The organism is Fodinibius sp. GM21, from assembly GCF_058386955.1.
Map to the genome: position 1 here is coordinate 634,386 of NZ_JBYEIQ010000003.1, position 57,080 is coordinate 691,465.

Genomic DNA, 57,080 nt, shown 5'->3' on the forward strand with positions numbered 1-57,080 from the left:
AGCTCGTCGTCGGGATCTTTGAACTTCTCGTCCAGCCCGCCTTTTTCGAGACGCTTGCGATGGGGACGAATATCCAAGCCCTCTTCTTCAAATTCTTTGATCTCATTTTGGGACTTGGAAATCACCACGGCCATGTCGGTTTCCTGCATGTAGTGCAACCGCTCCAACAGTCGATCTTCCTCCATCTCGGAGGCCGACTCCAGCTCTTTCTTTACGCGCCGCTTCTCTTTTTCCCACTCCGCCTGCACCAGATCATACATCCGTACGGTGGTAAAGCGGTCGATACAGATCATCATCCCCTTGCCCATGTAGCCGCGATCCAAAAAGTGCTGGACCATATCTTCGGCAATGGCTTCGAGGCGGTCCTGCCGGGTAATCAGGTGGTACTCCTGGCGAAATTCCCGCTCCAGCTTCTCTTCCTGCGCTTCGTTGAGCATGGCCTCGTCAAGCAGCTCTTCGAGCTCTTCGTTGAGATGCTCGTTGGTCAGCTGCAGCTCGGGGATGCGGTTCTCGTAATAGAGCGGGACGGTGGCCCCGTCTTCGATGGACTGCTTAAAATCATAGACGCTCACGTAGTCACCGAACACTTCCCGCGTTTTCTCGTCCTGCCCTTTGATCAGGGGCGTGCCGGTAAAGCCCAGGAAAGCCGCATTCGGCAGGGCCTTGCGCATGTTCATCGCCAGCTTGTCGTACTGCGTGCGGTGGGCCTCGTCGGTGATCACGATTATATCATCGTCGGTGCTGAGGACCGGAAACTCTTCGTTGTCGCGATTGTGGAATTTGTGGATGAGGGTAAAGACGTAACGGTGATTCTCCTGAAGCAGCTGTTGGAGCTGCTCCTTGCTGTCGGCCCGGATTTCATCTTCGGGCTCGGTCACGGCTCCAACCGATGCAAAGTTTTTGTAGATCTGATCGTCCAGGTCCAGCCTATCGGTGACGATCACAAATTTCCAGTCGCCGGCCAGCTCGCGCATCACCTTGCGGGTCAGGAATACCATGGAATAGCTTTTGCCGCTGCCCTGCGTGTGCCAGAAGACGCCCAGCTTCCCTTTGTTTTCTTCGATATGCTTGACCGCCTCAATCGCATTGTTGACCCCCAAATACTGGTGGTTGCGGGCCAGCAGTTTCTTGGGATTGGCTTTAACGTCATCAAATAGCACAAAATGCTCCATCAGGTCCGACAGCCGCTGTTTCTCGCAGATGCCCCGGATGGCGGTCTCCAGCGTCACCATGCCGGGCTCGTCTTCGTCGCTGATCTTCTTCCACTCCCCGTACATCTCCCAGGGCGACGTAATGGTGCCCACTTTGGTATCGGCGCCGTTGGAGAGAATAATCACCTGGTTGTACCAGAACAGCTGGGGAATAGTGTCTTTGTAGTCGCTGAGATTGTACTGGTAGGCATCCTTGACACTTCGGCCCGTTTTCTTGAGCTCAAACAGGATCACCGGCAGACCGTTGACGAAGGCCACCAAATCGGGACGCTTGTTGCCGTAATCGCCGTGCACCCAGAGCTGAGACACCAGCAGGTGATCGTTGTTTTCGGGCTGCTGCCAGTCGATCACCTTCAGGGTTTTGCGGATCATCGAGCCGTTCTCGTCGCGGTACTCCACGTCCACCCCGTCGCGCATCAGCTCGTAAATCTGCTTGTTGGCGCGGACCCAATGCGTGGAGGAGCGGTCGCGGGAGAGCTGCCGGATAGCCTCATCGATCTGCTCTTCGGGCACGTCGGGATTAAACTCCTCTAGCTTGCTCCGAAGCCTGGGGCGCAGCACCACTTCGTCGCGGGTTTCCCTACCGAGCGTGCCATTGTCACCACCAGTTGCCAGTACTTCCTCATAGGCGTTGATCGTCTCCCATCCCAGATCATCAAAGAGATCAATAGCCGGTTGTTCTACTGCTCGATCTTCGGAGTATTTGCTCATGTAGTGAAATTTGAATTCGAATCTCTTTCTGTCGGCACGTAGCATGCTACGTGCCGACAAAGGCAATTTTTATTCCATGTCAACTATATATTCCACCGCCTGCTCATGGATTTCATTGCTATTGGTATTTTCTCGATCTATCTGCCAACGCAACGGATTGTCTGCTATATATTTGCGAATATTCTGCAATGCTTTTTCATTGCGAATTATATGATCATAAAAACGCGACTGCCATGCAAAATATTCATGGCCATTGGCATTGCACCATCGGGTGAGGGCTGATTTATAAGATCTAATAATAGCGGAGAGGGAGCCGGGATCTGGAGATATGCTCGACATTGAATTATTATCTATTTCATCATCCCGTGCGGACGTTGCATGCAACGTCTCGACAGATTTCCCATGGGATGTCCCGACAAAACTATTTCCATGCAACGATTTTATCCCCACAATTCCATGCAGGTGATCCGGCATTACCACAAATTGATCCAATACCACCCGGGGCTGGTGATCGGGAATCTGCCGCCAATAGTGCCAGGCCATACATCCCGGCACGGATAACCCCATAATACCATTTTTAATCTCCCCAAAATGATGCCGCCGATCTTTGGTGCAAATGGTAACAAAATAGAGCCCGGGATTCCGATAATCCCAGCCCTCCAGCCGGATCGATTTTCTATTAGGCAGCTTTCTTCGCGGCATTTCTTTGCTATTCTCTTAATGTGTGCGGACACGCAATTTCTGGGCGGACATAGCATGCTACGTCCAAACGACAGAAACTCCAACCATACTTTTAACGGGCGTTCATTTTAAAACTAATAAGAAAGGGATACGGAATAACCCGCATCCCTTTTCAAACGCTTAGGCGATCTTCTTCCTACATGTCTTTGGCTTCGCTTACAGAAGCCTTCTTGTAGGGCGTCAACAACTTCTTCAAGTTATTGGCCGCTTTCCGGGCTCTGCGACCGGCCGCTTTATTATCCTTTTGATCGAAGTCTGCGTGGTTTTCTTCTAACTTTTCCCACTCTTCTTTCATCTGATTGAAGAGACTAACTGTGCTTTCATCCATAATTATGTATTGTTTATTTGTTTTTTAGTGAGATCACGTTAATCGCGGTTCTGTTTGAACCAACAATATTTTTATTAAACGAACTCAGGAAGTTCCCTTTTCCATGGAAGAGTAATCAACATTATCCTTATTCCCAAGCTGATGCAATTCCTCTACATCAATCTTCCCCGAAATAAGCTTCGGCAGTAGTAAATCTCTTGTTTCTTTGAGCCTTTGATTCTTTTTTGCTAAATGAAATATTTGTGAAACTATTGGTACTCCAATCTCATCAAATTTATCAAGAATTTTATCCGAAGGAATAAGAAATGGGAACCCTCTAACATCTCCCATATTTATCCCAGGTTGTGCCGCATTAGTATTTGAATTTCTAATGGTACTTTTAATCATCGGTGAATCCATCCAAAAATATAGATAAGATTGACTGCATGTATTGTCTGTTCGTACTAAATAGGCATGAGAGTTAATACAAAGCTTTCTATGAGGAAAACCATCACCAAATATTGAAACGCGCCCTAAACTTGCCCCATCTTTATAAATCAGGACATCATAATCCTCAACCACACCTTTATTCATTTCTATATAGAAATCTTCTGGTACGTATTTTTCTTTTGAATAATCATACTGCCCTACTCCAAGAACATTCTCTGCTCCCACACTTGGTACACCATCGTCATATCGGCTTACACCACCTTTGGGACGGTTCCCCGATTCTAACTTAGTAAGTATCTCACCAAGTTTTATTGCTTCCCACCCCTCGGGAATCTCCCCCAGCTCGGTACCCGAATCCACCATTTCGTCATCCTCGTGACCGGGATAGCGGAAGTGTACAAACCACTCGCGATAGATCCGCCGCGCCATTTCTTCGAGGATCTCGATGCGACGGCTGTTGTTTTCAATGAGGTCGTCAAAGGCAGAGAGGATGGAGGCGATTTTTTGCTGATTTTCCCTTGAATGGATATCGATTTCAATTGAATCCAAATGGTTTCTATTCAGAGTAGGAACACTCGCACCAGAATCATATTCCTCTAAATTAAGAGTTTGCAAAAAGTAATAAACATATTTGGGCAAATTATCTTTAAAATCCTTGACCCATAAAGCTGTATTTAAAGGCCAAAATTTTCTATCTAAATACATCACCTCTCCAATAGAACCACTTCTACCTGTAGTAACACCCGGTGGATCAACTTTTGCTTCATTATGCCAACCCGTTATACTTGTAGATGCTACAACTGGGACATTTCCTTCTTCTCGATCTTTTGTTGGAAGATCAAATCCCCTTTGAAGAGTAATAAAGTCTTTAAATTCTATCTTCTCCATACTCACTTAGAATCTCCAAGAATATTATTCAGATTAGTCATAATTTGATCTTCCAAATTCTTTGACTCTTCGGATAATTCTAACAACTCGTCCCTTAATACATTCAGTCTTTTCTCAAAATCTACCTCATCCTCTTCCCGCTCGGCCACGCCTACGTACCGTCCCGGATTCAGGCTCCAGCCCTGCTCCTCGATCTCTTCTACGGTGGCTACTTTACAGAGTCCGGGAATGTCTTTGTACTCCCCGCCTGTCCCGTGGGACCCTTCTGTCCCACCGGGATCATCAAACAACTCATCCATATCGTCCGGCTGGGTAATCGCGGAGCCATTGGATTGGTAATCTTGTTCCTCCTCGGCAGCTTGGGCTAATTCTCCATTCTGTCGGGACGTTCCATGGAACGTCTGTACCGAATCCAGTTCTTCCCCACGATATCGTCGTACGATATTGGCTATAAAATCAAGCTGCCGGTCGGTAAAGTCGCGGTGGGCGCGGTCGATCTGCCGGTAGATATTGCGGGCGTCAATAAACAGCACTTCGTTTTCGCGCTCGGTGCCCTGCTTGCCCTTGTCAAAGAACCAGAGCGTGCAGGGCAGGGTCACCGTATAAAAGAAGTTGGAGCCGATGGAGATAATTACATCCACCACGCCCTCCTCAATCATCTTCTTGCGGATCTCCTGTTCGCTGTGGCGGGCATCGGCGGCGGAGTTGGCCATCACAAAACCAGCCCGTCCTGAGTCATTTAACGCGCTGTAAAACTCCTGCATCCACAGGTAGTTGGCATTGTCGGTGCTGGGAATGCCAAACGGGTAGCGCGGGTCGCCCTCGATCGCTTCCTTGTCTACCCCGCTCACGTTAAAGGGCGGATTGGCCATCACGTAGTCAAAGCGTCCCACGCAGTCGTGCAGATTCTCGTAGTAGGTATTGCCGGCTCGGATATCACCCTGTAAGCCGTGAACTGCTAAGTTCATACGGCAGAGTCGAACGGTGTTTTCCTTATTTTCCTGTCCGTATATGGAGAGATTTTGCTGCGCTTGCTCGCGATGACGCTTGCGAAATTTCTCCGACTGCACAAACATGCCGCCCGATCCGCAGGCCGGGTCTAATATCCTTCCACCATAGGGTTCCAGCACTTCCACAATCAGCTTTACAATGGAGGTGGGCGTAAAAAATTCTCCGCCCTTCTGTCCCTCGTTCATGGCAAACTGACCGAGGAAATACTCGTAAATCTGTCCGAAGACATCGCCTTCCACATCCGTGCCCACATTGGAGAAGGTTTTTAATAAATCTTTTATCAAAGCACTTTTGCTAGCACCATCTCTTTCTATATCAAACTTTTTATAATCTTTGGGCAACACATCGGCCAGCTCGGGGTTCTCCCGCTCGATGGCTTCCATTGCTTCGTTTACCTTCTGACCGATGTCTTCACTTTCGGGAAGGGTCAACAGGTAATCGTAGCGCGATTCTTCCGGCAGATAAAGCACGCCTTCGGCCTTGTAGTGCTCGGGGCCGATCGTTACCCGGCTGCTGGTCTCCTTTTCCATCTTTTCGTGCAGGGGTTTAAAGCGGTGCCAGGCGTAGCGCAGAAAGATGAGTCCCAGTACGGGCGTGGAGTATTCAAAGGAGCTGAGCGTGGAGTTGGCCCGCAGGTTGTCGGCCGCCTGCCAGAGCCGTTTTTCGAGTTCTTTGAGGTTGGTGGACATGTGATCCCGTTCGTCTCTTGGTTAATTTTTAATGGATAATGAAAGAATGGCTATATACGAAAAGTTAGATAGAAATTACAAGCATATAGGCGAACCGAGCCAAAGGCCTTAACAAGTTCATGTACTCAATAAATCAAATGATAAATATGGCATGGTGTTGAGCTGGAATGCCTCGAAGGAACCCTACGCCGCTTGCATGCAGGATTTTTCTAAGTTCCCCGGACAAATTTTAGAGGAGATGACTGGGTTCCGGAATACGATGATGAAGTATGAGGGGGCAACGATTGGGCCCGCCGTGTAGAATCGGGAACAAATACCGGAACCTTGGTATCTCCCGGAAATCGCCCATGGGTTACTTCTACCCCTGCATTTATGGATAATACCTCCGCAAAAATTAAAAACCGGAAGGCGTCCCAAATCAATCTTGGTATGATACCTTTACATGCCAAAGTGGATGTTACAGTTTGTTCGACAGATCCCGATGGTAATACCAAAATACTTGACCGGGAGACCGTATTGGCAAAAGATGATGCAGGGACAGTTCTTGATGAATCTTTCTCAGACCCGGAACCGGGAAGTAAACGGTCCCCGGCTTACCTTGTATTGTTTATTTGATTTGAAGAGGTGTATCATCAGTACTTCCAGGCTATGAAGTTGATCCAATAAGCTGCGTTACAAAAGCAGGTTTGATCTCGTCATCCAGCTTCCGGAGCGCTACGTAAGAAACCGCTAACACTCCCAACAATACAAGTGGAGTAAGAACAGCAGATATGGGATCGCCCGCTGCTGCGTGGGCAATACTGGCCGAAATCATATTGATGGTAAAGCCGGCATAAACCCATTCCTTAAGACGTCCTGTAAAGGGAGCGAGCAATAGCAGCACGCCAATTATTTTAGCTATGCCCAGCTCTATCCGAAAGAAATCCGGGAATCCAAGGTGTTCAAATGTTTGCGCCATTTGCGGACTGATAAAGTACATCGTTGCACTGAACAGCATCATAGCACTAAATATTGCAGTTGTGATCCAGTAGGTTATGTTCAATTTATTCATTGTGATAAAAGATATTTCTGTTATGATTAGTTTTTGTTGAGCTCAGATTTAAAAGTGTGTGTTAATTCAATTCGTTCAGTAGATCCTGCACGTCAAGCGGTTGGGTCACCATCTTGACGGAACCGTCCTTGGCGTATTCCCATTCCTCGCGGGGACGATCGCGGTACAGCTCCACGCCATTGCCGTCGGGATCAGTTAAATAGATCGCCTCCGAGACGCCGTGATCGCTGGCTCCGTCGATGGGATATTCCGCGTCAATGAGACGCTGGAGGATTTTAGCCAGATCTTTGCGCGTGGGATATAGCAAAGCGGTGTGGTAGAGTCCGGCGCTGTTGCGCGGCGCAGGCGGACCTCCTTTGCTGTGCCAGGTATTGAGCCCAATGTGATGATGATATCCTCCGGCCGACAAAAAGGCCGCATTCTCACCATACATGGTCGTCAGCTCAAAGCCCAGTAGATCACGATAAAATTCAAGAGCCTGATCCAGATCAGACACTTTCAAATGCACGTGTCCAATGCGGGTCTGGGAGGGTGTGGTGTAGTCGTTGGTCATTGTTGTCAGTTTTTTTGTTTCACTCAATTGTTTATGGAGTTAGCCTTAATGGCTAATAATCTATAACTACCCTCTATGTCATCCCGGACCCCGATCCGGGATCTCGCAGAGGCAAGGAACGTCGATTGAATCATGTACCAACATTAACGGCAACTGCAGTATAAGATCCTGAAACGAGTTCAGGATGACATAGAATGGGTTCCAACCGCTAAACGCTTTGACTTAACTATTTAGCAACTCCGATATAAATGTTTCCAGTCCGGTAGACTTACGTCCGAGCAGCTGTTCCATATCGTCATAGGTAAAATCAAGCGCACCATTGACAAACGTTGTGGCTGTCATAACGCTCATAGCAATCTGCTCTTCGGGGAGACCGGCTTCGGTCAACGCCTGCTCAAACTCGGAAACAGAGAGATCCCTGTAGCTGATCTCCTTGCCGGAGGCTTCACTCAGCATGTCAGCTATTTCCCACAGCGCATAGGCTTGCCCCGAGGTAATTTCATAGATGCTGTTCTTGTGCTGTTCGGCATTGGCCAATCCGTTTGCCAGGGCCTCGGCCATCTCCGAGCGCAGTGCCAGGTTAATGGCGTTGCCGTCGGATGGAAAGGCCCAATGGCCCGTTTCTAAGGCATCGCCCAAAAAGAGCGGTAGAAATTCCATATAAAAGGTGTGCCGGTAAATGGTATAGGAGATGCCGGAATCTTTAATGAGCTTCTCCGTTGCATCGTGATCAGGCGAAAGTGGACTTAACTCTTTATCTGCTTCAACAATACTGGTGTAGAAAATCTGACCGACTCCCGCTTCTTTAGCGGCTTGAATTACGTTATTGTGCTGATCGGTCCGCCCTTCCAACGTGCTCGAAGAGATCAACAGCAAGGTATCGATTCCCTGAACTGCTTTTTCTATTGATGGATAATCGGTGTAATCGCCGATCCTAAGCTCTACGCCTTTCTCCTTGAGTTCGGCGCCTTTTTCCTCACTTCGGACAAGTCCGGCGATATTAGCATCGGGATTATTCTCCAGCAAAAAGTCTATGGTTTGTGATCCTAACTGTCCGTTTGCTCCTGTGATAAGTATCATAATGGTAATGTTGAATTTGAATATTAGGTGTTGAATTAATTATGAAGAATTTTCCAACCGGCTAGCCCTGTAGAATCACCCGAAAATTCGGGTGGCCACTCTGTGGCATTCCACTGGGCCAGCCAGTTGTATTCCTTTTTGATGGTGAGCTGCATGAGTAGCAACTGCATACGCTCCAGGGTGCCGCTCACCGAGAGGTCTCCGGCAACAATCGGATTAAAGCCCACTGTTTCTACGAGTTCGATAACAGATAGCAAGGCTTTCTCATCGTCCCCGGCAATAAAGGCGTCAACCTGCTTGCCGTCGATTACCGGCTGGTCAAAGTCAGCGGCCAAGGTGGTGTTAAATGCTTTTACCACCTTGGCATTGGGAAGCCACTGCTGCAGCTCTTCGGCTGCGCTGGTCTCCGGTACAGTCGTGAGTTTGCTAACATTCTCATCAATGGGATTGGCAATACTAATCACAATCTTTTGGGTTGCAACATCACGTATCTTGTCGGCCAATTCTTTTTCAGCCCCGTGGGGAACAGCCAAAATGATAATATCGGCTTCCCAGCTGGATTCATGGGGGCAATGCATGAGTTCTACATCAGCCTCGGGATGGTCTTGAAGGATTTCCTCGTGTAATGAACCCACTTGTTCAGGGTTGCGATCAAAAAGTAGCAGGCGGTAGTTGCCTCCGGCAATACTTTTTGCAATGGCGGAACCCATATTTCCACCGGCTCCGATGATCGCGATGGTTTGCTTGGTAATAGGCATAATCAGTGTGTTCCTGTCTGCGGTTTCATTTTGTTACCGTAAAGGTAATCCACCCCCGAGCCCTTTTCATTGATATGTGCTAAGAAAAACGCTTGATATATATCAATAAATTTTTTGCTGGCACCTTATCGCTGTTAACTGTGATTTGATTTATATAGTATGGTATACCAATAAACTTGAAGCTCAACTTGAGATGGTAATATGGATATTCAACATAAGGATGAAGACAGCAAAGGATTATTCTTTGTAGAAGAGAATGGCGAATTAAAGGCCGAAATCACCTATTCAAAAGCCGGAAGCAGCAAAATAATTATCGATCACACTGAAGTATCAGATTCATTACGCGGAGAGGGCATTGGTAAAGCATTAGTTGAACATGCGGTAAACTATGCACGCAAAAATGATTTAACGGTAATTCCACTTTGTCCGTTTGCCAAATCAGTTATAGAGCGAAATGAGTCGCTCCAAGATGTGTTGAATTAACCGCTAAAATTACTTCGGACTCGGCTCAGTGTTTCCGGACTCATCCCCAGGTATGAAGCTACTAAATTCAATGGCACACGATTCATGAACTCGGGATTTTGTTCTATCAGGCGGCTGTACTTTTCTTCAGCGGTAAGTCCAAGTGCATTTTCAGCGCGTTGCTGGAGGGCTACGTAAGCGTTTTGGAGGATAATACGATGATATCGCTCGTAGGCGCGAATGTCATCCAAAAGGGTTTGGTGGTTTTTCCGGTCAAGCATCAACAGCTCACTGTCTTCCAGGACTTCAATATTAAATGTGGATGGGTTTTTAGTGAAGAAACTTTGCAGGTCCGCAATCCACCAGCCGTCAAAGGCAAAACGAATCACATGCTGGTTGCCTTTTGAATCTACCGAGTATGAACAAAGAGCCCCTTTCTCAACAAATGCTAACTCGCGGCAAACATCGCCCTCTTGCAGCAGGAATTGCCGTTTAAGCATCCGCTTGGGACGGAAATTGCTTTTGCACATTTCCCACTCCTCATCGGATAATGAAACATGCTTATCAATACTTTCTTTCAGTACCTGGTACATTCGTTGTTGGCTTAGTGGTTGCCGCCTTGTTTTATGTAAGTTGATTCATCAAAGGCACTGAAAAATGTACAGGGAATTATCAGGAAATAAAAAAGCGGATATCCCCCGGAAGAGAATACCCGCTTATGGGTGTATGGGACGTTAGCCGTCAGTTAATTTTTAATGAACTGTACATTTAACTGCAGTTTAATTTTATCGCCCACAATCACGTTCCCGGCTTCGGTCACGGCATCCCAGGTAAGGCCAAACTCTTTCCGGTTGATGGTGCCTTCGACTTCAAAGCCAGCTTTGGTCTGACCATATTGGTCGGTAACCGTACCACCGTGGACGACCTCCAATTCAATTTCTTTGGTGACATCACGAATCGTTAAATTCCCGGTCACGTTGTATTCGCCTTCGCCAATTTTCTCAAAGTTTGTGGACCCAAACTTCAGTTGCGAATACTCAGCAGCATTGAAGAAATCGTCTGACTTCAGGTGCTGATCGCGATCCTCGTTGTTGGTGGTGATGCTGTCGATGTCAGCCGTAAAACGTGCCTTGGCATGTTCAAAATCGTCGCCGTCGGCTTCGATTTTTCCATCGTAAGAGCCGAAACTTCCGGTAACAGTCGAAATTACCAGGTGCTTTACTTTAAATTGTACTTCCGAATGCGTCGGATCAATCTTCCATAAGGTTTTCGTTGCAGTAGCCATTGTATTATTACTTTAATGTTAAACAGTTTGTTCATGCTTAACATACTGCCTGAAACCTTACCTGCCATTGATATATGACAGGAAATACTCTTGATATATGTCAAGGAAATGTAATTTCGATGAGGACTATTATTTGATCCGCAGGTTGTATAATATGTACTGTATAGCATTTAAAAGGTCAACCATGACATTCTATCTACTATGGACATCCGGCATAAAGAAGGACAGAGTAAAGGATCATTTTTTATTGAGAAGGGCGGAGAAGTAAAGGCCGAAATCACCTATTCAAAAGCCGGGGATACCAAAATCATTATAGACCATACCGAGGTATCTGATGAGCTACGCGGTAACAATATCGGCAAACAGCTTGTTAAACATGCGGTAAGCTATGCCCGTAAAAATAATTTAACCGTAATCCCTTTGTGTCCATTTGCCAAATCAGTTATTGAGGGTGATGAGTCGCTACAAGATGTACTGATGTAATAATTGTTTTCTAACTGCTTAAAATCAGAATCCTTACCAATATGAAAACATCCACAAATCAAAATAGACATTCATGGCCGGAACTGCTGCCACCGGCAGACTGGCAGAAGACACTGAATACGGTACATCTCTGGTCGCAGATAATCGGGAAGATTCGGCTGGAACATATGCCCTGGATCAACCACAGCTGGCACGTTCCTCTCTATGTCTCATCGCGCGGGTTGACAACTTCACTGATTCCGTTTTCGACCGGGGGATTCGAAATAGAATTCGACTTTATAAATCACAAGCTCGAAATTCGAAAGATTAATAAGAAGAGTATTTCTTTCGAGCTGGAATCATTGTCCGTAGCAGACTTTTATGCAAAGACGCTGGAGAACCTCAGTCAATTGAATATTGAAACGAGCATCTATCCCATGCCGGTTGAAATCCCCGATCCCATTATGCCATTCCCGGAAAACAAGGATCCCGTATCCTATGATACAGAGGCGATGCATCGTTTTTGGTTGGCACTGACAAATGTTCAAAGAGTTTTCACTCAATTCAGGTCTGAGTTCACCGGAAAAGTAAGTCCCATCCACTTCTTTTGGGGCGCATTTGATCTGGCAGTTACTCGATTCTCCGGACGACCAGCTCCCAAACATCCGGGGGGTGTTCCCAACTGCCCTGACTGGGTCATGCAAGAAAGCTACTCTCATGAATTGTCAAGTGCCGGATTTTGGTCGGGCACCGGTTTTGGAGAGCCCGCATTCTATTCTTACGCTTATCCGGAGCCAGAAGGCTACCGAGATTCGGTGATCAAACCTCAGGATGCATTCTATGACGAAGAGCTTGGAGAATACCTGCTCCCTTATCAGGCTGTGACGAATGCATCAAATCCGGATAAGAAACTACTCGATTTCCTCCAGACAACCTATGAGGCCGCGGCCGTAAACGGAAAATGGGATAGAAAAGCCTTGGAGAAGTAGCGAAACCTTTTCTTACAAAACAGATCTCAGATGTATTAGAGGCAGCATTCCCAACCTTTAGGTTGTATTAAATAAAACTGCCTTCATTTTACTCGATCGTTGTTTCTTCGAGCGTAACCACGCGTGTATACTTATTTTGATCAACGGCCTTAGCCGCTGCCATTTTCGCATATTCTTCGGCGGCACAATCATATTGCAAGTGAATATTACCATTTAGATCAATACCGATGCTTCCGTCGTAGTCACTGGTATTGCCTACCAACACCGATCCGTTTATTGTTGGCGTCCCCCGTCCTTTAAAATTGTAAGCATTTTCAAATATTACGAGGCCGTTCCATTCAAAGTTCCCGGCAATATCCAAGGTAGATCCATCATCGCCCTCATAACTCATTTCACCATCACTTCGAATTACCAGAATTCCGTATCCCTCATCCTGTTTTCCCGTAAGTTTTAAATTGTCCTCCACAAAAAATACCCCGGGATCACTTGACGTACCCAGTGTTTGATCGGTTGTACCGGATAAGTATTGGACACTTGTAGTGTTAGCCAAGCGCGCAATAAGTTCATCAGTAGGCTCATATGACAGATCATTGTCGGTGGCTACTTTGGGGTCTCCCTCAACGTCAATATCGCTTGTCTCTGACTGCACATTGTCCTCTAAATTCTGATTCATAACGCTAATACCCGGCTTGCTTTGATCCCCGTCATCACAGGCCGAAGAGGAGTTTCCACTGATACTGGCACTCCCATCTGTATCAATAGTAAAGTTCTCTGTAGCAATAGAAAGCGGTGATTTAAACTTTGGAACTAAGTTGCTAAAGGGGGCTTTAAGGTAAACACTTACAACTTTTGAGGTATATTTTTCTGATCCGCCATCTGCTACATCAATCTCCGCTTGGGAAACCATCCGTAATGAATCGGCATCCCAGTAATTGGAAGCCTCATACATATAATCTACATGCAATGTTGTTTGAACACCATCAATGGTGGTTACCCAGGGATTCGAAGAGTCGTGCTCTTTAGCCCAGTTATTATCCTTGTTTATTTTCTGCATAGATATTTGAATAGCCGTATGCGCAGCATTCAGGGCTTCTGTTTTTTGGGCATATTCCACCGTTTTTTCTGTAAGCATCTTGCCCTGACCAGATGTACCCATCGATACGATACCGAGTGCAACCAGCATCCCGGCGCATATTATTAACATTGCTCGTCCCATAATAACTCCTCTTCTTTATTAAGCATCTTCCAAATTAGGGGGCGAAAAACGCTTCTCCCAAATTGTACGCACATAGCGCCCATCATCGCCCGTATTTTGATATACTTTAGCTGAACTCTGCAATTCCAAGGTAATATAAAGCTGTCGAATACTATTTAGATCAGAACTTGCAACCGGAGTTGACATATGATTGCTAACCGGCTCACCATATTCATCCAGGTACTTGATATTAAAGTTCGTTACCCCCACCCGTATTGGAGTTTCACTGATAATACTCCCCGTATCACCATCTTCGACCGTTCTTTTTAATACATAGGCATTGGGATTTCCATTGCCTACGGACGTATTTGTAAACTCCCAGGTTATCAGCTCAACCGAGTTATCACTACTGTTGTCAATATTACTGCGAAATGCAATTTTGTGGCTATCTGCCTCCACTAAAACAGGACTGGTCTTATTATTTCTGTTAAATCCAATTTTGTGGATATCGTGGTTAATCATCTCCTGCACGCCCGTTGCTTTCTCCCGGGTTGTTTGCGTAAGCGTCAACTCTGTTGAACTATTAGACATAGACATGTTCAGTGCTAGAATCCCAATCAAAAGGATCCCTCCTACAACAAAACTTGTCACCAAACCCATATTCATAGTACTATCCTCTGCTAATCGGCGTAGTAATTTCTAATAAATTCCAGGCTATATAAAGTAGGACTACCAGAACTCTTTCGGTCCAGATATTTACTGGTTATATATACCCGAAGTTTTTTAAACGTCGTTTGAGTATTCGTTGAATCGTAACTCGTCTCATCTACATAAAAGACTTCGGCACGGATATTAAATTCTCCATGCTCGGTTTCTACCACATCATTCCATCCGTCATAATCGTCAAAATCATCAAACTCATGGCGGGTCACGTTTCCATCCCCATTTTGGTCATCATCTTGAGTTCCACTGGTTTCTGGGCCCAAACTTGTAGTAGCTGAAAAATCACCCGGTATATCGGCAGGCGGTGCGGTGGCATCAACAGAAACCTCATCAAATTCTTTCGTTCGTCCCTCTTCGATAATATCCTGAGCCAAAGCAATAACTTCCTGTTCGAGCTCTCCCTCAATCTGCATATAGGTGTTCCGCTGAATCATGCTGGTAGCGCTGAGTATTATCAGCGAAAAAATCACCATGGCCCCAATTGTCTGCAGTACTTCTCCGTAGCCAACCATAACTATTTATTTCTAATTACGTTTTCCAAACGTTAGAAAATTTTAACATTATGTCAACGCTTTCAATTTAATTCTAATGTTTCCCTTTTCATATAGTAAACCCGCCGGATAGTAGTCAATACAATACCATCCGACGGACTCATCTAATTATTTTAATAATCGCCCATAATAGACCATCACTTTAATTCTGCGAAACGGTAATAGTATCTAATTCCGTTGTTTCGCCAGCAGTAACTTCAACGTTTTCGACATTTTCTATCCCATAAGAGTCATTGGTGGGCTCAACGGAAACGGTATAAGAATCTTCTTCCAGTCCGATGAGCTTGAATTCTCCATTTGCTGTATCAGCAATTGTGGAAGAAAGTGTATCTTCTCCAGCTATAGCATATACATTCGGCTCAGCATCAACGGGCTCAACGACTCCTGCGATATTTCCTGTTACTGCTTCATTTGAAGCACTTATCACGGGTTTCAGCAAATAGTCTTCGCCTGACTGCTGATTACCTCTTACCACAACAGAACGCGCCGCATCAAAATCGAGCAGCAAAGTGTAGGTAATATCGGGCTCGATTTCAGCATTTACATTTAGCTTGATCCCCGTTTGTGCACCACTGGGTACAAACATGCTGTGTTCTTCTCCATCAACCACCACGCTGTGACCATCACTGCTGAGGATAAGGCGAATTTGTTCATACGTTCCGGCGGGTAATTCTGCAGATCCAAGAACTTCTGTAGTTCCGTTTGTTAGCTCGAGAAGATCATAGCTTTGCTGGGGACTACTAAGTTCTACCCATCCTTCGTCGCTATCACTATTATTTACCTCCACTCGTTCGACAAATACGTTTACTTCATCATAGTTGGCCGGCGCATCATGGAGCAATACCTCCATTGTTCCGGTATCGCCATCGGCATTGGTTCCACTGTTGCAACCCATAAAGACGACTGAAACGGCTAATAATAATGCAAATGGTATTTTTAGTAACTTCTCGGTAGTCATAATTTTACCCTGTAGATTTTTTTGGCGTTAAATTTTAGGGTATATGACGACCGAAGTTTCGGAAGGTTACCAACTTTTTTGCATGGCTACATTCCTTGATAAATAGTGTCTATGTGATAGGCAGATGGAAAAACTATACCGGCACTACAGAAGCCCGTCAACCATTCCGGGAATTGTTACCCCTGTTATTCCCTTTACCGCGATTATTCTCCATTCCTTTCGGGATGTCGCCCGGCGGCCCGCCCCCTACCTTGCCATCAAACAAGTTTTGCAGAATGTCTCGCGCCGGTACTCCTTTCTGCATTTGTTTTCCAACGCCTCGCATGATGTTTGATGCTGGAATTTGACTTCGCTTTTGTGCCATATTCAGGGCCATAGGCAGCTTTTGAAATTCGCCGGCCTCAAACCCTCCCTTTAACGCGCGAACAATAAACGACCGTGTAAGTTCGGGCTGATCCTGCATAGGCAAGTCCGAAACAATATCCATGGCAGAAACGATATTAGATCCTGAGGTTTGGGAAAGAACTGACTTTTGACTTATATCAGATAAAAGGCGGTTAATATTTTCCGGGGAAACATTTTGTGTTATTGCCCGAGAAGACGATTCCACAAGTCTGTTACGCACACCTTCTCCCGGGCCATTTTGTTGGCCTAGTACCTGTTTTACTTGCGGCTTTGCCATCCAGGGATCAACGACGTTGGCTGCCTGACGGGTAGCACTGGTCATTCTATTTATATAAGGAACGATCCGTGCATCGGGCACTCCTTTGGATAATCCTTCCAGTGCCTTTTGCAATACATGGGTTGCCGGCAAATTATCTTCGGCAAGTTGTACTGCCGGCTCAATCATATTGATCAGCTGTTGATTACTTAAACCCCTTGCTTCTTTTCTTGCTTTAAGATCATCAATTACGGATTGTTCTATCCCTGCTTTTCCGGCCCGTGCTACCAGCTTATCCAACGATTCAGTTTGGCCAACGGCAGTATCGGGAATACCGAAATATGCACAAGCAACAACCAAAAGTGCGATGACCTTTATATGTATGTTTAAACCCTTCATCATATTTATTTCATTTAAATTATTGAACTAATAACAGTGCATTTTGCCCGCCAAATCCATCTTCAACGGTATATGTTTCGTTGGAAAACTTTATCCAGCTTTCTTCTCCATCCTCAATTATGAGCACTTTATATTCATAAGAACCGGCATCCAGCTCAAGCTCGGCTCTGTACTGATCCTTTTTAACATTTACGAGTGGCACTCCGGGACGTGACCAATTATTAAAATCTCCAACCAGATAAATACGTCCATCCCCGGGGTAGGAAATTTCCACCTGCTGTCTATCTTTTTCTTTGTTCCAGTTCGGTGATATTTTATCGCTATCTTTTCGTGATTTAGGCTGTAACGTCACTCTGATTCCCCCAGAAACCTGTACATCATTAGTATTCTGATCGGTCGCCGTTGTATTATATCGCAATCCCTCAGCACTCAAAAAAGCCGTTAACTTTGGGCTGATGGGGACACTCCCTTCAACTCCCAATCGGAATATGCGGTTGGTCTCTTCAATGGTCTCTGTTGTCTCGTTTGGGCCTCCCCCCACAGGTGGAAAACCACCGCCCCCACCGGTCGTTACCGTTTGTTGGTTTTGATACTGTTCAAGACCAACTTTAAGTCTAACTTTCAAGCCTTTTTCAAAAATTCGCCTTGCAGCTACAAATGAACTAAACCCCTCCTGAATATCCGGGAAGGAATCAAAATTTCCGTACAAGCCTGTCGATAATTGCCAATTGAAATTGGGCCAGGTTTCAAACTCAATAGCATATAAATCAGACCGATCATTGATAGAGGTGGACACACTGTCAACCATATAATCTCGATACGATCGAAAGTTAGAACCTGCTTTTACTTTCAGCTGGCTAAATGGTGTGGGCGACCACGTCAACGTGGGTTGTGCCCAAAACATGCCCCGGCTGAAAGATGAATTAAAATAACTGCCTCCCATCTCTACCCCGGCGCTTACCGAATAATTGAATTGGTGCTGATATCTTGCCAGAGCCAATCCGCCTTTCCACGTATTTATTCCGGACATGAATGGTTCCACAACAGCAACGCCCGTTAATTCAACCATGTCCTTGTCACCGAGCCAGGTACTTTGCCCAATCCCGGTGATCGCCCCAAAAGACGTATTTCCGACCCGATTCCACTCCCCGTAATAGGGGTTCAAATAAGTATTTGTGGAATACCCCACTCTGGAATCCACAGAAAATACTGTCTGCCACTCCTGGGCTAACATATCGTTTGATATTGAGATTAATAACATCACAATAATGAGACCTATTCTCATAAGTAGATCACTGCATTTTTATTACCAAATCCGTCTTCGCGCTGCATCGGAGCCATTGGATCGGTTACCCATTGCTCCCCATCTTTTACAAACATATAGCGATGCTCTCCTCTGCTCATTGATACCAGGCCGGTCCAGACCTGCTCTCCGTTCACCTCCTGTTTCTCAAGAGGTATAGGTTCCCAACCGTTAAAGTCACCGGCAACTTCGACAGATTGCGCTTTTTCATCGATATAAACAAAACGTACCCACACCTGGTCCTGACTATGAGAAACTGGCTGCATTGATTCCTGCAAAGTGTTATTTACCCGGACGACCTCTTGGGAAGCATCAAAATAAAATGGAATCAATAGGGCTATTGTTAAAATCATTGCTGCCGCAACACCATAGACGGGTCGCACCTGGATCTTTCGCGGCATCCACAAACCTTGCATCCAGCTTGTTATTTGCTCTATCAGCGAAACTGTCGTTTCCGGTTGTTGGGCATCTTCAATGCTATTCATCACCCGATCGGAAAATCCATCGGGTACTTCCGGATGATCATAGACACCTGTATTACTAATAGTACTTTGAACTGACCTCTCGAAAGAAAGCATTTCCCGCATCTGCGGATCATCCGCTATCATGTGGAGGGCTTCCCGCTCCTCCTCACCGGATAACTCGCCATCCAGATATTTACGCAGTATTTCTTCCTTTTCCATATTCATGATCCCTAGTTATACTGGTTAACATACTCTTTAAGCTCCTTGCGCGCCCTGTGTACCCGCACTTTGAGCGCCCCTTCAGTGGCGTCTAATCGCTTTGCCATGGCTTTATACGTCATATTATCACGATACTTCATCAAAAAAGCCTCCGCATAAATCGGTGTTATTGCAGACAGGGCCTTCTCCAATATGGCCTCCTGCTCCTGTTGTTCAATGTCATCATTGGGTAATTCATCTACTTTCAAATTGGCTTCAAGCTCGTGGGGTTCCATCTCACTGAACTCCTTATTTGATCGCCTGATATTCTTGGAGTAATCCAAACAGTGATTTCTTGCCAACGTATATAGCCAGGAAGAAAACTTTGATTGCTTTTTGAAGGAATCCAATCGCTCATAGGCCTTCACAAATATCTGCTGCGCCAACTCTTCCCGGTCGCCCTTTTTGTCCACAAATTTACCAACAATACTAAAGACCATCGGCGCATACCTGTCAACAAGTACCCTGTAACGATCTTTTCGACCGTTCAAGATCTCTTGGATTAATTGAAATTCTTTTTCCTTGGAATCATCCATTAAGCTGAAACATATACCAGCGCAGAGTCAGGCCCTGAAAACCCCTGCTTATTTGTGTGACGATTGACTTTAAAAATGGTTACTAAAAAACTTCAATCCAATTTATAACTCTTTCGGCTTCTTTTTTCAATAGGCAGCATATCACAGCTATAGTAACAAAAAATATTTTTATAGGGATTCGCCCGTTAATTTCATAAAATATTAACAAATCGTGAATTCATGATTCATTAACGATTTCTCAACCAACAAATAGGAATGGCAATTTCTTTGATATGTAATTCATTTTAAGCTGGTGGGCTAAATGCAAATGTAGCATTAGTCAGCTTTAATGAGCTTCTCATGAACCAAATTTATCAAATCTTACTCCTGACAGATGATGAGCGCGATGCTGAACAAATAAGAGACCAACTGTCCAGCGTAGGAGTAGAGCATGAGATTACTACTATACAAACCCGAAAAGAGGTTGAATCACTTCTTTCAAAAAACACCCCGCACCTCATCATCAGTAGTTATCAACTTGCTGACTTTAGCGGTCCTGAAATTTTAAAACTCACGAGAAACCATACTCCCGACCTTCCGTTTATTTTTATCGGAGAGCATGTTGGTGAAGAAAAAGTGGTGGATCTCATCCATCAAGGCGCATCTGATTATATCAATAAAAGCAATTTTCCTCGGCTTAAATCGGTAGTTAAGCGAGAGCTGCTCAAAAAAAAGGAGCTGCAAAAAGCTGAAAATCAACATTCAACTGTATACAAGAATTTGCTGGAACGGACAAAAGAGCAGGCCTGCATATATAATATTTCTACTTTGGATGAGCAGGAGCTAACCATTGACGAACTTCTCGAGAAAGCTTTGGCGATTTTGCCGGAAGGATGCGCTTATCCCGAAATAACAGAAGCCTCTATCGTATTTAAAGACCAAGCATTTAGCACTGAGCATTTTCGGGAAACCCAGTGGATGTTGCATTCAAAGAAATCCTCCTCCTTATTGTCGGGAACCCTGACTGTAAGTGTTGCCTACACCAAAGAAAAGCCACCGAGAGATCACGGCCCTTTCCTACACGAGGAGCAACAACTTTTAAATTTAATAACGAGCCTGTTAGGGCTCAAAATTAATCATATTCAATCAAAAAAAGATTTACAGGAAAAGGATCAAATTATTGCCAAAGCTTACGATCTTGCTAACATTGGCCATTGGGAACTGGACCTTACCAATCAAAAGCTGCATTGGTCCGAAGAAATAAAGCGCCTGCATGAGGTTGATGAAAACTTTGACCCAGACCTGGACTCAGCAATAAATTTCTATAAGGAAGGGGATCACCGCCAAAAAATTCAAGAAGCCGTACAAAAAGCCATAGACGAAGCTATTCCCTTTGATGTGGAACTTAAAATTATTACCGCCAAGAACAATGAGCGCTGGATTCGCGCTGTTGGAGAAGCGGAATTTGAAAATGGTCATTGCCAGCGTATTTACGGCAGTACTCAAAATATCACCTCTCGCAAACAGGCCGAAGAGAAATTCAAAAATACTGAACAAAAATTGCGGGACATCGTCGAGAACAGTACCAATATGTTTTACCGGCATAATGCTGATCACGTTCTCACCTATCTGAGTCCGCAGTGTAAACAATTTTTGGGGTGTTCTCCCGAAGAAGCTAAACGACAATGGACCGAATTTGTAACGGATCATCCTATTAACAAAGAAGGGATTAAACATACGCAGAAAGCTATCGATACCGGACAAGCCCAACCTCCTTTTGAACTTCAGCTTCAAAGAAGAGACGGAAAAAAGATTTGGGTATTGGTAAACGAGGCTCCCATTGTTGAAAACGGAGAAACAGTGACTATCGTGGGATCACTCACAGATATCACCGAGCAGAAAAGATATGAGGATAAGCTGGAGCAATTGTCATTGGTTGCATCCAAAACAACCGATATGATTGTTATGACCGATGCCGAGGAACGCATCACCTGGGTTAACGATGCTTTTGAAGAAGAAACAGGATATAACCTGGATGAGATCACAGGAAAAAATCCCGGTCAATTATTACAAGGGCCTGAAACTGATACGCAGACCGTTCGGCACATTTCCGAAAAACTTGAGAAGCTTGAAACTGTTCAGGAAGTCATTCTCAACTATGCCAAGGACGGACGCAAATATTGGCTGGATATGACCATCGATCCCATTTTAGACAAAGAGGGACGCTGCACCGGCTATATTGCCATTGAAAAGGATGTTACTACCGAGATAGAACGCAGTAAAAAGCTGCAGGAAAGTGTCGAACGATATGATATTGTATCAAAAGCTACCAGCGATACCATTTGGGATCTGGATCTGCGAACCGATACCATTCGTTACAATCAGAACATCTATACGATGTTTGGTTATCAAAAAGATGAAGTAGAAGAGGTAAGCGAATGGTGGCGCAATAAAATTCATCCTTCGTATCAGCAGTACGTTCAGGATAAGCTTGATGAAGCCCTTTCTTCAGATAAAGATCGCATTCAATTCGAATATCGGTTTAAATGTGCCGATGGCAGTTACAAATATATTTACGATCGGGCGTTTGTCGTTCGCAATAAGGATAATGATCCTATTCGTATTATTGGCGCCATGCAAGATATTACGACTTTTAAAGAGCGGGAGCAGCGAAGCCGAAAATTTCAGGAAGTTGTTTCAAACCTGGCCACGGATCGATCTCTGCTGCAGAATGACATTTTGGATGCCCTGGGTGAAGTCCTCAAAATTTCCGCCCAAACATTAGACGTTGAACGGGTAAACCTTTGGCTTCTTGAAGACCACAAGCTGCGCTGCGTTTGCTCTTTTGATGACGGACAATTAAATACCATGCGTGGTAATATTATCACCCAACACGATAGCCCCACCTATTTTAACTTCATCAAGGAACAGCGCATCATTGCTGCCGAAGATCCGCATAATCACGAAGCCTTCAGCGAACTTGCAGATTCGTACCTGACACCCAATAACATAAAGTCGATCCTGGATGCCAGTGTTATAAGTTATGGTTCCACCCAGGTCGTGGTTTGCCATGAGTCGGTAAGCCGAAAGCGCAGCTGGGAAAGTGATCAAATATCTTTTGTCGGTGCCATCACCGATCAGATTGCCCAGCTTCTGGCCTACCAGGAGAAGAAAAAACGTGACCGGGAAATCCGGGAATCCCTTAAAGAGAAAGAAACCTTGCTGGCCGAAGTACACCACCGTGTAAAAAACAACCTGGCGGTGGTATCGGGTATGATGCAGCTGCAGGCTTTTGAAGAGGAAGACAAAGATTTACGAGCCAAGCTTTTTGACAGTGTGGCTCGCATACAAACCATGGCCTCCATTCACGAGTTGCTGTATAAATCAAACAGTTTTTCGAACCTGCGACTCGATGAAAATATTAAAAAACTGATCTCCAATATTACTGATACATTCCATTCGGCAGACAATATTGATATTTCATACGAGCTGCAGGCTGTAAACCTCAATGTCAATCAAGCCATTCCCTGCTCGCTCATCATTAACGAAGTTGTGACCAATGCACTAAAACATGCCTTCGAGGATACAGGGACCATACGCCTTGTACTGTTCGAAGAACAAAACCAAATACATCTGACAATTACCGACGATGGGAAAGGCTTACCCGACAACTATCAAAATTTAATACACAAGGGTTCGCTGGGCTTTAAACTTATTGATACTCTCTCGAAACAGCTTGATACCTCCTGTACGTTTAACTCCGATACAAACGGAACTGAATTTTCTCTTATTTTTGATCGGGCCAAAATTAAAGGCATTGGTAGTGCTCACTTGGATTGAGATTGCACCTCTTGGGCTAAAAAATTATACTGACTTGGCTTATAATATAAAAGACTCAGAATTATGAAATTCTACAGGGTTCTGTTGGATAGCAAGTCAATAGCGCTAATGCTTCTGTTATTTGGATATGCCTGGATTATCGGTTCTGATTTTTTGGCTTCTTATATAAATGACAATGCGTTTAGCCTTCTTAACCTCCAGATACTAAAGGGGCTTCTGTTTGTGACTATTGCCTCGGCGGGTGTATATGCGCTGCTCTACCTTAAAGACAAGGCACTGGAGCAAGGTCGCCAATATACGGATTCCGTTCTGGAAACCATCGACGTGGCCATCCTGGTTATCACCGAAGAGGGTATCATCGATAGTGTTAATAATGCCTTTGTAAATATTTTTGAATACGATAAAAAAGAAGTGGTCGGTCGCCATTTTTCTCATTTGCTTAGTGAAAACAATTATGAGAAGGGTTTGCATGATTTCCAAAAACTTTTAGAAGGACAATCCTTTCCAAATGAAGAATAGGTAATAAACGACAAATCCGGGAACCCTATTTCTTTGGTTCTTAATTCCGAAATTCTGCAAAGTGACAATGAAAAGTTTCTGATTTTAAGTGCCATGGACATCACTGACCAAAAGAAAATCCAAGCCAAGCTAGAACATACATTGGCCGAAAAGGAGATTCTTCTCTCCGAAATTCATCATCGGGTAAAAAATAATTTAGCGATTGTATCAGGACTCATGCAGCTGCAGATATATGAAGAAGAGAATCCCAAATTAAAAGAAATGCTTGTCTCTAGTATAACTCGCATCCAAGCCATTGGATCTATCCACGAACTGTTATATCAATCGAACAATCTTGCTACGTTACGTTTCGATAAAAGCATTAAACAGCAGGTTAAGAATTTGCGTGATATGTATAATAAGCCACAGACAATACATTTTAATCTCAACTTGTCTCCCGTCACCATCAATATTAATCAAGGAGTGCCTGCCAGCCTGGTCATAAACGAAATTGTTACAAATGCTTTACAACATGCGTTTCCTGCAAAAGGAAAAGGCCATATTTCTATAGAATTATCCAAAAACAAAGATAAAGTGCTTACCCTATCTATTTCTGATAACGGGCAAGGCTTACCTGAAGATTTTTTGTCAATTTCTCAAAACGGCTCCCTTGGCTTTCAACTTGTTGATACCCTGTTAAAGCAACTTGAAGCTGAACACAGCATTGACTCTACAGAACAGGGTACTAAGTTTTCATTTTCTTTCAAGAAAGCATCCAAGAAAGGAAGCAGCAGTATGTTCGAAAGCTAAGCTCCTAACTCGGTCTTTTAATTAACGTTGTACCCTTTTCAATTTTCCGTATTTTAAAGCAGCAAAATATTCAAGAATTAAACAAACTGTTATGACCCAAGAAGAAATTAACAAGGGCAATCGCCTGATCGAAGATCTGATGGGATCTACTATTAAAATAGACCAGGATGATGTAAAAGACATACCCCTGGCATTTCTACAACTCGAAGATATGAAGTTCCACTTAGCCTGGAAATGGCTTATGCCGGTGGTCATAGAAATTGAAGATGAGCTGGGCTATTCGGTACTTATCAAAGATAAAGCCTGCATGGTCGTTGTTGATGACGATACTACTTTTGAAGCGGAGGCTGACACCAAAATGGAAGCGGTCTGGCGGGCTATTGTTGACTTTTTGGATTGGCATAAAGATCAGTAAAATTGCCCCCGTGCAATACTTTTGGCCCTAAACTCTACATGGGTTAGGGCTTTTTGTTTTGGGATTCCGTTGCCTTTCGCTCATTTTCTAAATGATGTTACGTGCTTCATAATATCAACACTCTTTAACTTAAATATCTCTATGGCAAAGAGTGCATTTGTTACTGGCGGCACCGGTTTTATCGGCATCAATTTAGTTGAAGAACTTGTCGATCGAGGTTGGAATGTCACTGCATTACATCGCACGCAATCAGATTTGAAAGCCCTTAAAAAACTTCCTGTTACATTGGTTGAGGGTTCCATTACTGATCTGCCTTCTCTTCAACACGCGATTCCCAGCAATACTCACGTAGTTTTTCACCTGGCCGGCGACACCAACATGTGGTCCCAAAATAATGATCGTCAAACCGAGATTAATGTCACCGGTACTAAGAATATGGCGCAGGCATCCGCCGACAAAAATGTAGAGACCTTCATTCACACGTCGAGCGTTTCGGCCTGGGGCAGAGTCAAGGGAACCATTTCCGAAGAAACGCCACAACAGGGGAACAATTCGTGGGTGAACTATGAACGTACTAAATGGCTCTCTGAGCGTGAAGCATTAAAAGCCCGCGACCACGGTGTGAAAGTTGTAATTATGAATCCGGCAATGGTTGTCGGTCCACATGATGTCAACAATTGGGGCCGCCTGTTTTTTGCACTTCGGGATAATGATCTGCCCGGCGTTACGCGCGGCAATATGAGTATAGCTCATGTTAAAAAAGTTGTACAAGCTCATATTTCAGCCGTCGAGAATGGACGTGATGGAGAAAACTATATATTAGGAGGCCAAAATTGTACCTTTGCTGAGTTTGTGTCTATCATTGCAGACGTATCCAACATCTCTGCACAGCCAAAAATTATTTCAGCACCTATCCTCAAATTGGTTGCCAATTTTAAATCCGCCATTTCTTATATCACCGGAAAAGAACCAGACCTTACGCCCGAGCTTGCAAAGCTTATGACCCGAGATGTGGTTTACTCCAGTGAGAAAGCGATAAAAGAATTGGACTATCGCATTCCGACCGTAGAAAAATCTGTCCGGGATTGCCATCAATGGTTGGTTCAGGAAGATCTACTATAAGCCATTCTATTGTGATGAGGTAAATGCCCTAAATGCCTTAAAGTATCCTTCAAAATTACCTGTATCATGCCGGGTTATCCCATCTGCCAGCGGACATCCCCACACCAAATCTCCATTTATGATCATCTTGCGTATAGCAGGAGTAAGCTGCAGCTCTCCACGAGCATCGGGCGTTGTTTCTTTAAGGACTTCAAAAATTGTATTGTCTAACACATATCGGCATGCGGTTGCCCAAGGCTCATCTGGAATTGCCGACGGCTTCTCTATGATATCCGTCAATCGTACTTTTTCGTCATCTATAGATTTATGAGTATCAAATGTTACTACCCCCCTCGACGAAGCCTCTACTTTGCTGATTGGATAGATTGCCAACGCCCCCATCACATCGTTTCTCGTTTTCAAAGAAATAAGCTCTTTTAAATAAGCTGCCCTTCCCATCCCTTTGATAGGGGCATCAGCAAAGACCACCACAAAATCTTCATTTCCTACAAATGATTGCGTTTTTAAAATAGCACCCCCCGGTCCGGATAACGAATCATCAAAGATAAACTGCAGTGCAGCGTCATCCTCAAAATAGTTGATCATCTTCTGATCATCGCTCTTGGCAACTACAGCAATTTCCTGAATCCCTGCTTCTTTCAATTCTTCAATGATATGCTGCAGTACCGGCTTTTTGCCCAAGGGCAGCATCGACTTCGACATATAATTCGTAAGTGGACGCATTCTTGTTCCCTTGCCCGCAGCTGGGATTACCGCCTTAGTAATTTCTTTCATATCCATAATATACATCTTGAGTGTTTATGGTTGGAATGGTAACAGATTTTTATTTGCTAATTAAAAATGAGAAACTCATAAAATATGATCTGTTAATAAATTACTGCTCAGCCGATAAAATGAAATACAGCGATAAATCGCTGCTGGATCAATATATTCCCATAACAGATTGGCTTAGAGATTACCAGTTTTCATATTTTAAGAAAGATTTACGAGCAGGATTAACAGTTGGCATTTTACTTATTCCCCAAAGCATGGCCTACGCCATGCTGGCGGGACTCCCTCCCGTATATGGCCTTTACGCATCCATTGTCCCGTTATTAATCTATGCCATGTTTGGCACTTCGCGACAACTGGGGGTTGGGCCTGTGGCCATCGTCTCCATTCTTGTAGCCACGGGAGTAGGGAGCATCGCCGAAATTGGCAGCAGCCGGTATACACAGTTAGTATTAGCTCTCACCCTGCTTGTCGGGATTACCCAATTTCTCATGGGGGTTTTTCGACTGGGTTTTCTGATGAATTTTATTTCCAAACCTGTACTCAGCGGATTTACTTCGGCTGCGGCTTTCATCATTGGGTTCAGCCAGGTGGGCAATTTATTTGGCCTCGAACTTGCCAGAAGCAAATATATCTACGTAGTTGCTTCTGATCTAATCTCCCAATTGGCACATATCCACTGGCCAACAGTTATCATTGGCGCAAGTGCCATTGTCTTTATCCTGTTGTTAAAAAATTGGAACCCTTCTATTCCCGCCCAACTTATTGCGGTAATAATATCTATTTTTATTGTGTGGGCTTTCCAGTTAGACCAGATGGGAGTTAATACCGTAGGCAGTGTAGAAGAGGGTTACCCCGCTCCTGTCCTCCCGAACCTTTCTGAATTTCCTTTCTGGAAACTATCGCCTACGGTACTGGCTATTGCTTTTCTGAGTTATACTCAATCCATCGCGCTGGCAAAAGCAATGGTTCGCCGCAATCCCGATTACAAGGTTGACTCCAATCAGGAACTATTCAGTATTGGTCTTTCAAATATGATCGGTTCGGTATTTCATTCTTTTCCGGTTGCCGGCAGCTTTTCAAGAACGGCCGTAAATGACCAAAATAAGGCCCAAACAAGTATCTCTTTATTAATCAGTGCCTTTCTTGTCTTGCTAACGGTCTTATTGCTCACTCCACTTATCTATTATCTACCGCAAACCATATTGGCTGCTATCATTATAACTGCCGTTCCCAGCCTTATTGAGTTGGGCGAAGCTAAATTCCTCTGGAAGGTTCGCAAGCGAGAGTTTCTCCTTATGATGATAACCTTTCTTGCCACCCTTGCCCTGGGAATTCTTGAAGGAATTGGTATAGGCATTTTGATATCACTGGGAATTGTGATTCACCGAAGCAGTTATCCAAATATTGTTATGCTTGGCCGATTACCGGACACCGAACATTATAGAGATTTAGAAAGGCACCCCGAAGGCCTGACACAAACGCACACGATTATTGTTCGTATCGACGCGTCCCTGTATTTTGCCAATATTTCCTACATGAAAGAAAAATTAGAAGAGCTTGAAATTGAAAGCGGCAAAAACCTGGAGCAAGTAATTATTGACGCCATCGGAATTAATAAAGTGGATTCAAGTGCACTCCACGCCCTCAAAGAGTTAGCAGATGAATATAACAGTCGAGGTATTGATGTGATATTTACAGGGGTAAAAGGCCCGGTTCGTGACCTATTTAAAAGATCAGGACTGGAGAATATTATTGGACCGGAACAGTTTTATTTAAATATCAACAGGGCTGTTGATAGCCTTGAAGATGAGAAAGAGGAACCTTCTCATCTTGCAGATAGCCAAGAATAATTGTCTTTAGGCGGATGTTAAATATTTTGCTCAAAAACCCTTATTTTTGGGGAGTCTCAAGACTATCGCAGATTTTTAATGGATTGAGGCGATAAACAACCACTTTAATAAATTATTATTTAAATAAGTGTAATAAAAACATACACTTAGATATACTATGGATTCCCTTTTCCCTAAATACGATGTCATTGTAGTTGGCGCCGGTCATGCAGGCAGTGAAGCCGCAGGTGCTGCTGCTGAAATTGGTGCCAACACATTACTCATAACCATGAATCTCGATGCCATTGCAAAAATGTCTTGCAATCCGGCCATTGGAGGCGTTGCCAAAGGTCAATTGGTACGAGAAATTGATGCCCTGGGCGGACTTATGGGCAAAGTGGCTGATAAATCCGGCGTTCAATTTCGCATTCTAAATACCAGTAAGGGACCGGCAATGTGGAGTCCGCGATGCCAAAGTGATCGCGCTCTTTACAGCAAAACGATGCGCGAGGAACTCGAAAAGAAAGAGAATCTTCATTTTCGCCAAGATAATGTAGTTGATGTTTTGACCACTGACGATGGGAAAAGAGCAACCGGAGTAAAAACCTCAACCAGACAAGTCTTTAAGGCCGATGCGGTTATTCTAACTACGGGTACCTTCGGCAATGGGTTGATGCATATTGGCGATACCAATTTTGGTGGCGGACGGTCAGGCGAACGTGCTTCAATCGGAATTTCTGCAGCCCTTGAAGATCTCGGATTTGAAGTGGGTCGACTTAAAACTGGAACACCTCCTCGTATTGATGGCCGCTCAATTAATTACGACAAGCTGGAAATTCAGTACGGTGATGAAGATCCCAATGCTTTCTCCTTTATGACCGATTCGCTCCCCTCCCGTGAAGAGCAACTCACCTGCTGGATCGGCAATACAAATGAGGAAGTACATGATATGCTTCGCTCCGGATTCGATCGCAGCCCGATGTTCAATGGCACTATTGAATCAACCGGTCCTCGATATTGTCCTTCTATCGAAGACAAAATTAATCGGTTTTCTGATAAAGATAGTCACCAGTTATTTCTCGAACCCGAGGGGTGGAATACCTATGAGATGTATTTGAATGGATTTTCTACTTCCTTGCCTGAAGATGTGCAGTATAAAGCACTTCGTACTATCCCCGGCTTTGAAGATGCTGTAATGCTTCGTCCCGGCTATGCCATTGAATACGACTATTTCCCTCCGTATCAAATACGCCGTAGCATGGAAACAAAAATCACGGAGGGGTTGTTTTTCGCCGGTCAAATCAACGGAACTACCGGCTACGAAGAGGCTGGTTGCCAGGGACTTATGGCCGGCATCAACGCGGCGCGAAAAGTACAAGGCAAAGAAGAGTTTATCCTCAAAAGATCCGAGGCATATATCGGCGTACTCATTGATGACCTTATCACGAAAGGAACCGAAGAGCCATACCGCATGTTTACCTCCCGCGCCGAGCATCGAATCTTGCTGCGGCAGGACAATGCCGATCTTCGTCTTACTGAGCTTGGTCACAAAATTGGCTTGGCCTCCGATGAGCGCTTTGAAAAGTTCAAAACGAAGAAAGAAGCCATCGATAACATTCACGATCTTTTTGCAGATTATACGGTCTATCCTGAAAAAATGGATCCGATGCTCAAAGAGCAGGATACCTCCACCCTCTCCCAACCGGTAAAAGCAAAAACGCTTATCCCACGTCCCGAGCTTTCTATATTTAACCTGATAGAAGCCGACCCGGAACTCAAAGAGAAGGCTCACGAAATCACTACGGATGATCTTGTTTATGAACAGGTGGAAATTCAGATCAAATATGCCGGATACATTGAAAAGGAATTTGAGATGGTTGAGGAAATGAAGAAACAGGAAGACACCCTCATTCCAGAAGAGCTTGATTATGATAAAATTAACAGTCTTTCTGCCGAAGGAAAACAGAAAATGGATCGCATTCGTCCCGAAACCTTGGGACAAGCAAGCCGCATAAGTGGGGTTACCCCCAGCGATATCTCCGTACTGATGGTTTATCTGAACAACTAATAGATATTTAACCCTGTACAAACCCTAAAAGTAATAGGTTTCACGTGGAACAATATAACATTACCCGAAAAACCGTTTCACGTGGAACGTTTGCTCAGACCAACGAGCTCATCGAAAGATATAAGGATGAGCTCGAATCCTATTTAGATAAACTACTTTGGTGGAATAATCGCGTAAATCTTGTTAGTCGGGATGTTCCACGTGAAACTATTAGAGAACATATCCGTCATTCCCTACTCTTTTCAACATTCGAGTGCTTCCAAAAAAACGATCTATTCCTTGACACCGGGACCGGGGGCGGCCTTCCGGGCATCCCATTAGCCATCACTCATCCCGACAAACATTTTGTGCTCAATGATTTAGTCACCAAAAAGTGCCTGGCTATCAAGCAAATAGCTCGAGACCTAGGCCTTAATAATATCGGTATTATTGACGGATCAATTGAGGATGTACATCATGAAGAAGAATGCATTCTTATCTCGAAACATGCCTTTAAGATTGGCGATCTCATGGAGATGACCAGCCATTTATGTTGGAAAAAGATGGTTCTATACAAGGGATTAGATTTTGAAAATGAACTCAAAAATATTTCGGCCCCGATAAATATCACATGCTTTGACCTCTCCAATGGCTCCGATTTTTATAGCGGTAAAGCTATCATTATCGTCGGAAAAACCTAACCTTCCCTTCTTTTCTTAACTGAGAATCTCTGCGGTTTCACTTATATTGTGAACTTCATCCCTTACTAAAAATTTAGCCTATTTATTGATGAACAGTTCCGAGCGCAGAATGAAGCTCATCCTTATGCTTCAACAATCAAACAGCCGCATTACGGTAGATAAAATTGCCGATAAATTTAACATAAGCCGCCGCACAGTTTTTCGCGATTTCAATGCTCTTTCAGAAATGAATGTCCCTGTCACCCATGACAAGTACCACGGTTATGGCATAATGCAGGGATATAAAATCCCTCCCCTTATGTTCACAAATAAAGAGCTTGCTACTATTATGGTGGGACTCAACTTTGTAAAGTCCCAGGTGGACCAAAAACTTATTGAAGATGCCAAAGGGGTTGAGCTAAAGATTAAAGAAGTAGTCCCGGAAGAGCTGCGTGATTTTATGGAATCCCTGGAAGAACGAACGGTGGTAGATCCGTACTTAAACTTTGGGGCGGAAAAAATGGAGGGCGGCGATTGGTATGTAATCAGTAATGCTATCGCTAAAAATAATACCATCCGCTTTAACTACCGAGCGAAGTCAACGGAAGAAATTAGTAGTCGAAAAGTCGACCCCTATATTATCGTTTTTTATCGCGACCATTGGAATATGATCGGTCACTCCCACAAAAGAGACGACACCCGAAACTTTGTGCTCGATCGGATGTCAGATATCGAAATTTTGGACAAAGAATTCGTCCCATATGGCAAAATCGACGTAGAGGCGCTTATTTTTCGATCTGATGGGCGTTCGCAAAAAATAATAGTAGATGTATCCAAGAAAGCAGTGAAGCGATTTCAAGCCAACCTGCCGACAAAAATATTTAAGAAAAACAAAATAAAACCTAATTTATTTAGGATTGAGTTTTATTTCGATAACTTGGATTTCATCAACGAGTGGCTATTACAATTCCCAAAAGATGTTAAGTTAATTTCTCCAGATAAATTATTAGAAAAGAGAAATAATTTACTAAAAGAAATGATAGATAATTAAATATTATCATCGAATTAAAAAACTTAAAATAGATTATGATTCAACGAAGGACAGTTGGTATTATTGGAACCGGGAATGTAGGAGTGGCCGCAGCCTATGCCCTCTTCAATCAGCGAATTGCAAGCGAGATCATTTTAGTTGATCAAAACAAAGAAAAAGCTGAAGGCGAAGCCATGGATCTAATGCATGGTCAGCTTTTGGTGGGAAACGTGAAGGTACGATCCGGCAGTTACGAAGATCTTAAAGACACCCAGGTAATTGTAATCACCGCAGGTGTTGGTCAAAAATCACCGGACGAATCCCGGCTTGAGCTCCTAAACAGAAACGCCGCTGTTTTCAAAGACATCATTTCAAAATTAGATAAGTATGCGCCCAATGCTATTGTGATCATTGCAACCAATCCGGTAGATATTCTCACCTATGTTTCCCAAAAGCTGAGCAGTAGAGAATCTCACCGAATTATTGGAACGGGCACCCTCTTGGATACCGCTCGTTTTCGGGCCCTGCTTGGCAATTACTATAACGTTGATCCTCGTTCAGTACATGCCTATATCCTCGGCGAACACGGCGATTCGGAAGTCCCCATCTGGAGCCAGGCCAATATCGGTGGCAAGCCTATTGAGCATAATACCATCATGAATAAACCTTACGAACGAGAGGATTTAGAGGAGCTTTTCATACAAGCAAAAAATGCGGCTTATAAGATTATTGATCGTAAAGGATTTACAAATACGGCCATTGGCGTTGTTATTGCACGCATTGTTGAAGGCATTTTAGAAGACGAGAAAAGTGTAATTCCGGTTAGTGTCTTTTGGGATGGTGAATACGGTATCACTGATGTATGTATGAGCCTTCAAAGTGTTATCGGATTAGAGGGAGTAAAAGATAAAATTACTCCTGATCTCACAGATGAAGAGGTTGAGGGGCTTACCACATCAGCAAACATTCTAAAAGAAAGTCTCTCCGGTATCAAAGAGATTGACTAAAATAAAAAGCCCTGTCAGAATTCTATTTCTGACAGGGCATACTTTATAAGTTTATGAAGTAATAATTTACTGCTACACGGTTTCGTCTTCTTCTTCGTTGACGACGCGGGTTACGGCAGCAATTTTTCCTTCCGTATCGAGACGCATGATTCGAACACCTTGCGTATTTCTACCCATTGTTCGTATCCCGTCACAACTCATCCGGATTACTTTTCCACCCTCGGTAATAACCATCAGATCATCTTTATCAGAGACATCTTTTAGAGCGATAAGCTCTCCGGTTTTCTTGGTAACCTTGAGCGTAATTACTCCTTTTCCACCACGACTTTGCTCGCGGTAATCTTCGACTAGCGAACGTTTACCATATCCGTTTTCAGAAATCGCCAGAACGGTAGCTCCATGGGTATTTTTGATAACGACCATATCAACAAGCTCGTTATCTTTACCCAGATCCATACCTTTAACGCCGGAAGTATTTCGACCCATATCACGGACTTCATCTTCGTGGAATCGAATGGCTCGTCCTTTTCTATTGGCAAGAATAATATTGCTTTCACCATTCGTAAGAGCAGCTTCAAGCAATGAGTCATCATCATTTATGTTGATGGCGATAATTCCATCTCGGCGTGGACGACTATAGGCTTCGAGGGTTGTTTTCTTTACCTTGCCCTCTTTCGTAGCCATGATAATGTAATTGTTGTTGATGTACTCCTCATCATCCAACGTTTTCACCGGTACAAATGTCTTGATGGAGTCATCCTTATCAATATCGATAAGATTAACAATAGCACGTCCGCGAGCCGTTCTCGAACCTTCGGGAATCTCATAGACTTTCAACCAATAACATTGTCCTTTTTCCGTAAAGAATAGAATGTAATTATGGTTGGTCGCGACAAAAAGATGCTCTACATATTCGTCATCTTTGGTAGTCGTTCCTTTCATTCCCTTTCCACCTCGCTTTTGTCGGCGGTAACCGCTGACCGGCATACGCTTGATGAAGCCTTTATTGGATATAGTCACAACAACATCTTCATCGGCGATCATATCCTCAACGCTGAAATCCTCGGCAGAGTGCACAATTTGCGTGCGACGCTCATCACCGTAACGATCTTTAATCTCCAGAAGCTCATCCTTAATAATTGATTTCTGTCGGCTTCGATCAGATAGAATCTCACGATAATCCGCAATCTTCTCGGCAATATCGTTGTATTCCAGCTCAATCTTATCACGCTCCAGTCCGGTAAGTTTCTGCAGACGCATATCCAGAATGGCTTTTGCCTGAATATCAGTAAGGGCAAACTTTGACCGTAGCGCTTGATTAGCTTCCTGCGGACTATCGGATGCGCGGATCGTTTTAATCACTTCATCGAGATCATCCAGCGCAATCTTAAGACCTTCAAGAATATGTGCACGCGACTCCGCCTGATCCAGATCATAAAGCGTACGTCGAATAATTACTTCAACACGATGCTCCACATAATGATAAATAAGCTCCTTAAGGGGCATTACTTTTGGACGCCCTTTAACAAGCGCCAAACTAATAACCCCAAAGGTCGTCTGCATCTGTGTATACTTATAAAGCTGATTGAGCACAATGCCCGTATTGGCATTTCTCTTCAGTATCACCACAATACGCATACCGTCACGATCCGACTCATCACGGATCTCAGAAATTTCATCGATCTTTTCGTTCTGGGTCAGCTTGGCAATCTTTTGTACCAAGGTCGTTTTGTTAACCTGGTAGGGTATTTCAGTAATCACAATTTGTTCACGTCCGTGACGCAGCTCTTCTGTTGTACAACGAGCACGAAGGGTGATTTTTCCACGACCGGTTTCATAGGCTTCCTTCACTCCTTCATAACCGTATATAATGCCACCTGTAGGAAAGTCAGGAGCCGGGATATGTTCCATAAGCTCCTTGCATTCAATATCCGGATTATCCAAATAGGCAACAATACCGTCAATGGTTTCCGTTAAATTATGGGGCGCCATGTTTGTGGCCATCCCCACTGCAATACCCGAAGCTCCGTTCAGCAGCATATTCGGCAACATCCCGGGGAGCACCGTTGGCTCTTGTAGGGTGTCATCAAAGTTATCGTTAAAATCGACAGTCTCTTTGTTGATATCCGTGAGCATTTCCTCGGCAATACGCTCCATACGAACTTCCGTATACCGCATCGCTGCTGCAGAATCCCCGTCAATAGAACCGAAATTTCCTTGTCCGTCCACTAAGGGATACCGCAGGGAGAAATCCTGCACCATTCGAACAATCGAATCGTAAACGGCTGAGTCACCATGCGGGTGATACTTACCAAGCACCTCACCTACAATACGAGCACTCTTTTTATAATTTCTGTTGTGAAGCATGCCCAGCTCACTCATCCCATAAAGAATGCGTCGGTGAACCGGCTTCAAGCCGTCCCGAACATCGGGCAGGGCACGAGATACAATAACCGACATCGAGTAATCGATATAAGCCGACTGCATCTCATCTTCTATCGCAATAGGTATAATTTTATCTCTTGCCATGGATAATATTTAGTACAGTGTTAAAATTAGATTCCTAAAAGTGGCTAAGGTTAAAGCGGCAAAGTGTAATCGTTCAATGCTGAACCTCAACACTTCGCACTCTATCACTTAGATTAAATATCGAGTGTTGCGTACTTGGCATTACGTTCAATGAACTCCCGCCGAGGCTGTACATCAGATCCCATCAATCGAGAAAACAGTTTATCAGCAGCAGCGGCATTATCTACCGTTACCTGCTGCAGGGTTCGTGTTTCGGGATCCATTGTTGTTTCCCAAAGCTGCTCGGGATTCATTTCCCCAAGCCCCTTATAGCGAGAAACATCAAATTTATAGCGAGATTTTCTGTGCTCTTTCACCAACTTTCGCCGGGTTTCTTCATCCCAGGCATAGTCAATATTGCCTTGGCTGTCTGTAATTTTGTAAAGCGGGGGCATTGCAATATATACATGACCGCCTTCCACAAGGGGTTTCATATATCGATAGAAAAACGTAAGCAACAAAGTTCGAATGTGGGAACCGTCCACATCGGCATCTGTCATAATAATTATCTTGTGGTACCGTAATTCTTCAAGATCGAAATCATCTTCAGAATGCCCCACTCCAGCTCCTAAAGCCGTAATCATGGCCTGAATTTCATTATTCTCCAGAATACGGTTGATCTTGGCCTTTTCCGTATTCAAGATCTTACCCCGAAGCGGCAATATCGCCTGGAAACTACGATTACGTCCCATCTTGGCAGATCCCCCGGCGGAATCACCCTCTACCAGGTAAATCTCACTTTGCTTGGGATCTTTTATTGAGCAATCGGCCAGTTTTCCGGGCAACCCGCCACCACTCATCGCGCTTTTGCGCTGAATAAGCTTTCGAGCTTTTTTTGCTGCCTGTCGGGCCTCAGCCGCGAGAATAACCTTCTCGAGAATCTTTTTTGCGATCTTGGGATTACGTTCCAGGTACTCATTCATCTGTTCATAAACAATAACCTCAACCGCACTTTGCACCTCAGAGTTACCCAGCTTTGTTTTCGTCTGTCCCTCAAATTGGGGCTCCGGAACCTTCACACTCAGTACAGCGGTCATTCCTTCACGAAAATCACTTCCCGAAACGCTAATATCGCTCTTAATAAGATTATTATCTTTTGCGTATTTCTTAAGCGAACGGGTAAGGGCTCGACGAAAACCGGAAATATGAGTTCCGCCTTCGCGCGTATTAATATTATTAACGTATGAGTGCACATTTTGAGAATAGCTGCCATTATATTGGATAGCCAGCTCAACGGGCACCATATCAACTTCACCTTCAATTAAAATCGGTTCTTCCATCATGGTTTCCCGATCCTCATCCAGATACTGAACAAAGTCCTTTACTCCACCTTCATAATGGAATGTTTCGGAGAGATCATCTTCACGCTTATCTTCCAGATTGATCGTAATCTGAGGATTCAAAAATGCTAACTCACGCATCCTTTCAGCGATAATATCCCACTTAAATTCCGTAGTCTGATTAAAAATCTCGGGATCAGGGGTAAACGTAATGGTGGTTCCCGTTTTGTCGGTCTTGCCTTTCACCTTCAATGGCTGAACGGTTGCCCCGTGCTCAAACTCCATCACATAAATTTCACCGTCGCGATGTATCTCCGCATAAAAGTGAGAGGAAAGTGCGTTTACACAACTAACACCAACACCGTGCAAACCACCGGATACCTTGTAGGTATTTTTATCAAATTTACCACCGGCGTGCAGCTTGGTTAGGACAACCTCAACGGCAGGCAATTTAATTTTGGGATGTTCGTCGACCGGTATCCCACGACCGTTATCAGTAATCGTAATGGAACCGTCTTCATTAATAGTAACATCCATCATATCGCAATGACCTTCCATGGCCTCATCAATGGAGTTGTCGACGACCTCATTTATAAGGTGATGAAGTCCGCGCTGACCGGTATCCCCGATGTACATCGCCGGACGTTTGCGAACGGCCTCCAAACCTTCTAAAACCTGAATATTTTCCGCCTTGTAATCTGATCCTTTAGTTTTCGCCATAAATATGGGTATGAATGGGGTTTAAAATAATGATGAAGACGCCTGAAAATAGGGCATAAATAAGCAAAATCAAAGAAAGCGATGGCATTTATTGACAAATGTCGAGATATGCTCGTAAATCAAATTTATCCCCTAATGGCAGTCTTCCAAAAGTTCCTGTTTTTGTTCCCCCAGAACGGCTTAATATGTGAAAAAAATATCTCTAAAAGAAACATTGATCTTTTTGGGGAATAAGCCTATTTTTCCAGTCTATCTGAGAAATGTAAAATAACGTTTTATTCGTATCATGGCACGTAAAGATGACATTACCGGAAAAGGAGCGCAGAATGGATATCGCTCATCAAATGCAAATAATAAGACGAAGCATAAGTTTCAGCAGAATCTGCAAAAGAAGAAGTTTTATATACCCGAAGAAGATCGGTGGGTTACACTGAAAGTTTCTGCCAAAACGCTTCGCACAATCAATAAGAAAGGCATCCATGCCGTGCTTAAAGAAGCAAGAAAAAAAGGAACTCTCATTAAAGACGTTTAAGTCAGTTAACAGTTAGATATTATTGGTTGTTGAATTCCATTCATCAAATAACAACTAACTGATAACCAGAAACTAAAGGATTATGGCAAAAGGAAACAGAGTACAAGTAATTTTAGAATGCACCGAAGCACCAGGGACTTCGCGGTATCATACTACAAAGAACCGGCGAAATTCTCCCGACCGACTGGAGTTGAAGAAGTACAACCCGGTTCTTCGCAAGCACACCGTTCACAAAGAAATTAAATAAGTAATACCTAAGTACCAGCATCATGGCTAAGAAGAAAACATTTGGAACCAAAGAAGAAGAGCAAAAGTCGGGCGACCGGCGTATGGCCAAAGTTATTGTAGCTCAGAAGACAGCTAACAATAAGTATGGTTACAAAGAAGCCATTATCGATGAAGAAAACGTGCAGGACTTTATCAACGAGAACAAAGACTAAGCATTTTTTCTTTATTTGATAAAAAAGGTTGCATCCGCACGCGTGGGTGGAGCCTTTTTTTATGATCTTATTAGACCCTCAACAATTTAAAATCGACTTTTATGGCTATCAAAGAACAAATCATGGCCGATCTCAAGCAGGCTATGAAGGATAAAGAACAGGATAAACTACGCGTGCTGCGGTCGTTAAAGTCGAAACTGCTGGAGCGTGAAATCAGTGAACGCAAGGGTGGTGAAGGCGAGCTCTCTGACGAGCAAACCATTGAAGTGCTCATGAAGGCGGCCAAACAGCGCAAGGAATCGATCGAGCAATTTGAAAAAGGTGATCGCAACGATCTGGCCGATGCTGAAAAGGAGGAGCTGGAGGTTATTAATTCTTATCTCCCAAAGATGCTTTCGGAGGAAGAAGTCCGTGATAAAGCTAAAGAGAAGATTAAGGAGCTTGGCGCCGAAGATATGTCCGACATGGGACAAGTTATGGGCGTTCTAATGCAAGAGCTAAAAGGAAAAGCCGAAGGATCTGTAGTCAGCAAAGTTGTTAAAGAGGAACTTTCTTAAACCCCCTGTTCTGATGAACCTGATTGATTTCCTAATCCTGATTCCTATTGCTTATTTCGCATACCGCGGATTTGCAAATGGAATCATCAAGGAAGTGCTCAGTATTGTCGGTATCATTTTAGGCGTTTTTCTCACCTTCCAATATATGGAACCGGTAAGTGCAGCAATTAGCCCACTCTTCGAAGAAGGCGCTTCTTTTATTCCCTTTATTTCGGCCATTATCATCTTTGTGGGCACGTTATCCCTTGTTCATCTTGCCGCCTTTTTAAGCAAAAAGTTTTTAGAAACCATTAAGCTGAATTTTATCAATCGCATCGCAGGTGCCGCATTCGGCTTTCTAAAAAGCGGCATCGTTATTAGTGCTATCCTGCTCATTCTGGCCGGATTCAGTTTTCCCTCCAAAGAAGCCCGACAAAATTCAGCTACTTATTCTTATGTTATCTATCTGGCACCATGGGCCTATGATACGGTTGCTGCCGTATATCCCGGCGCCGAGGATTTTACGACGACTATCCAGAAGACACTCGAGCAATATAACCCAATTGAAAATTTTCCCTTTTTAGAACAGAGCAATTCCTAACGATTTATGAATTTTTTACCTGTCGAAGAACAACTTGACGTAATTAGAAGAGGTACGGTTGAAATTGTACCTGAAGAAGAGCTTGTCGAAAAGCTCAAAAAATCAAACGATGAAAATAAACCCCTTAAGATAAAGCTTGGCTGCGATCCCACGCGTCCCGATCTTCACTTGGGCCATTCGGTCATCCTGCGAAAGCTGCGGCAGTTTCAGGATTTAGGGCACGAAGCGATTCTCATTATCGGTGATTTCACTGCCTTGATTGGTGACCCCACCGGACAAAATGAGACACGTCCCGCACTTTCTCCTGAAGAGATTAAAGAAAATGCCAAGACCTATCTCGATCAGGCAACAAAGATTTTAGATGAAGATAAAACTACCATCGTATATAATTCAGAGTGGTTGGGCAAAATGGACTTTGAGGATGTAATTAAGTTAACCTCAAAGCTGACCGTTGCCCGCATGATTGAGCGTGATGATTTCTCCAAGCGGTACGAAAATAATGAACCTATTTCATTGCACGAATTTTTGTACCCGTTGGCACAGGGACAGGATTCTGTACATCTGCACTCGGATGTAGAACTCGGCGGTACCGATCAGAAATTTAATTTACTCGTAGGCCGTGAACTGCAAAAAGACGATGGTCAGGAACCACAAATTGCCCTTATGATGCCACTCTTGGTCGGAACCGACGGGACCAAGAAAATGTCGAAATCATATGATAACTACATCGGCATTACCGAAGATGCCAATGATATGTACGGTAAGGTATTGTCTATTCCTGATGATCTTATTTATTCCTGGTTTGAATTGCTCTCGGATATTGATGTGAATGAGCTGCCCAAATACAAAGAGAAAGCGGAAAAGGATCCGCGCAACACCAAGCACGAATTAGCCCTGACCATCACACGCATGTACCATGGAGAAGAAGCCGCCAACGCTGCCCGGGAACACTTTGAAAAAACAGTTGTCGGCGATGAGATACCCGATGATGCTCCTACCCTGGAATACGAATCCGGAACGGAAGTTCGTCTTTTGGATATTGTTTCGGATGCGGGCTTTACGGACAGTAACGGACAAACAAAGCGACTGATAAAGCAGGGCGGTATATCTATAGATGATGAGAAGGTATCCGACAAAGGTTATAGTGTAATGTTCGAGGATGATACCGAGTTTACGTTGAAGGTAGGCAAGCGGAATTATGCGATTGTGAAGGCGAAGTAATTGATTTAGATATCATAAATACTGTTAACCTAAAATTAAATAATTACCTTTCTCCGATGCTCAAAATATCATCCTTAAACGTCAATGGCATTCGAGCGGCACATCGCCACGGCTTTACGGATTGGATTGACCAAACCGATCCCGATATAATTTGCCTGCAGGAGCTTCGGGCCATGGAGCACCAAGTCCCGGGGCCGGTACAGAAGCTGGATTATCATGAAGCCTATCATACCGCAGAAAAGAAAGGCTATTCGGGCGTGGGCATTTTATCAAAGCAGGAACCCATCCGCATCAAAAAAGGAATAGGCGTAGACTGGATTGACAGTGAGGGCCGCGTGATGATGGCCGAGTTTGATAACTTGTATGTCTTTTCCATTTATGCGCCCAGCGGAACCACCGGCGACGAACGACAAGATCTAAAGATGGAATTTCTCGACTACTTCCTCCCCTATGCCCAGAAATTTCTCTCTAAAGAGAAGCCGATCGTAATGTGCGGTGATTACAACATTTGTCACAAACCAATCGACATTCATAATCCCAAAAGAAATAAAAACACCTCCGGATTTTTACCCGAAGAGCGCGAATGGGTTACCCGGCTGCTGCAAACCGGCTTTGAGGATGTGTACCGAAGCCTGCATAAAGACGAAGAAGACCTATACAGCTGGTGGAGCTATCGTGCGGCATCCAAGGAGCGAAACAAAGGCTGGCGCATTGACTACCACATGAGCTGCCCCCAAATGTTGAGTGCCGCCCAAGAAGCCACGATTGAAATGGAATGGGATTTATCGGACCACGCCCCCGTGACAATTACTTACGAGCTTTAGTAGCTTTCCCAGCGTCATTATCATATATTTTACCCTGCGCAATTTAATATTCAATAATTCAGGTTAGAAGTAATGGGCACACATTACCAAGGCAGCGAAAGAGAGGAAAAGACGCTAAACGCATTTATAAAACTGATGCGTGCCACCGATTCCCTAAACAATAGATTGAACCGGCAGCTCAGCGATGTAGGCTTAACTATTAGTCAGTTTGGAGTGTTGGAAGCACTGCTGCATTTGGGTCCGCTAAATCAAAAAGCGCTGGGAGAAAAACTTCTTAAAAGCGGAGGTAACATTACCCTTGTAATCGACAACCTAGAAAAAAGCGGATGGGTAGAACGGCACCAAGACCCCGAAGATCGGCGATCAATGCTGATACATCTTACCGATGAGGGAGAAGAATTTATATCCAATTACTTTCCTAAACATCTGGAACGAATAAAAAAGGAGTTTGATGTGCTTTCCGATAAAGAACTCGAACAGCTTGGTAATATCTGCAAAAAATTAGGACTACAGGAGTAACTCCTTAATCGTACCTGATCGCATCAGCCGGTTCAACCTGCGCAGCTCTTTTTGCCGGATACCAGCTGGCCAACAGACAAAGCACCAAGCTTCCCGCCAATACGATACTAACATCCACATAACTAATACTCACCGGATAGGCATCGATTATAAAGGCCGAAGAAAGCTTTATGAGACCGTACTGTTGCTGCATCCAGCTAAGCAGCAATCCTATCCCCCCGCCAATAACACAACCGATTATGCCGATGTAAAATCCCTGCCTGACAAAAATATTTTTGATATCCGACGGTGTAAAACCCATCGTTAGCAGAATGCCGATATCCCGGTTTTTCTGAATAACAATCATTGTGAGTGATCCAATAATATTAAGGACCGCCACCAATACGATGATCATTAAAATAACATAGGAACTCCATTTTTCGAGGTACATCACATCATAGAGCGGTTTCTGCAAATCATACCAGGTAGATATCTTATACTCCGATCCCATTGAAGCCTGCAGTTTCTCTTTCACAGATTCTGCCTCATCGGTATCGGCTATTCGTAAATCTATGCCCGAAACCCTATTCCGCATTTCAAACAAGCGCTGTGCCGCTTCTTTATCAATAAACACTCCGGGACTTTCGGTAATTTGAAGCTGCGAATAGCTGCCTCGAACTTGAAAGCGAAAACTGCGAGGAAGTGAAAACTGGGTCAGTGATTTTCGCATTCCCGCAGCGCTCAGCAAGACCACTTCATCATCAATTCTTAGATTTAGCTCATTCATCACCTGTCGGTTAACCAGCATCCCCGGCCTTTGATTGCGAACAGATAAATCCAGCGAACCCTCATTAATACTTTCATTAAAATTATTCACCTCAAAATATTCATCCGGATCAATTCCCTGCACCTGCACCACTTTGTCATCACTGTGCTCAAATGCCAGCAGCGCCTTCCCGTCTACATACGACGCCATCGCCCGGACTTCCGGAATATCAGACAGCTTCTGCTCCATATCTCCCGTAAAAAGAAAGGAATTAGAAGCCGTCGACTCTATGCGCAGATCGGGATCGTTCTGAAGAAGCAATCCCTGGATCACATCAAAAAAACCATTAAACACCGAAAGCACGACAATAAGAAGCGCGGTGCCAATAGTCACCCCGATAATACTAATGATGGTAAGCGTGGAGATCAGCGAGATATGTTTGCGCGAAAATAAATAACGTCTGGCTACAAATCCGGTTGTTTTCATACAGCAGAAAATAACGATAATACATAAAGATTACACCTCACAAAATTGGCCATCTAATTTAAATTCATATTTTATTACCTAACGATACTCACAATTTTTAATTCATTACTTTCTTCAGATCTAATCAAAACCGTGGATTGGGCATGATCACGGTTTTTGTTCTGCTTTTTATTGGGATTTCATTCTATGCTGAAGCCAGCGTTTTGGCGGATCAGACCAAGCCAAAGGCATTGATGGGGTAGCTATTCGAAGCCCCCCTGCCTGCAAAACTTACAGCATAGAAATATCGGCCCCCTTTCGTGGTGGACGTTCGGTAGCTGTTACCAGTCATCCCAATCAACCAAACACTTATTATACCGGCTTTACGGGGGCTGACTCTACAAAACCACCGATGGTGGAAAGAACAGGGTGAACATTTCAGACGGTGATTGTAAGACGGGTTCTGCAAGTGCCCTGTCTGCGGCCCCATCTAATAGCAATGTCATATACGCGGGGATGGGGAGACCTGCATCCTACTCATCTCCAATCGGCAACTTTACCGAGCTGCGCATATGCAAATCGCGCTGGGGAAATGGAATGACGATACTGTACTGGCGGAAGGTTCGTACAATCGCCTGATTAAGTTCATTACGAATCTTGGGGTAGTCTTTAACATTGGGGATCCAGGAACGCAGCTGCATATTCCAGGAAGAATCTCCAAACTCTATCAGGTGCACTTCGGGCTCTGGGTTTTTCATCACGCTGCTATTATTAACGGCTACCTCTTTGAGCGCTTTTAATACCGTATCCAAATCGGAGCCATAGGAAACGCCCACATTGACATCCAGCCGATACGTAGGATCGCCGTGCGAATAATTGATCACATCTTTGGATACGAACTCTGAGTTCGGGACCACAATGGAAATATTATTAACGGTCCGCACCATCGTTGAGCGAATATTTATTTCAATAACATCGCCCTCGATATCGTTTACAACCACGCGGTCGCCCACGCTTATGGGCCGCTCAAAAAGAATGATGAGCCCCGATATAAAATTTGAGGTCACATTCTGCAACCCAAAACCAATACCCACAGAAAGGAGTCCAAATATTACCGTAAGGCTGCTCAAGTTAATCCCTACAAAGTTGAAGGAGATAAGCACCCCAATTGTGATGATAATATATTGCGTGATTCGGGAAAGGGTATAGCTCGTACCTTCATCAACATTGAACCGCTTAAATATTCTACGGTTTATCGCTCTACGGGCAAAGATCCCTGCAAGAATAAAAAAGGTGAGAAGCAGGAAAAATATTAGAATGGAAGCCATTGTTACGGGAACATCACTAACGGTAAACAGCTGAATATTTAATACTTCTCGGATGTAACTAAAAATTTCTTCCCAACTCATAGTGTTAAATAATTTATTGACGGATATAAATAGGGAGTCTGTCAATGACTAACAGACTCCCTAATTAATATAGAACGAAAAATGATTAATAAGCAGCGTATCCACTATTTATTTGTGAGATCCTTTTCGTGAATGGTATAATCCCATAACTTTTCCCCATCCGAGCCATAGGTTTCAAGAATCAACCGGCGATTTTTTTCCTTTCCTTTAACACGCATCATCCCAAAATTTTGATCTTCATAAACCAACGTTCCGTCCACACGTTGGGGATTATCATATTCTTCGGATTCATCCAAATTTCCATAGGTCCCGCTGCTCAATGGTGAAGACGTAAACTCATAAATGGGATATGAATCCTCGCGATCCGTTTTTAACAGCTCGGTGAAATGACGATCCCCCGAAAGGAACAAAACACCCGGAACGTCATGGGTATCCAAAAAATCCATAAGCTGCTCATACTCCTCACCATAGGCCACCAGCGACTCATGCCGGTTCATCTTGTTGGTCACCTGATTCCCGACCACGATAACCTTAAACGTAGCATTACTGTTTACCAAGCTATCCATCAGCCACTGCAGCTGTGCTTCGCCGAAAAAATCCTTGTCCTCTTTATTAAGGCGATTCGGCGCCCGGTGGTACCGGTCGTCCATCAGAAAGAATTCGACATCACTGTATTTATATTTAGTGAATACGCCATCCGTTTCGGCAATACCATATCCGGGATTTACCCAATAGCGCTTAAAAATGTTCAGGGCTTCCTGACGCATGCGGTATGAGCGATCAGAGTTATTGGGACCATAATCGTGATCATCCCAGGTTGCCAAATTAATCGCCTTGGCCAGCAGCGGCTGCATTTCCGGAGTATTACGCGCATCCTGATAGCGATAATCCAAACGTTTCTTGGAGTAAAAGTCAGGTTCGCGGTAATAAACATTATCCCCCAGCCAGAGCATCATATCCGGATCTTGTTTGTGGATATGCGTTAATATACCTGTCCCCTTTCCATAGGGCGTGCCCGGACGATCATACTCAGCATCATTTATAAAAAGACACGATCCCATAGCTACAGAAAAATCCGGGGCCGGCTTGCGCCACTGCCACAGCTGCTGGGTCGTGAACTCCGTTTTGTACGGTAAATCCGCCTTTTCTCCGTCAATGGTTAGCTCATATTGGTAGGTCGTCCCGTGATCCAGATCTGTGAGCTTAATTTGTGCCGTATTGGACGCCAGCGCTAACGTAGAACTGCTGAACACCTGTTTTGTAGCCTTCTTCTTGCCCTTTTCCCAGTAGGTCAACTCGAATTGAGCCGGTTGTGTCGTTTGTATCCACAGATTTGCTTCCTGCATTTCTACGTAGCCCAGCATGGGGCCGGCTTCTAACCGGGCTTGCTGTTGTGCCTCTGCCGAATGAGCTACGAAAAGCAGCAGAACTATTACCATTGATCGTAAAAACGTGGGTGAATTACTCATACCTCTATATTGGTTTGTGATTAATAAGCCTGTCCAAATGTAAAACAGTCCGTACGCTATTAACTTTCGTTTTACCGTTGAATATACTTGATGATTGCACTATTTTCATCATCACTTAATTCGGAAGCATTTAACTTAATGAAAAACTATGCGCATCATTATTTTCGGCCCTCCCGGCGCCGGCAAGGGTACACAAGCTAAACTCATCAGTGAAGAATACGGAATCCCCCACCTTTCTACCGGCGAAATTTTTCGATCAGCTATAAAAAATGAAACTCCGCTTGGTAAAGAAGTAAAAGCCATTCTGGATGCCGGAGACCTGGTACCGGATGAAAAAGTGGTAGGCCTTGTAGAAGAGGAGCTGAAGGACGAAAAATACAGTGACGGCTATATTTTGGATGGGTTCCCCCGCACTGTTCCCCAAGCCGAAGCCTTTGATACCATTTTGGATAAAAAAGGTAAAACCCTGGATGCCTTTCTACAGCTGGAAGTTCCCCAACACGAACTTGTAGATCGCATATTGACCCGCGGTGAGGGACGTTCGGATGATACTCCTGAAAAAGTTAAAAATCGCTTGGCTGTATATCGCCAGGAAACAGAGCCTGTGCTTAACTATTATAAAGAACAGGATGTAGTTGAAACCATTGACGGCGTCGGCTCAATTGAAAAAATATTCGGAAGAATTAAGGATACGCTGGACAGCAAATAATTGGTTCTAACTATATGAGTGCTTTAAAAATCCCCTTTTAGCAGATAAGAGAGGATTTTTTAAAGTTCATTCAATTTATTAAAGTCAGGGAAAAACCTATACGCACGATAGCGTTTTTCCTGCATTCCTTCCTTTACAAGGTGAATAACTTCATCACCGATAGAACTTATTCATCTTTAAAAAACACTTATCATGAAGAATACGATATTCGGGATTGCTATACTGGGCGCATTATTTCTTTCGGGATGTACAACCTCCGGTGCATTTCTTTCAGCGAATCAAACCCAGGTAAACCTGGAGCGAGCCAACTACAATATTACCGCAACGAATGTATCAGGATATTCTGAGTCGGCTTATGTTTTGGGCTTTAGCTATTCCACCGGATTTACCACTAGTACTTTTGCCGCCGGACGCGTGGAAGGCACCGGCATGCTCTACAAAGAGGCGCTGGAAGATCTGTGGATTAACTATGAACAAGATAACGGTACCATCGACGGCAAGCGCCTTGCCCTTACCAATGTCCGCTATGATACGGACATCCTAAACTTGTTTATCTATACCAAAGTAATGGTAGGCGTACGCGCCGATGTTATCGAATTTACTGACTAAACAGTTAATTATTTTAAAAGGCCTCCAGAATAGCGGGAGTTACGTCGCTAATACGTTTTGCGGCGGTAAATTTTTGCGCCTTGGGACCGAATACAAAAAGCGGAACGGCATTGAGCGTATGCGTTTTAACGGATAGATCTTCCACATTGCCATGGTCGCTAGACAGCACTATGGTAGTGTCTCCTGTCTTATTTAGAATTAGGTGCCACAAAAATCGGTCATAGGTATTTAAAAATCCCGCTGCCCGATCCAGTTTCTGGCTGTGCCCGGCTTTATCGGTCAAATAATATTCATGCAGCAACAGATCATAACGCTCGGATTGCTCCAACAAACGATCTGCGGCATGCTCCGGGGAAATTTCAGGGACATCAATATCAAGCTGCTCTCTCCACGCCTTTTGTGTTAACTCAGCAGTTAACGCTTTTCCTTCCTTTACTTCACGGGTAGTATTCAGTGTAATATCCGCACTTTTCGTCATGAGAGTAGTACAGCTCCAGCGATTTCGCCTTCGCGCCTTTCTAAAAAAAATATCCGGATAGGCATTCATAAATGTGCAGGACCTGCCCTGCTGTTTCGCTTTAATAAACAGACTCTGTTCTTTTAAAAAGGTCTTTATCCCTGAGTGCGGAAAAGGACCAAAGTGCTTGCCAATCTCTTTGGGTGCATTTTTTCCCGTAAATAGGGCCGTCTGTCCCGTACCACTCTGTGGCAATCCCTCGACCCCCAGCCGGGCATCGATATACTTAAACAGGTGGTTAGTTTCGGTTTGCTCCGATGCCTTTTCAGTAAACTCTTGATCCCCGGCCATAGCAGAAAATCCCCGGTAGGTAGCGTGTGTAAAGGGATTTGTATGATCGGCTTTTCCAAGACCTACCCCATCTATAAATAGAAATATAACGGACATGACTATTACGCTGTTAAAAGACTCATGTCATGCTGAATTTATTTCAGCATCTACTAATTAATTCGTTTACAGATCCTGAACCAAGTTCAGGATGACACTAAATTATATAACAATTTATAATATATAGACCCTACCGCTCCATGACTAGTGTTACGGGACCATTATTATGAAGTTGGACGTCCATATAAGCACCAAAACGGCCGCTTTCAATATTGAGATCGGAATATTGTTTAAAATAATCGATCATATCTTCATGCAGCTTCTCAGCTTTATCCGGACCCGCCGCCTCAAAATAACTGGGACGGTTTCCCTGCTCATAATCCCCATACAACGTAAACTGTGGAATTACCAAGATTTGTCCTCCCACATCCTGAACCGAAAGATTCATTTTTCCCTCGTCATCATCGAAGACACGAAGTTTTAATATTTTTTCGGCCAGCCACTGCATTTGCTCTTCGGTGTCATCTTCATGCACTCCCACCAGCAGCATAAGTCCATGACCAATGGCCCCGACTCGCTCATTTTGTACTGAAACACTCGCTTCCGATACCCGCTGAAGCACTACTTTCATATCTAAGCCTGTTAATAACTGTGTGGATAAGTATGTGTATAACTTCTTCTTAAAATAGACCAACCAAAACCAACAAAATTTCTCCACAGCTTTCAACAACAGAATATTATTTTCCACAAGTTATACAGTGTACATTTCGTGTAGATAACATTTTTTGCTTGACACTCATTATTCTGTGAATTGTTAATAACTCAAAATAAATTACCCTAACTACTTGTTTTTACTATGATTGTTATCCACAAAATAATCCACATTGCCGATTTCAACTTTTAAATATTGTGTGTTAAAAAGTTATCCACTTATCCACAGTAACTACTATGTACTACAAATATTATTTATTTAATGTTATTTATGTTTTCCGGTGGATAATGTGGAGAAATATTTCTTAAAAACGAGATTCAAGTTGGCTATATTCATATCAGTTTGAAAAGCGAACTCTAATTCTCAGCTAACCGTAATGAGTAAAAAGAAAGTTACCTACAAAGATGCCGGTGTTGATATCGAAGCCGGAGAAGAGATGGTCGAATCCATAAAAGGCCTCGTAAAAGAAACCCACAGCGACGCGGTATTACACAATATCGGGGGATTTGGAGGATTTTTTCGTCCCGACCTAAGCAGATATGAGGATCCCGTTTTTGTGAGTAGTGTAGACGGGGTGGGAACCAAGCTGATTGTCGCTTTCAAATCCGAAAAATATGATACCGTAGGTCAAGACCTGGTCAATCACTGCATCAATGATATTGCTGTTTGCGGAGCAGACCCTCTTTTCTTCCTGGATTATTTTTCGACCGGGAAACTTGAGCAGGACGTAGGATACCAAGTGGTGAAAGGATTTTCCAAAGCCTGCAAAGAAAATGGGGTAGCTTTAATAGGCGGGGAGACCGCAGAAATGCCGGATATTTACAGCGAGGGAGAATTTGATCTGGCGGGAACCATTGTAGGCATGGTTGATCGCACAAAAGTAATCGACGGTTCGGATATTGAAAAAGGTAACGTGTTATTGGGATTTCCCAGTACCGGTCTGCATACTAACGGCTACTCGCTGGCACGAAAAGTGCTGTTTTCGGAATACGAAGTAACTGATCATGTGGACGAGCTGGGAACCACTGTAGGGGATGCCCTGCTTTCGGTACACAAGTCATATCTTCCGATTATTCGAAAATTACGGGATCAGGAAGGCGTGAATGGCTTTTCGCATATTACCGGAGGTGGTATAATTGGCAACACAAAGCGTGTAGTACCAGATAAACTAACTATTCAGTTAGATTGGGAGGCATGGAAACGCCCCGCTATTTTTGAGCTTATTCAGGAGCTGGGTAACGTGCCCGAAGATGACATGCGGGCGACCTTTAACTTGGGGATCGGGCTCATAGCCATTGTGGATGCCGATGTCGCCGACCAATTAACAAAAGCAGCTGCCGAGCTGGATGAGGACGTCATCGAGATGGGGAGAATTACAGGCCCTAAAGGTTGAAAGTTGAATATTGAAGGTGTTTCAGTGTAGCGAATCAACTGGACTCTTTACCCCCTTTCCGCCTTTTTTAAGAACATGGGTATAAATCATCGTCGTATTTAGATTTTTGTGTCCCAATAATTCCTGGACCGTTCTGATATCATATCCATCCTGCAGCAGATGGGTCGCAAAGGAGTGGCGAAAAGTATGGCTGCTCACTTTTTTAAGAATACTGGTTTGACGAAGGGCCTCTTTTATTGCTTTGTGCAAATATGATGAGGATTTGTGATATCGTTGAATTAGTCCCGAACGGGGATCTTTTGCCCGTTTGGTTGAGGGAAACAGGTACTGCCATCCAAACGATTTATTGAGTTGGGGATATTTTTTAGAAAGAGCCTTGGGCAGCACCACTTTACCGTATCCCTTCTTCAGGTCTTTTTGGTGAATCAGCTTCACTTTTTTGATCTGTTCTTTCAGCTTCTGTTTGCAAGAGAGGGGTAATACCGTTGTACGATCCTTTTTGCCTTTTCCGTTGCGCACCCAAATCTGATTGTATTCAAAATCAATGTCCTTAATTCTAAGCCTCAGGCATTCCGACTGACGAAGACCGCTGCCATAAAGTAGTTTAACCATCAGTTGGGAATCACCGTCAAGTTTTGAAATGATTTTGTTGGCCTCGTTCGGAGATAAAACCACAGGCAGGTGTTGTGATTCTTTTGCGCGCTGCAGATTATCGAAGGAGCCCAGTGGCATATCGAGTACTTTTTTATACAAAAAGACTATAGCACACAGCGCCTGGTTTTGTGTTGATGCTGCAACATTTCTTTCGTTGGCCAGCCAATTTAAAAAATCGACGACCTCGTCCTCACTCAACTCCGTGGGGTGCGTAAGATCATTAAATTTCACAAACCGCACGATCCACCTTACGTACGATTGCTCTGTACGATAACTATAGTTTCTCCTTCTAATGGTTTCTCTCACTTTTTTTAACAACCGACTCTTACCCATATTCAGTTCTCCCCACATTTATATTTATAGGTAAGACCTCAGACTGGTAACATCCTTACAGATAAAATATATTATGTGTACATGTTATGTGTATTGGATGGGAAAAACGTATACACATAATACGTTGAATAACCACCTTGGAACTATTTGTTGGAGCATTTGCAATATTATGTGTACCCGCTATATTGATAAATTCATATGTATAAGCTTAGGTTAGGCGTAATTCTTTCAACTATATTGGCATTTATATTCAATTAAATGATAAGTAATCTATGATTGACAAAATTATTAACTCAAAGTTTTTTTGGCCTGCAATTTGGGGACTTTCATTTTTGGTATCATTTTTCTATCAAAAAAACTTCTTTGGAGCACTGGGTAGTACTGTTGGTTTTGTCGGTTTTCCTTTTATTTCTATTTACCTTTATGTATGGTTAAATGGTATTAAAGAAGAAAAAGAGTCTGAAAAAAGCCGATTCAGGAGGCTTTTCTTATATTCTTGGGGGATACTAACAATAGGAGTAGTATATGGTTGGACCCTCTAAAATAAAACTGATGTAAAGCCAAATAAAGTGGCACGAAATATTAAAGATAAGTTTAGAAACTTTGTGAAATGGGCTCAGAAAGGCCATTGTTTATTATGTCCTTATCCATTCAGGCTTGATCTTCATCATATAATATCGGTTGATGATGGAGGTCCTGACCATTATTTCAATTTGGTAGCACTTTGTCCTAATCATCATTATTTGGTTGAAAATATAAAACGTAAGATCACACCAAAAAGTAAATCTATAGATAATGATTGGATGAAAAAGGGGCTAGTAGCCATAGATTTCAGAGATAAATTAGATAAAGAAGCCCAAAAAACTTTAGACATACTTTCAAAACCTCACAAATTTTCCAATGTGCAAATTACAAATGAGGACATTGATATAATTGAATATCTTGCGCATGAAATAAAAAATGAAGATGCAAAATTACTTAATGAAATTAATAGGATACGACCTCGAATTTTCCTTTGTCCTCCTTGGCGATCTACATTAAAAAAGAATGTTAAAAATACTATATATAGTTTAGATCAATTTGATAAAAAGGAATTACAGCGCAAGATTGACGAGCAAGCCAAACAAAAATTGGAACAAGTTGGATATGAAATTTACGCAGAAGTTATAACAAAACACCTTAAAAATATAAGTATACCTTTTGTAGCATTTCCTTCACAAATCAAGGAATAAATTACGCCTAACCCGCGCATTAACTCGGACGCACCTCGCCAATCCTTTGCTACTCTTGGTCTTGAGGTTCCTCTTTCGTTAGTTGCTAATTCAACATTAATTCGTGCGCCGGTTATGCGCCATGTCGTTATACCGCTCATCTATTTACTTCAGACGGAATTAAATTTAAGTAAGGTTATGATCACCAATGCAACAAATGATTTTCAAAAGAATCCAACTTTCATTTTAATTTTATAATCTAGCCTGTTTTTTAATTAAAAAAATAACATAAAACCAAAAACCAACAATGAGTAAGACTGTTTTAATTACCGGTTCAAGTAGCGGCATAGGCAAGGCGACGGCAAAGCTTTTTCAATCGAAGGGGTGGAACGTAGCGGCCACGATGCGTTCTCCGGAAAAGGAAAACGAGCTCACCAAGCTCGAAAACATGTTTGTTGCCCGGCTGGACGTACTGGACCTTGAATCTATAGAGAGTGCGGTCCAAAACACCATAGAGAAATTTGGAAAAATAGATGTGCTAATTAATAATGCCGGGTATGGCATAAGTGGTCCTCTGGAGGCATTTCCCCACGAAAATATAGTCAAGCACTTTCATACGAATGTCATTGGCTTGCTGGATGTCACAAAGGCAATTATCCCGCATTTTAGAAAAAATCATTCGGGTACTATTGTCAATATTTCATCTACTGCGGGGAAAGTCACTTATCCATTTATTTCTCTTTATAATGGTTCTAAATTTGCTGTTGAGGGAATATCTGAGTCACTCTCATTTGAAATGGCGGCTATTGGGGTGAAGGTAAAAATTGTTGAACCAGGCCAAACAGACACTGATTTCCAAGGCCGCTCAATGGATGTTCAACACAATGAGGATTTAACATCATACCAACAAGCGATCGCTCGACAGCGGGAAGTGTCAAAAAAATCATTTGATCCAGAAAAAATATCTTCGCCGGCAGATGTGGCTGATGTTATTTATGATGCAGCTACTGATAATTCTAATCAACTGCGATATCAAGCTGGGCAAGATGCAGTCGAACAAATTGAATACAGAGCCCAGACCGATGACGAGACATACATTGAACGTAAGAAAAAGGAATTAGATCTATGATGAGTGTATTAGGAAAAATGATCTATATTTATATTTCTTTGGTTATTCAACCGACCAATTTTACTCTATGCTTTCCACTTTCCAATAGTGAGTAACTCTTATTAAGAAGGCGATAAAGCGGTATAACACGCGCATTAAATGGGACGTGCCTCGCTCTCCTACGCTTCAAAACCCAAGCTTCGGTGAGCAGGCCTGTGGCGGTTTCGATTTGTTCAGTTTCCGAAGTACATTTTAAAGCAGGTTCGTAGCTCTTTTGCACGCCCCTTATGCGCAAGGTCGTTATAGGGCTTAACCTATTAAAAAACAGTTATGAAACTACTCGTGCTTGGCGCTTCTGGTGGCTGTGGTACATGGATCTGTAAACTAGCCGTGAAACGCGGCCACCATGTTCGTGCTCTTGTTCGTCCTGATACTAATTGTGACCTTCCACCCGAAGTTGAAATCATTCAAGGAGATGTACTAAATAAGACTACCCTCGAGACTGCACTTGCAAACAGGGATGGTGTCCTATCAGCTCTCGGAATAAAACGTAAGTCTCCGAAAAACCCGTGGTCGCCATTAGTTTCACCGCCAAACCTTACCACTCAGGTTTCAGAACATCTGGTCGAATTGATGTCACACGCAAAGATCCAGCGAATTATAGCCATAAGTGCAGCAGGTGTTGGTGATAGTATAAATCGGGTAAATCCCATCATTCGGTGGATGATCAAACACAGCAATATGGCTCTATCATACAGTGATTTAGAGGGTATGGAAAGTGTGCTCAAGGAAAGTTCTTTGGAGTGGATGGCAGTACGCCCAACCACTTTGATAAATGATGCTCCCACCAGACAAATACAAAAAGTTGACTATTATGGTCTTTTTGACAAAATCTCGCGTGTAGACGTCGCAAGTTGGATGCTTGATGCCATTGAGTCACCAAATTCAATATCACAACGCACTCCAATGATCGCTTCCTAAAATTCGAAACGCCCTATAACCCGCGCATTAACGCGGACAGGCCTCGCCATTGCCTTGCCCACTTCCCTTTTATTAGTTAACCTTTCATTTATAATTAATTCGACATTCAGGCGCCTGCCGGTTATGCGCAAGGTCGTTAGGTGTAATTTATTCTTGCCGCTGTTCTTCGAGTATTGTATTAATGTCAGCCAAAAGTTTTTTGCCCTTTTCAGTAAGCCAACTGCATCTTGCCGTTGTTCCATGTTCCGCAAAGCCTTTGTCATTTGCCCAATACACAAAAAACATATATGGCATATCTTCGTAGGGCTGGAAGTCGCTATTATCCAATAGCTCAAGTTTTTCTTTTACCCAAAGCATCACTTCATCAGAGTTGCCACAGCCACAAAAACCCAAATATTCTGTCTGCAAGTATCCGGCTTTGCTTCCGTGTGCAATTCCATTTTCATCCTCAAATGGCACCTCGTCAATCCCCGTTTCTTTCAGTTTCTCTATCATAATTCCGTGTTTTAAATTACACCTAACCAGCGCTATCAGCGGATGTAACTCGCCATTAGCCGCCAGTATTCTAATTTCAGTTAAATTATTAGATTATAGCTTTTCATAGTCTAATGCAGTTGATTACACAGCTGTAGCGCGCCTCCGTTAGGTTGCGCGTTACCATTGTGTCCATACGAAAGTTCTAAACCCTCTCTTGCTTAACTCCTCACCTACTCGTGCCTGTAATTCGCTACAATCGGGGTTTGCTTCTTCAATTAGCACGCGGTAATACTCATTTCCGTGGTGGTCAATACATTTTTCAGCATTTACGCAGCCCAAATCACCCCAATTAATTGCACCACTAATGTCTGCCTTTTCCTCCTGTAGCTCCGCACAAACTTTGTCTGTTTCTTGGCGCAACCTAACCAGCGTATTAAGCGGACTTACCTCGCCGTGGGCTTCGGACGTCCGCTCGCTTGCATATTCCATCATAGCTTCTACCATCCATTTAGGCGGTTTAGACATCTCATCCTCTCCATTACGCTCCCAAACAAATGTTTCAGGTATATGTTTTTCTGCTATTTCTTCGGCATATTCACGCTCTACCAAATCAGATAACCGCTGCTCGCTTTTGCTCGTATCTCTATCAACCGTATCAACATATCCGCTCTTACCACCTACGTGCATGTCGTTGCTTGTTTTTTCGTTTTCCATAATAGTCTCTGTTTAGGTTAATAATCGTTATGTAAGCCGCTTATACGCATCACCGTTATACTGCCACCTTATTTATGAAAGACGAATTAGCTAATAGGATTAGAATCTTCTTGGAAAGTCATGGCATTGATCCTCTATACTTTACTACAGTTGTCGTCCTGCTGATTATGATTAGCTATCGTGAAGATATAAAGAACTGGGATAAGCAAAAGGGTTGGCAAAAAGGTATCATTATCTCTTCTGCTTACGGAGCTGCAGTCTTAGTCATTATTAGTATTC

General features: G+C 43.6%; 60 protein-coding genes (2 of these 60 cut by a window edge). 30 read left to right on the forward strand and 30 right to left on the reverse strand.

The window, feature by feature from the left end:
- The 5 genes from ACT3IB_RS10000 to ACT3IB_RS10020 all read right to left on the reverse strand — a co-directional run.
- Positions 1-1,922, reverse strand: the 5' portion of a protein-coding gene (locus tag ACT3IB_RS10000) for a type I restriction endonuclease subunit R (protein WP_491538866.1). Its footprint begins 1,270 nt before the window's first position; 1,922 of the gene's 3,192 nt are visible here — the first part of the coding sequence; it begins with the start codon at positions 1,920-1,922; its stop codon lies beyond the left edge, outside the window.
- Between the two features lie 69 nt (positions 1,923-1,991).
- Positions 1,992-2,624: a transposase gene (locus ACT3IB_RS10005; RefSeq protein ID WP_491538867.1), complete on the reverse strand. Its 633-nt coding sequence runs from the start codon at positions 2,622-2,624 to the stop codon at positions 1,992-1,994.
- 175 nt (positions 2,625-2,799) lie between these two features.
- Complete coding sequence (locus ACT3IB_RS10010) at positions 2,800-2,991, reverse strand: histone H1 (RefSeq protein ID WP_491538868.1); 192 nt, start codon at positions 2,989-2,991, stop codon at positions 2,800-2,802.
- A gap of 84 nt (positions 2,992-3,075) precedes the next feature.
- Positions 3,076-4,308, reverse strand: coding sequence for a restriction endonuclease subunit S (locus ACT3IB_RS10015; RefSeq protein ID WP_491538869.1), 1,233 nt, complete (start codon positions 4,306-4,308; stop codon positions 3,076-3,078).
- Positions 4,309-4,310: 2 nt separating this feature from the next.
- Complete coding sequence (locus ACT3IB_RS10020; protein WP_491538870.1) at positions 4,311-6,008, reverse strand: class I SAM-dependent DNA methyltransferase; 1,698 nt, start codon at positions 6,006-6,008, stop codon at positions 4,311-4,313.
- A 429-nt stretch (positions 6,009-6,437) separates the two neighbouring features.
- Here ACT3IB_RS10020 and ACT3IB_RS10025 point away from each other — a divergent pair, with 429 nt between their 5' ends.
- Positions 6,438-6,623: a hypothetical protein gene (locus tag ACT3IB_RS10025; RefSeq protein ID WP_491538871.1), complete on the forward strand. Its 186-nt coding sequence runs from the start codon at positions 6,438-6,440 to the stop codon at positions 6,621-6,623.
- 31 nt (positions 6,624-6,654) lie between these two features.
- On the opposite strand, the gene ACT3IB_RS10030 is transcribed toward ACT3IB_RS10025, so the two are convergent.
- The 4 genes from ACT3IB_RS10030 to ACT3IB_RS10045 form a co-directional block, all read right to left on the reverse strand.
- Positions 6,655-7,059 carry a DoxX family protein gene (locus tag ACT3IB_RS10030; protein ID WP_491538872.1) on the reverse strand — a complete coding sequence of 135 codons (405 nt, stop codon included), beginning with the start codon at positions 7,057-7,059 and terminating at the stop codon, positions 6,655-6,657.
- Between the two features lie 61 nt (positions 7,060-7,120).
- Complete coding sequence (locus tag ACT3IB_RS10035; protein ID WP_491538873.1) at positions 7,121-7,612, reverse strand: VOC family protein; 492 nt, start codon at positions 7,610-7,612, stop codon at positions 7,121-7,123.
- A gap of 222 nt (positions 7,613-7,834) precedes the next feature.
- Positions 7,835-8,692: an SDR family oxidoreductase gene (locus tag ACT3IB_RS10040; protein ID WP_491538874.1), complete on the reverse strand. Its 858-nt coding sequence runs from the start codon at positions 8,690-8,692 to the stop codon at positions 7,835-7,837.
- A gap of 35 nt (positions 8,693-8,727) precedes the next feature.
- Positions 8,728-9,450: an NADPH-dependent F420 reductase gene (locus ACT3IB_RS10045; RefSeq protein WP_491538875.1), complete on the reverse strand. Its 723-nt coding sequence runs from the start codon at positions 9,448-9,450 to the stop codon at positions 8,728-8,730.
- Positions 9,451-9,651: 201 nt separating this feature from the next.
- Between ACT3IB_RS10045 and ACT3IB_RS10050 the strand changes: the two genes are divergently transcribed.
- The gene (locus ACT3IB_RS10050) at positions 9,652-9,933 is read left to right on the forward strand and encodes a GNAT family N-acetyltransferase (protein WP_491538876.1); all 282 of its coding nucleotides are present in this window, start codon (positions 9,652-9,654) and stop codon (positions 9,931-9,933) included.
- On the opposite strand, the gene ACT3IB_RS10055 is transcribed toward ACT3IB_RS10050, so the two are convergent.
- Both ACT3IB_RS10055 and ACT3IB_RS10060 read right to left on the reverse strand, forming a co-directional pair.
- Entirely contained in the window at positions 9,930-10,505 is a 576-nt protein-coding gene (locus tag ACT3IB_RS10055) for a Crp/Fnr family transcriptional regulator (protein WP_491538877.1), read from the reverse strand. The two genes, ACT3IB_RS10050 and ACT3IB_RS10055, sit on opposite strands and share 4 nt — an antisense overlap.
- A 152-nt stretch (positions 10,506-10,657) precedes the next feature.
- On the reverse strand, positions 10,658-11,197 hold the full coding sequence (locus ACT3IB_RS10060; RefSeq protein WP_491538878.1) for a YceI family protein: 540 nt from the start codon (positions 11,195-11,197) through the stop codon (positions 10,658-10,660).
- Between the two features lie 201 nt (positions 11,198-11,398).
- On the opposite strand from ACT3IB_RS10060, the gene ACT3IB_RS10065 reads away from it, so the two are divergent.
- Together ACT3IB_RS10065 and ACT3IB_RS10070 are read left to right on the forward strand one after the other, a co-directional pair.
- Positions 11,399-11,680 carry a GNAT family N-acetyltransferase gene (locus ACT3IB_RS10065; RefSeq protein ID WP_491538879.1) on the forward strand — a complete coding sequence of 94 codons (282 nt, stop codon included), beginning with the start codon at positions 11,399-11,401 and terminating at the stop codon, positions 11,678-11,680.
- Positions 11,681-11,721: 41 nt separating this feature from the next.
- Positions 11,722-12,648, forward strand: coding sequence for a DUF5996 family protein (locus ACT3IB_RS10070; RefSeq protein ID WP_491538880.1), 927 nt, complete (start codon positions 11,722-11,724; stop codon positions 12,646-12,648).
- An 88-nt stretch (positions 12,649-12,736) separates the two neighbouring features.
- Here ACT3IB_RS10070 and ACT3IB_RS10075 read toward each other — a convergent pair whose 3' ends face one another.
- The 8 genes from ACT3IB_RS10075 to ACT3IB_RS10110 all read right to left on the reverse strand — a co-directional run bounded on the left by ACT3IB_RS10075 (position 12,737) and on the right by ACT3IB_RS10110 (position 19,696).
- Positions 12,737-13,864, reverse strand: coding sequence for a hypothetical protein (locus tag ACT3IB_RS10075; protein WP_491538881.1), 1,128 nt, complete (start codon positions 13,862-13,864; stop codon positions 12,737-12,739).
- Between the two features lie 18 nt (positions 13,865-13,882).
- Positions 13,883-14,434, reverse strand: a complete 552-nt coding sequence (locus ACT3IB_RS10080; protein WP_491538882.1) for a hypothetical protein — start codon at positions 14,432-14,434, stop codon at positions 13,883-13,885.
- Positions 14,435-14,523: 89 nt separating this feature from the next.
- Positions 14,524-15,078 carry a type IV pilus modification PilV family protein gene (locus ACT3IB_RS10085; RefSeq protein WP_491538883.1) on the reverse strand — a complete coding sequence of 185 codons (555 nt, stop codon included), beginning with the start codon at positions 15,076-15,078 and terminating at the stop codon, positions 14,524-14,526.
- Between the two features lie 181 nt (positions 15,079-15,259).
- Positions 15,260-16,075 (reverse strand): DUF4382 domain-containing protein, encoded by an 816-nt coding sequence (locus ACT3IB_RS10090; RefSeq protein WP_491538884.1) that lies wholly within the window; start codon positions 16,073-16,075, stop codon positions 15,260-15,262.
- 157 nt (positions 16,076-16,232) lie between these two features.
- Positions 16,233-17,138 carry a hypothetical protein gene (locus ACT3IB_RS10095; protein ID WP_491538885.1) on the reverse strand — a complete coding sequence of 302 codons (906 nt, stop codon included), beginning with the start codon at positions 17,136-17,138 and terminating at the stop codon, positions 16,233-16,235.
- Positions 17,139-17,154: 16 nt separating this feature from the next.
- Positions 17,155-18,420: a glycogen-binding domain-containing protein gene (locus tag ACT3IB_RS10100; RefSeq protein ID WP_491538886.1), complete on the reverse strand. Its 1,266-nt coding sequence runs from the start codon at positions 18,418-18,420 to the stop codon at positions 17,155-17,157.
- Positions 18,417-19,121, reverse strand: a complete 705-nt coding sequence (locus ACT3IB_RS10105; RefSeq protein ID WP_491538887.1) for a hypothetical protein — start codon at positions 19,119-19,121, stop codon at positions 18,417-18,419. The genes ACT3IB_RS10100 and ACT3IB_RS10105 overlap by 4 nt, the downstream gene beginning before the upstream one ends.
- Before the next feature lie 11 nt (positions 19,122-19,132).
- Positions 19,133-19,696 (reverse strand): RNA polymerase sigma factor, encoded by a 564-nt coding sequence (locus ACT3IB_RS10110; RefSeq protein ID WP_491538888.1) that lies wholly within the window; start codon positions 19,694-19,696, stop codon positions 19,133-19,135.
- A gap of 339 nt (positions 19,697-20,035) precedes the next feature.
- Between ACT3IB_RS10110 and ACT3IB_RS10115 the strand changes: the two genes are divergently transcribed.
- The 5 genes from ACT3IB_RS10115 (at position 20,036) to ACT3IB_RS10135 (ending at position 26,360) form a co-directional block, all read left to right on the forward strand.
- A complete protein-coding gene (locus ACT3IB_RS10115; RefSeq protein WP_491538889.1) occupies positions 20,036-23,515 on the forward strand; it encodes a PAS domain S-box protein in 3,480 nt (1,159 codons plus the stop codon).
- 63 nt (positions 23,516-23,578) lie between these two features.
- Positions 23,579-24,034 (forward strand): PAS domain S-box protein, encoded by a 456-nt coding sequence (locus ACT3IB_RS10120; RefSeq protein WP_491538890.1) that lies wholly within the window; start codon positions 23,579-23,581, stop codon positions 24,032-24,034.
- A gap of 33 nt (positions 24,035-24,067) precedes the next feature.
- The gene (locus tag ACT3IB_RS10125; protein WP_491538891.1) at positions 24,068-24,823 is read left to right on the forward strand and encodes a sensor histidine kinase; all 756 of its coding nucleotides are present in this window, start codon (positions 24,068-24,070) and stop codon (positions 24,821-24,823) included.
- Positions 24,824-24,914: 91 nt separating this feature from the next.
- Positions 24,915-25,238 carry a hypothetical protein gene (locus ACT3IB_RS10130; RefSeq protein WP_491538892.1) on the forward strand — a complete coding sequence of 108 codons (324 nt, stop codon included), beginning with the start codon at positions 24,915-24,917 and terminating at the stop codon, positions 25,236-25,238.
- A 141-nt stretch (positions 25,239-25,379) separates the two neighbouring features.
- Positions 25,380-26,360 (forward strand): NAD-dependent epimerase/dehydratase family protein, encoded by a 981-nt coding sequence (locus ACT3IB_RS10135; RefSeq protein WP_491538893.1) that lies wholly within the window; start codon positions 25,380-25,382, stop codon positions 26,358-26,360.
- A 6-nt stretch (positions 26,361-26,366) separates the two neighbouring features.
- Here the strand turns inward: ACT3IB_RS10135 and ACT3IB_RS10140 are convergent, their stop codons facing one another.
- On the reverse strand, positions 26,367-27,134 hold the full coding sequence (locus tag ACT3IB_RS10140; RefSeq protein ID WP_491538894.1) for a sugar phosphate nucleotidyltransferase: 768 nt from the start codon (positions 27,132-27,134) through the stop codon (positions 26,367-26,369).
- Positions 27,135-27,253: 119 nt separating this feature from the next.
- Between ACT3IB_RS10140 and ACT3IB_RS10145 the strand changes: the two genes are divergently transcribed.
- The 5 genes from ACT3IB_RS10145 to ACT3IB_RS10165 all read left to right on the forward strand — a co-directional run bounded on the left by ACT3IB_RS10145 (position 27,254) and on the right by ACT3IB_RS10165 (position 33,727).
- Positions 27,254-28,984 (forward strand): SulP family inorganic anion transporter, encoded by a 1,731-nt coding sequence (locus ACT3IB_RS10145; RefSeq protein WP_491538895.1) that lies wholly within the window; start codon positions 27,254-27,256, stop codon positions 28,982-28,984.
- Positions 28,985-29,141: 157 nt separating this feature from the next.
- Positions 29,142-31,031: a tRNA uridine-5-carboxymethylaminomethyl(34) synthesis enzyme MnmG gene (mnmG, locus tag ACT3IB_RS10150; RefSeq protein WP_491538896.1), complete on the forward strand. Its 1,890-nt coding sequence runs from the start codon at positions 29,142-29,144 to the stop codon at positions 31,029-31,031.
- A gap of 44 nt (positions 31,032-31,075) precedes the next feature.
- Positions 31,076-31,711 (forward strand): 16S rRNA (guanine(527)-N(7))-methyltransferase RsmG, encoded by a 636-nt coding sequence (locus ACT3IB_RS10155; protein ID WP_491538897.1) that lies wholly within the window; start codon positions 31,076-31,078, stop codon positions 31,709-31,711.
- 88 nt (positions 31,712-31,799) lie between these two features.
- Positions 31,800-32,741 carry a helix-turn-helix transcriptional regulator gene (locus ACT3IB_RS10160; RefSeq protein WP_491538898.1) on the forward strand — a complete coding sequence of 314 codons (942 nt, stop codon included), beginning with the start codon at positions 31,800-31,802 and terminating at the stop codon, positions 32,739-32,741.
- Positions 32,742-32,776: 35 nt separating this feature from the next.
- A complete protein-coding gene (locus ACT3IB_RS10165; protein ID WP_491538899.1) occupies positions 32,777-33,727 on the forward strand; it encodes an L-lactate dehydrogenase in 951 nt (316 codons plus the stop codon).
- 72 nt (positions 33,728-33,799) lie between these two features.
- On the opposite strand, the gene gyrA is transcribed toward ACT3IB_RS10165, so the two are convergent.
- The gene (gene gyrA, locus ACT3IB_RS10170) at positions 33,800-36,256 is read right to left on the reverse strand and encodes a DNA gyrase subunit A (RefSeq protein ID WP_491538900.1); all 2,457 of its coding nucleotides are present in this window, start codon (positions 36,254-36,256) and stop codon (positions 33,800-33,802) included.
- 113 nt (positions 36,257-36,369) lie between these two features.
- Positions 36,370-38,295: a DNA topoisomerase (ATP-hydrolyzing) subunit B gene (gene gyrB / locus ACT3IB_RS10175; RefSeq protein ID WP_491538901.1), complete on the reverse strand. Its 1,926-nt coding sequence runs from the start codon at positions 38,293-38,295 to the stop codon at positions 36,370-36,372.
- A gap of 286 nt (positions 38,296-38,581) precedes the next feature.
- Between gyrB and rpmB the strand changes: the two genes are divergently transcribed.
- The 8 genes from rpmB to ACT3IB_RS10215 all read left to right on the forward strand — a co-directional run bounded on the left by rpmB (position 38,582) and on the right by ACT3IB_RS10215 (position 42,968).
- The gene (rpmB, locus tag ACT3IB_RS10180; RefSeq protein ID WP_491538902.1) at positions 38,582-38,827 is read left to right on the forward strand and encodes a 50S ribosomal protein L28; all 246 of its coding nucleotides are present in this window, start codon (positions 38,582-38,584) and stop codon (positions 38,825-38,827) included.
- A gap of 82 nt (positions 38,828-38,909) precedes the next feature.
- Complete coding sequence (gene rpmG, locus ACT3IB_RS10185) at positions 38,910-39,074, forward strand: 50S ribosomal protein L33 (RefSeq protein ID WP_095607703.1); 165 nt, start codon at positions 38,910-38,912, stop codon at positions 39,072-39,074.
- 22 nt (positions 39,075-39,096) lie between these two features.
- Positions 39,097-39,267: a DUF4295 family protein gene (locus ACT3IB_RS10190; protein ID WP_491538903.1), complete on the forward strand. Its 171-nt coding sequence runs from the start codon at positions 39,097-39,099 to the stop codon at positions 39,265-39,267.
- 101 nt (positions 39,268-39,368) lie between these two features.
- On the forward strand, positions 39,369-39,824 hold the full coding sequence (locus ACT3IB_RS10195; protein WP_491538904.1) for a GatB/YqeY domain-containing protein: 456 nt from the start codon (positions 39,369-39,371) through the stop codon (positions 39,822-39,824).
- Positions 39,825-39,837: 13 nt separating this feature from the next.
- Positions 39,838-40,404 (forward strand): CvpA family protein, encoded by a 567-nt coding sequence (locus tag ACT3IB_RS10200; RefSeq protein WP_491538905.1) that lies wholly within the window; start codon positions 39,838-39,840, stop codon positions 40,402-40,404.
- Positions 40,405-40,410: 6 nt separating this feature from the next.
- Positions 40,411-41,625, forward strand: a complete 1,215-nt coding sequence (tyrS, locus tag ACT3IB_RS10205) for a tyrosine--tRNA ligase (RefSeq protein ID WP_491538906.1) — start codon at positions 40,411-40,413, stop codon at positions 41,623-41,625.
- Positions 41,626-41,681: 56 nt separating this feature from the next.
- Entirely contained in the window at positions 41,682-42,449 is a 768-nt protein-coding gene (locus ACT3IB_RS10210) for an exodeoxyribonuclease III (RefSeq protein WP_491538907.1), read from the forward strand.
- Between the two features lie 72 nt (positions 42,450-42,521).
- Positions 42,522-42,968 (forward strand): MarR family winged helix-turn-helix transcriptional regulator, encoded by a 447-nt coding sequence (locus tag ACT3IB_RS10215; RefSeq protein WP_491538908.1) that lies wholly within the window; start codon positions 42,522-42,524, stop codon positions 42,966-42,968.
- Positions 42,969-42,972: 4 nt separating this feature from the next.
- Here the strand turns inward: ACT3IB_RS10215 and ACT3IB_RS10220 are convergent, their stop codons facing one another.
- The 3 genes from ACT3IB_RS10220 to ACT3IB_RS10230 all read right to left on the reverse strand — a co-directional run bounded on the left by ACT3IB_RS10220 (position 42,973) and on the right by ACT3IB_RS10230 (position 47,056).
- Positions 42,973-44,199: an FtsX-like permease family protein gene (locus ACT3IB_RS10220; protein WP_491538909.1), complete on the reverse strand. Its 1,227-nt coding sequence runs from the start codon at positions 44,197-44,199 to the stop codon at positions 42,973-42,975.
- A 512-nt stretch (positions 44,200-44,711) separates the two neighbouring features.
- Entirely contained in the window at positions 44,712-45,587 is an 876-nt protein-coding gene (locus tag ACT3IB_RS10225) for a mechanosensitive ion channel family protein (protein WP_491538910.1), read from the reverse strand.
- A 104-nt stretch (positions 45,588-45,691) separates the two neighbouring features.
- A complete protein-coding gene (locus ACT3IB_RS10230) occupies positions 45,692-47,056 on the reverse strand; it encodes an alkaline phosphatase D family protein (RefSeq protein WP_491538911.1) in 1,365 nt (454 codons plus the stop codon).
- 148 nt (positions 47,057-47,204) lie between these two features.
- Between ACT3IB_RS10230 and ACT3IB_RS10235 the strand changes: the two genes are divergently transcribed.
- Together ACT3IB_RS10235 and ACT3IB_RS10240 are read left to right on the forward strand one after the other, a co-directional pair.
- Complete coding sequence (locus tag ACT3IB_RS10235; protein WP_491538912.1) at positions 47,205-47,765, forward strand: adenylate kinase; 561 nt, start codon at positions 47,205-47,207, stop codon at positions 47,763-47,765.
- 192 nt (positions 47,766-47,957) lie between these two features.
- Positions 47,958-48,374: a DUF6567 family protein gene (locus tag ACT3IB_RS10240; protein ID WP_491538913.1), complete on the forward strand. Its 417-nt coding sequence runs from the start codon at positions 47,958-47,960 to the stop codon at positions 48,372-48,374.
- 13 nt (positions 48,375-48,387) lie between these two features.
- On the opposite strand, the gene ACT3IB_RS10245 is transcribed toward ACT3IB_RS10240, so the two are convergent.
- Entirely contained in the window at positions 48,388-49,278 is an 891-nt protein-coding gene (locus ACT3IB_RS10245) for a hypothetical protein (protein ID WP_491538914.1), read from the reverse strand.
- A 130-nt stretch (positions 49,279-49,408) separates the two neighbouring features.
- Entirely contained in the window at positions 49,409-49,849 is a 441-nt protein-coding gene (gene dtd, locus ACT3IB_RS10250; protein ID WP_491538915.1) for a D-aminoacyl-tRNA deacylase, read from the reverse strand.
- Between the two features lie 457 nt (positions 49,850-50,306).
- On the opposite strand from dtd, the gene purM reads away from it, so the two are divergent.
- Positions 50,307-51,323, forward strand: coding sequence for a phosphoribosylformylglycinamidine cyclo-ligase (gene purM / locus ACT3IB_RS10255; protein ID WP_491538916.1), 1,017 nt, complete (start codon positions 50,307-50,309; stop codon positions 51,321-51,323).
- Positions 51,324-51,344: 21 nt separating this feature from the next.
- Here the strand turns inward: purM and ACT3IB_RS10260 are convergent, their stop codons facing one another.
- Positions 51,345-52,328 carry an integron integrase gene (locus tag ACT3IB_RS10260; protein ID WP_491538917.1) on the reverse strand — a complete coding sequence of 328 codons (984 nt, stop codon included), beginning with the start codon at positions 52,326-52,328 and terminating at the stop codon, positions 51,345-51,347.
- A gap of 254 nt (positions 52,329-52,582) precedes the next feature.
- On the opposite strand from ACT3IB_RS10260, the gene ACT3IB_RS10265 reads away from it, so the two are divergent.
- From ACT3IB_RS10265 to ACT3IB_RS10280, 4 genes are all read left to right on the forward strand, one after another.
- On the forward strand, positions 52,583-52,852 hold the full coding sequence (locus tag ACT3IB_RS10265; protein ID WP_491538918.1) for a hypothetical protein: 270 nt from the start codon (positions 52,583-52,585) through the stop codon (positions 52,850-52,852).
- A 27-nt stretch (positions 52,853-52,879) separates the two neighbouring features.
- Positions 52,880-53,542, forward strand: coding sequence for an HNH endonuclease (locus tag ACT3IB_RS10270; protein WP_491538919.1), 663 nt, complete (start codon positions 52,880-52,882; stop codon positions 53,540-53,542).
- Between the two features lie 286 nt (positions 53,543-53,828).
- Positions 53,829-54,650 (forward strand): SDR family oxidoreductase, encoded by an 822-nt coding sequence (locus ACT3IB_RS10275; RefSeq protein ID WP_491538920.1) that lies wholly within the window; start codon positions 53,829-53,831, stop codon positions 54,648-54,650.
- Positions 54,651-54,959: 309 nt separating this feature from the next.
- Positions 54,960-55,610, forward strand: coding sequence for an NAD(P)-dependent oxidoreductase (locus tag ACT3IB_RS10280; RefSeq protein ID WP_491538921.1), 651 nt, complete (start codon positions 54,960-54,962; stop codon positions 55,608-55,610).
- 147 nt (positions 55,611-55,757) lie between these two features.
- Here the strand turns inward: ACT3IB_RS10280 and ACT3IB_RS10285 are convergent, their stop codons facing one another.
- Together ACT3IB_RS10285 and ACT3IB_RS10290 are read right to left on the reverse strand one after the other, a co-directional pair.
- Positions 55,758-56,105, reverse strand: coding sequence for a hypothetical protein (locus ACT3IB_RS10285; RefSeq protein ID WP_491538922.1), 348 nt, complete (start codon positions 56,103-56,105; stop codon positions 55,758-55,760).
- Positions 56,106-56,264: 159 nt separating this feature from the next.
- Positions 56,265-56,801, reverse strand: coding sequence for a hypothetical protein (locus ACT3IB_RS10290; RefSeq protein WP_491538923.1), 537 nt, complete (start codon positions 56,799-56,801; stop codon positions 56,265-56,267).
- Between the two features lie 74 nt (positions 56,802-56,875).
- Here ACT3IB_RS10290 and ACT3IB_RS10295 point away from each other — a divergent pair, with 74 nt between their 5' ends.
- Positions 56,876-57,080 carry the 5' portion of a hypothetical protein gene (locus ACT3IB_RS10295; protein WP_491538924.1) on the forward strand. Its footprint extends 29 nt past the window's final position, so only the first 205 of its 234 coding nucleotides appear in the window; it begins with the start codon at positions 56,876-56,878; the stop codon falls past the right edge of the window.

Coding starts and splice junctions, on each gene's coding strand:
- ACT3IB_RS10005 (WP_491538867.1), bottom strand. CDS start 2,624: ATGCCGCGAAGAAAGCTGCCTAATAGAAAATCGATCCGGCTGGAGGGC.
- ACT3IB_RS10010 (WP_491538868.1), bottom strand. CDS start 2,991: ATGGATGAAAGCACAGTTAGTCTCTTCAATCAGATGAAAGAAGAGTGG.
- ACT3IB_RS10015 (WP_491538869.1), bottom strand. CDS start 4,308: ATGGAGAAGATAGAATTTAAAGACTTTATTACTCTTCAAAGGGGATTT.
- ACT3IB_RS10020 (WP_491538870.1), bottom strand. CDS start 6,008: ATGTCCACCAACCTCAAAGAACTCGAAAAACGGCTCTGGCAGGCGGCC.
- ACT3IB_RS10025 (WP_491538871.1), top strand. CDS start 6,438: ATGATACCTTTACATGCCAAAGTGGATGTTACAGTTTGTTCGACAGAT.
- ACT3IB_RS10030 (WP_491538872.1), bottom strand. CDS start 7,059: ATGAATAAATTGAACATAACCTACTGGATCACAACTGCAATATTTAGT.
- ACT3IB_RS10035 (WP_491538873.1), bottom strand. CDS start 7,612: ATGACCAACGACTACACCACACCCTCCCAGACCCGCATTGGACACGTG.
- ACT3IB_RS10040 (WP_491538874.1), bottom strand. CDS start 8,692: ATGATACTTATCACAGGAGCAAACGGACAGTTAGGATCACAAACCATA.
- ACT3IB_RS10045 (WP_491538875.1), bottom strand. CDS start 9,450: ATGCCTATTACCAAGCAAACCATCGCGATCATCGGAGCCGGTGGAAAT.
- ACT3IB_RS10050 (WP_491538876.1), top strand. CDS start 9,652: ATGGATATTCAACATAAGGATGAAGACAGCAAAGGATTATTCTTTGTA.
- ACT3IB_RS10055 (WP_491538877.1), bottom strand. CDS start 10,505: ATGTACCAGGTACTGAAAGAAAGTATTGATAAGCATGTTTCATTATCC.
- ACT3IB_RS10060 (WP_491538878.1), bottom strand. CDS start 11,197: ATGGCTACTGCAACGAAAACCTTATGGAAGATTGATCCGACGCATTCG.
- ACT3IB_RS10065 (WP_491538879.1), top strand. CDS start 11,399: ATGGACATCCGGCATAAAGAAGGACAGAGTAAAGGATCATTTTTTATT.
- ACT3IB_RS10070 (WP_491538880.1), top strand. CDS start 11,722: ATGAAAACATCCACAAATCAAAATAGACATTCATGGCCGGAACTGCTG.
- ACT3IB_RS10075 (WP_491538881.1), bottom strand. CDS start 13,864: ATGGGACGAGCAATGTTAATAATATGCGCCGGGATGCTGGTTGCACTC.
- ACT3IB_RS10080 (WP_491538882.1), bottom strand. CDS start 14,434: ATGTCTAATAGTTCAACAGAGTTGACGCTTACGCAAACAACCCGGGAG.
- ACT3IB_RS10085 (WP_491538883.1), bottom strand. CDS start 15,078: ATGGTTGGCTACGGAGAAGTACTGCAGACAATTGGGGCCATGGTGATT.
- ACT3IB_RS10090 (WP_491538884.1), bottom strand. CDS start 16,075: ATGACTACCGAGAAGTTACTAAAAATACCATTTGCATTATTATTAGCC.
- ACT3IB_RS10095 (WP_491538885.1), bottom strand. CDS start 17,138: ATGATGAAGGGTTTAAACATACATATAAAGGTCATCGCACTTTTGGTT.
- ACT3IB_RS10100 (WP_491538886.1), bottom strand. CDS start 18,420: ATGAGAATAGGTCTCATTATTGTGATGTTATTAATCTCAATATCAAAC.
- ACT3IB_RS10105 (WP_491538887.1), bottom strand. CDS start 19,121: ATGGAAAAGGAAGAAATACTGCGTAAATATCTGGATGGCGAGTTATCC.
- ACT3IB_RS10110 (WP_491538888.1), bottom strand. CDS start 19,696: ATGGATGATTCCAAGGAAAAAGAATTTCAATTAATCCAAGAGATCTTG.
- ACT3IB_RS10115 (WP_491538889.1), top strand. CDS start 20,036: ATGAACCAAATTTATCAAATCTTACTCCTGACAGATGATGAGCGCGAT.
- ACT3IB_RS10120 (WP_491538890.1), top strand. CDS start 23,579: ATGAAATTCTACAGGGTTCTGTTGGATAGCAAGTCAATAGCGCTAATG.
- ACT3IB_RS10130 (WP_491538892.1), top strand. CDS start 24,915: ATGACCCAAGAAGAAATTAACAAGGGCAATCGCCTGATCGAAGATCTG.
- ACT3IB_RS10135 (WP_491538893.1), top strand. CDS start 25,380: ATGGCAAAGAGTGCATTTGTTACTGGCGGCACCGGTTTTATCGGCATC.
- ACT3IB_RS10140 (WP_491538894.1), bottom strand. CDS start 27,134: ATGAAAGAAATTACTAAGGCGGTAATCCCAGCTGCGGGCAAGGGAACA.
- ACT3IB_RS10145 (WP_491538895.1), top strand. CDS start 27,254: ATGAAATACAGCGATAAATCGCTGCTGGATCAATATATTCCCATAACA.
- mnmG (WP_491538896.1), top strand. CDS start 29,142: ATGGATTCCCTTTTCCCTAAATACGATGTCATTGTAGTTGGCGCCGGT.
- ACT3IB_RS10160 (WP_491538898.1), top strand. CDS start 31,800: ATGAACAGTTCCGAGCGCAGAATGAAGCTCATCCTTATGCTTCAACAA.
- ACT3IB_RS10165 (WP_491538899.1), top strand. CDS start 32,777: ATGATTCAACGAAGGACAGTTGGTATTATTGGAACCGGGAATGTAGGA.
- gyrA (WP_491538900.1), bottom strand. CDS start 36,256: ATGGCAAGAGATAAAATTATACCTATTGCGATAGAAGATGAGATGCAG.
- gyrB (WP_491538901.1), bottom strand. CDS start 38,295: ATGGCGAAAACTAAAGGATCAGATTACAAGGCGGAAAATATTCAGGTT.
- rpmB (WP_491538902.1), top strand. CDS start 38,582: ATGGCACGTAAAGATGACATTACCGGAAAAGGAGCGCAGAATGGATAT.
- rpmG (WP_095607703.1), top strand. CDS start 38,910: ATGGCAAAAGGAAACAGAGTACAAGTAATTTTAGAATGCACCGAAGCA.
- ACT3IB_RS10190 (WP_491538903.1), top strand. CDS start 39,097: ATGGCTAAGAAGAAAACATTTGGAACCAAAGAAGAAGAGCAAAAGTCG.
- ACT3IB_RS10195 (WP_491538904.1), top strand. CDS start 39,369: ATGGCTATCAAAGAACAAATCATGGCCGATCTCAAGCAGGCTATGAAG.
- ACT3IB_RS10200 (WP_491538905.1), top strand. CDS start 39,838: ATGAACCTGATTGATTTCCTAATCCTGATTCCTATTGCTTATTTCGCA.
- tyrS (WP_491538906.1), top strand. CDS start 40,411: ATGAATTTTTTACCTGTCGAAGAACAACTTGACGTAATTAGAAGAGGT.
- ACT3IB_RS10210 (WP_491538907.1), top strand. CDS start 41,682: ATGCTCAAAATATCATCCTTAAACGTCAATGGCATTCGAGCGGCACAT.
- ACT3IB_RS10215 (WP_491538908.1), top strand. CDS start 42,522: ATGGGCACACATTACCAAGGCAGCGAAAGAGAGGAAAAGACGCTAAAC.
- ACT3IB_RS10220 (WP_491538909.1), bottom strand. CDS start 44,199: ATGAAAACAACCGGATTTGTAGCCAGACGTTATTTATTTTCGCGCAAA.
- ACT3IB_RS10225 (WP_491538910.1), bottom strand. CDS start 45,587: ATGAGTTGGGAAGAAATTTTTAGTTACATCCGAGAAGTATTAAATATT.
- ACT3IB_RS10230 (WP_491538911.1), bottom strand. CDS start 47,056: ATGAGTAATTCACCCACGTTTTTACGATCAATGGTAATAGTTCTGCTG.
- ACT3IB_RS10235 (WP_491538912.1), top strand. CDS start 47,205: ATGCGCATCATTATTTTCGGCCCTCCCGGCGCCGGCAAGGGTACACAA.
- ACT3IB_RS10240 (WP_491538913.1), top strand. CDS start 47,958: ATGAAGAATACGATATTCGGGATTGCTATACTGGGCGCATTATTTCTT.
- ACT3IB_RS10245 (WP_491538914.1), bottom strand. CDS start 49,278: ATGTCCGTTATATTTCTATTTATAGATGGGGTAGGTCTTGGAAAAGCC.
- dtd (WP_491538915.1), bottom strand. CDS start 49,849: ATGAAAGTAGTGCTTCAGCGGGTATCGGAAGCGAGTGTTTCAGTACAA.
- purM (WP_491538916.1), top strand. CDS start 50,307: ATGAGTAAAAAGAAAGTTACCTACAAAGATGCCGGTGTTGATATCGAA.
- ACT3IB_RS10260 (WP_491538917.1), bottom strand. CDS start 52,328: ATGTGGGGAGAACTGAATATGGGTAAGAGTCGGTTGTTAAAAAAAGTG.
- ACT3IB_RS10265 (WP_491538918.1), top strand. CDS start 52,583: ATGATTGACAAAATTATTAACTCAAAGTTTTTTTGGCCTGCAATTTGG.
- ACT3IB_RS10275 (WP_491538920.1), top strand. CDS start 53,829: ATGAGTAAGACTGTTTTAATTACCGGTTCAAGTAGCGGCATAGGCAAG.
- ACT3IB_RS10280 (WP_491538921.1), top strand. CDS start 54,960: ATGAAACTACTCGTGCTTGGCGCTTCTGGTGGCTGTGGTACATGGATC.
- ACT3IB_RS10285 (WP_491538922.1), bottom strand. CDS start 56,105: ATGATAGAGAAACTGAAAGAAACGGGGATTGACGAGGTGCCATTTGAG.
- ACT3IB_RS10290 (WP_491538923.1), bottom strand. CDS start 56,801: ATGGAAAACGAAAAAACAAGCAACGACATGCACGTAGGTGGTAAGAGC.